This window comes from uncultured Psychromonas sp., assembly GCF_947489755.1.
In the GTDB taxonomy this organism is placed as follows: domain Bacteria; phylum Pseudomonadota; class Gammaproteobacteria; order Enterobacterales; family Psychromonadaceae; genus Psychromonas.
In genome coordinates, this window is record NZ_CANLFB010000024.1 from 1 (window position 1) to 57671 (window position 57671).

Here is a 57671-nt window from a genome sequence, read left to right on the forward strand (position 1 = left end):
GTCCAGTTTGAAACAAACACTAAAGGAAAAACTATCTCGTATACGGATAAAATGCGAGCCAAAATAGATAGCAGTCCAGGTCGAAGAGAATACAGTAAACGGCTAGGTGCCATTGAACCCGTATTTGGAAATATAACGGTAAATAAAGGCATGAATAAATTTACGCTGCGCGGCCAAGAGAAAGTGAATACGCAGTGGCAGATGTACTGCCTTGTTCATAATATAGAGAAGTTAAGGAATAGTTTACATTAAGCCAAGGGCAAAGCCCTTTAGCCTCAATAATACAGTCTAATTACCCTCATAAACGTCTTTACAACTCAATTTAATCAATCATTTATTGAAAATTCAATAATCTATTTGAATCTCAAGTAAATATAAAATACTGTGTTTTTATAATTAAAATTCAGGCTGAGAATGAGAAATTCTACAGCCTCGTTAAATTACTAGGAGAATATAGTGGCAGTCGTTCAGCCTACAACATCAAAAAAAGCAGTAATGAGAGCAGGTAAAACATTAGCTGAATGTTATGAAAACCAATGTGAATTAGAAGCTGAAGCTTTAGATATCTTAAATAATTGGAGGCTGTCCCATTCATACCCGCTTGAAAAAATACGCTTGCATTTAGAAAAAAATTCTAAATTAGTAGATTCTAAGGCATTGATTGGGCAAAGGATTAAACGAGTTCCTTCTATTGTCAGTAAATTGCAACGCTTCTCTTCAATGCGCCTAGATAGAATGCAAGATTTAGGTGGTTGCCGAGCTGTAGTTAGTAGTGTTAGTGATGTGTATGAAGTTGTCAAACGGGTCAAAGGTTCAAGAATATTATCAGAATTTAAAAATGAAAAAGATTATATTAAAGAACCTAAACTAGGTGGTTATCGTGGTTATCACTTAATTTATATATATAAAAATAAGAAGTATGAAAAGTTAAATGGTTTGCAAATTGAAATGCAGATTAGAACTGCAGTTCAACATAGTTGGGCTACAGCTGTAGAGGTTGTCGGGGCTTTTACTGCTCAATCGTTAAAATCTAGCCAAGGAAGTGTAGCGTGGCTAGATTTCTTTGATTTAGTTTCTAATTACTTTCAATATATTGAAGAGGGGATGAAATTCTCTAAGTCACCATCTGATTTAAAGCAGCTTGCAGATGCTGTTAATGCAATTCCTTTTATTCAAGCTTGTGTTGTAACAGCTAACCATATAGACAAAGAAAAACACGAATGGGCTTCATATTTTTTGATGGAATTCAATCCATCAGAAGGAAAAATTAATATTAGAAGTTATCCGACAAATTTACTTAAACAAGCTGGTGATGATTATCTTGCTGCAGAGAAAAGGTGTAAAGCCGTCATTGGTGCTGAAGCTGCACTTGTATCAACAAATGACTTAAAAAATCTTAGGATTGCATATCCAAATTATTTTGCTGACACGCGTACTTTTATGAATAATTTAGGTCGTGTCCTACGATAAAGTAATTTAACAAGGTATTTAAAACGTTACTAAAACAGTGGGTTAGGTTTCGTTCGCTATATATTATAACCTACTATTTTAGTCCGCTTAATGCTGCATTATGTCTTTAGGGAAGGTTTGCTATATGAATTATAGATTGGTTGCTATCGAGGTGGGGGATCTACTAAAGTATGAAACTTCGGTAAATCAAATTAACCGTATTGGCCAAGCGACTCTTGGGATTAGGCAAGAATCTTTTGCGAATGGCTCTATTACTTCTGTAAGAGCACAGGCAGTGCATGATTGGATCTTATCTTTAGCCAAAAATAGAATGGAATCAACGAAAAGAACTGAATTACTAATATCATTTTGTCGTAAAATTTGTCCTGATGAGCATATTGAGGCATTGGAAAAAATATTAGATAGTGCTGGCTTAAATTCATCAGCTGTTAATAAGGAGTTACTCTCGGAATTTATGTCTCGTTCATATCACCCAGAGATTATAAAACATGTAAAAAATTTATTTCTTCAAGGGCATTATTTTCATGCTATTTTTGAGGTTTGTAAGGTTTATAATAAATTGGTTCAAAGTAAGTCTATTTCTCCTAAAGATGGCCAAGCATTAATGCTTGATGTTTGGGGGGCTGATAATGGCGTACTTAAAGTAACACCATGTCAAACTGAAACAGACAAAAATACTCAGAATGGCATAAAATTTCTATCCGCAGGTTTAATGCAGGCAATACGTAATCCCATTGCTCATGAGCCTGCAATTGATTGGCCTATAAATAAACAGGACTGTCTCGATTTACTTGGGTTTGTGTCTTATTTATTTAGACAACTTGATAGTTCAGTGTACGTAAAGGTACAAAAAGGCGTTTAAACGTAATAAAAGCAGTTGGTTACGCTTAGCTACATATTATAACCCACAGTTTTATCCGTTTAACGCGGAGTTGAGACTGTAGAACTTACCTATAAAGGTTGTTAAAAGTTCAAGGCATCCATAAAATTTAATCAACGTTTATACTTTACTAATAACGACTTAAAATAACCTGAAGTTAAATTCTTAACCTTCTTAACCTTCTTAACCCTTCGTGTCTTCGTGGTTAATCCGCTTTTGACCTTAAAAATAAAGCAACCACGAAGCGCTTCGCTTCACGAAGAACACGAAGGAAACCAACAAAAAAAAGGAAAAGAACGAGGTTAAGACTTATCTTTTGTATTTTTCAACACAACAGTTATTAATGATTAGATAGCGTTTTTATTTCGCTAATAAAAAAGGCTTCAAGGTCGAATGTAAACGACAATGAAGCCAACAGAAAAAGGGCGTATAAATATTTATTTAACTAATTTTTTCATGCCTGTTAGCATTTTTCCTGCAGTGTCGTAATGGCCACCTTCCCACAGTTGATCATTTAAAAACTCACCAAAGTAGAAACCGTCATAACCTGTCGATTGAATAGCATCAATCCATTATTGTCGTAGGATTGTATTTATTAACTCACTTATTATTTGTGAATCTCAGGATTTTTCTATTAAACTTGCCATTATTATATCAACTGATATGATTAATTTATATCAATTGAGAGGTTTCTATGGAAATTACAATTAAAGGTAGAGAATTCAAACCGAGTAAACCTAATGGGTATTGGCGTAAAGTAGGTATTCCTTCGCGGGGTACTGGTTTATATGAAGCGCTTAATAAAGGATTGCCTTATGATGTCTATTCTAATTTAGTTAGCGTGACTGGTTTAGAGAGAAAGCAAGTATCAAGCGCTGCTCGTATCCCCAGTGCATCATTAGCTCGTAGAGCAATATCAGGTCGTTTTTCTAAAGATGAAAGTGACCGTTTATTTCGATTCGCTGAAGTGTTTAAGGCCGCTCTTGAGTTATTTGAGCAAGATGCTGGGGCTGCTAGAGAATGGTTAAATAGTCCAGTCAAAGGTTTGGGGAATAAAAAGCCGATTAATATGTTAAAAACAGGAGCAGAAACAGCTGCCGTTCTAACTCTTATTAACAGAGCTGAGCACGGCGTCTTTTCATGATTACTACCTATCGAATAGTTAAGAAAAAATGGTCTAGTACTGCCTTTGATGGAGAAGGCGCTCGATTAAATGGTGGTCGATGGAATAGTGTAGGTAAGTCCTGTTTGTATTTAGCAGGATCAGAGTCTCTGGCAATATTAGAGGTTTTGGTTCATTTGAATAATACGCAAATCATTAATGATTACGAATTGTATGTTGTTGAAATTCAAGATGAAGATATTATGTTTTTAAATGAACATAATTTGCCTGATAATTGGCGTGAAGATCCCGCTCCACAAGAAACCGCTGAAATTGGCGATGACTGGCTATCTAGTCATCGTAGTGTTGCGTTGTCTATCCCTTCTACGATTGCAATAAGAGAGATGAACTACATCATTAATATTAACCATCCAAAGTTTAAAGAAATATTGAAAACAGCCACTAAGTTGGAGTTTTCAATGGACTTAAGGTTAGTTAAATAAATAGACTTTTATTACTTGAATTCAGCCTATAAAAAAGGCTTCAAGGTCGAAGGTAAACGACAATGAAGCCAACAGGGAAAGGGTGTATAAATATTTATTTAACTAATTTTTTCATGCCTGCTAGCATTTTTTCTGCGGTGTCATAATGGTCGCCTTCCCACAGTTGATCATTTAAAAACTCACCAGAGTAGAAACCGTCATAACCTGTTGATTGAATAGCATCAATCCATTCTTGTAGTGGGATTTCGCCTTCGCCAATCAAATAACCGCGTAGCTCTTTTTCATCAACCCATGGTTGGTTTACACCCGGTCGCAGACCATCGGAAATATGTATGTTGTAAATAAGCTCTTTATCGACTTTGGCAACTTGATCTAAGGTCGCACCTCGGCAAGACCATAGGTGCCAGGTATCTAAAACAAATCCAAAGTTATCGCGACCGACGGCATCATGTAATCTGAAATAGTCATCTAATTTTGCAATAGGTGTCCATGCTGCGCCTTCGAATTGGAAACGAATATTATGCTCTTTACCTATGTCTGCTATGTGCGCAATATTTTGTGCGGTAATTTTGATGTTATCTTCAACTGACAGGCCATTCAGTGCTTCAAATGAGTTAACTTGAATCGTTGGCGCGCCAATGTCATGTGCAAATTGACATAAGGTTTCAACTTCCTTAAATACGGCTTGTTGAGTGGCTTTATCGGGTGCTTCAACGCGCCCAACGATATCAATGGCTGAAGGTTTAATACCGGCATTATCCAATCTTCTTTTTAAGTCCGTACTGGTAAAGCCTGCATTAATATATCGCCATAATTTTTCAGTGTGAATTTCTAGTCCTTGGTAGCCAGTTTCTTCTGCAAGGCGAATGTCACTGACCACGTTGTTATATAAAGAGCACATGCCGTGTAATGCAAATTTCATAAAATCACCAAAATTACTTAACTTGAATTCAAGTTGTCTTTTTAATTTATATAAGAAAATAAAGTATTAATGCTTATTTTCTTAAGGTTGAGTTGACTGACAGTATTGAATAACCTTGAGGTTATAATTTAACTGTTTTATTGGTTGTTAATGACATTAAAGCAGCATCGGCTAATGCTAATGCTCGTTCTCCATCAATACCGGGAGATAAAGATTTAGCACCGCCTAGTACTTCAACAAAGTGATTCCATTCATTTTTATAAGCGCCTGCGTAACGTTGTAAAAAGAAGTATTCAGGGTTGGCTTCTACCGCGCCTTGATCACCGAATTGTTTCACGGAGTTTTCAGTAATATTACCTGCGGTTAACATGCCGTTGCTACCATGTACTTCTATGCGTTGGTCGTAACCGTAGCCTGAACGTCGACTATTATTGATGGTGGCAATCGCGCCTGATTCAAAGGTTAAAACAATGACTGAAGTATCAATATCACCTGCCTTTCCTATTTCAGGATCGACCATGCAACTGCCATAGGCTTTGATACTTGTTGGCTCAGCATTCATTAAATAACGCACCATATCAAAGTCATGAATAGTCATATCTCTGTACATACCACCTGATGTTTTTGCGTATTCCGCTGGTGGCGCGGCAGGATCGCGTGACGTCACGATTAATGATTCAACTTGTCCGATAGCTTTATCATTTAAACGTGCTTTTAACTCATTAAAGTGCGCGTCATAGCGGCGGTTAAAACCAATAAATAGAATAGAGTTATTAGCGTCGACTATTTTTAAGCAGTCTCGAACTTTAGCTAAATCAAGGTCGATAGGCTTTTCACAGAAAATAGCTTTACCGTGTTGGGCTGCTAATTCAATTAGGTTAACGTGGGTATCTGTTGCTGAGCAGATGCAAACTGCATGTACATTTGGATCAGCCATTGCTTCTTCAGTGGTTTGAATTTTGGCATCATACTTTTCTGATAACTCTTCACGTCCCTCAACATAAGGGTCAATCACCGAATACACGTTTGTTTGTGCATGGTCATGGATATTTTGTCCATGAATACGGCCAATTCTTCCAACTCCAAATAGTGCAATATTAAACATACTGTTTTCCTTAAAGTGTCATGTTCTGTCAATTTTTTAGTCGTATTTTAAGTTAATGCACTTTTCAATACTCTCCTACACCGGGAGTTTTTATTGATAATGCAGGTACTTAGCTTTGCCCATTTTAACCCGCTCTACTGAGGTGAAGATTTATGGCATTTAAAAGATAAAAAATACCCTTTCTTTATACGTATTAAGTAAAATGAAAAATAGAAAAATATTTTTCATTTTTATGGTTTGTTTGATGATATTGTTTATTTTATGAAACCGCTATTGCTTTGTTATTTATTTTTATTGAAACGTTAACCATATCACGGAGGATGCGGTAAATTATTGGTTTTAACTTTAAGTTATTGTTTTTTATTGGTTTAGTTTTTGTCTTTATTTTGCGTAAGCTTTTTTATTTCATCTTAAAATGAGAGGTCAATAAAATTTTTTCAAAAAAAATTGATAAAGCGCCAATTATGAATGAAAAAATATTTTCATTCTGATTTGTTTGACGTATATTCGATTTGTCTGGCGGCAAGTCAATACTCATTAGGATTTAAAACTTGCACGTTAAATTAAACTTAGTAATCACAATTAATCCGGAGATAAGTATGAGTAAAGTGCAATATGGTATTAGCCCGTTAACTTGGACCAATGATGATATGCCAGAGCTAGGCGGGGATATCCCACTAGAAACGTGTTTAAGTGAAATGGCTGAAGCAGGTTTTACAGGTACAGAGCTAGGTACTAAATATCCAAGAGAGCCTGAAGTCTTAGTGCCTTTACTTAAACGTCACGGTTTAGTCTTAGCGTCAGGTTGGTTCAGCGGTAATTTAATGACCAATACGGCTGAGCAAGAAATTGAAGCAATGCAAACGCACATTAAATTACTAAAAGCTGCAGGTTGTAAAGCCATGGTATATGGCGAAGTAAGTAATTCAGTGCATGGTGATATTGCCATTCCAGTCTCTAAGCGTGTCATTTTAAATGCTGAGCAATGGGCTGAGTACGGTAGAAAAATCACTATTGTTGCAGACCACTTATTAAATGAACACGGCATTAAACTTTCATTTCATCACCACGTTGGAACGATTTGTGAAACAGAAGCAGACATCGATACATTAATGGAAGCCACTGGACCTTCGGTATTTTTAACGCTGGATACTGGCCACATTACATATGGTGGCGGTAACCCTGTCAACATTATCAATCGTTGGGGTGATCGTATCGGGCATATGCACTTTAAAGACCTTCGTCTAGAAGTTATGAAAGCCTCACGCGCAGCTGATAAATCGTTCTTAAATGCGGTATTAGATGGTGTATTCACTGTACCTGGTACAGGGGATGTTAATTATGATGATGTTTTCACTGCATTAAAAGCGCGTGATTATGAAGGTTGGTTGTTGGTGGAGGCTGAGCAAGATCCTGCAAAAGCTAATCCGTTAGAGTTCGCTAAAACGGCTTATAAAAATATCTCAGGTTATGCAGAGAAGTTTGGTTTGTAATGAGCTAAATGTGGTGTTTCTAGTAAGAAGTTAGCGCTGAACGGTTTAATTTTTAATATTTCATTGTTTCGCGCTTAATTTTTATCATTTAGTAGATGTGAGAGCAAAATGTTTAATGAAGAAAGTCATTTAAAACAGCCTATTCGTTGGGCAATGGTTGGCGGTGGTCGCGGTAGTCAAATTGGCTATTCTCATAGAAACGCTGCATTGCGTGATGGTTTATTTAAGTTAGTTGCGGGGGCATTTGATCTCGATGCTGAGCGTGGTCGAGATTTTGCGGTGAATTTAGGTATTGATAAAGACCGTTCTTATTCAACTTATAAAGAGATGTTTGCGCAAGAGAGTTGTCGTGAGGATGGTATTCAAGCGGTTTCAATTGCAACACCTAACAGCACTCATTTTGAAATTTGCAAAGCGGCATTAGAAGCTGGGTTACATGTAGTTTGTGAAAAACCATTAACCTTCACGACTGCTGAAGCTTATCAATTAAAAGCGCTCGCTAAAGAGAATAATTGTTTGATTGGCGTGATGTATGGTTATTCAGGGTTTCCTATGATTCATCAAGCCCGTGAGATGGTGCGTCGTGGTGATCTGGGTGATATCCGTATTGTAAATGCACAGTTTGCCCATGGTTTTCATAATGAAGAATATGAAAAAAATGATCCAAGTTTAAAGTGGCGTGTAACACCTGCAGCCTCTGGCCCAACTTACGTAATAGGCGACATCGGTACGCATGCTTTTTATCTTTGTGAAATGATCACTGAGATGGAAGTTGAAAGTTTATGCTGTATGCGTCAAAGCTTTATCGAGTCGCGTGCACCATTGGAAGATAACGCACATGTGATGCTGAAGTTTAAAGGTGGCGCTGTTGGTACTCTTTGGGCATCAGCCGTGAATTCAGGATCAATGCATCAACAAAAAATTCGAGTAGTAGGCTCTAAAGCATCCATAGAATGGTGGGATGAATTTCCAAATCAATTGCGTTATGAAGTACAAGGTGAAGCCCCACGAATTTTAGACCGTGGTATGGGGTATTTGTATCAAGATGATCCAGGTGTTTCTTGTAATCGTGTTGGTGGTGGTCATGCCGAAGGTTATTTTGAATCTTGGGCTAATTTATATGCTCGTTTTGCGCATGCTTTTGATGCAGCTGAACGTAACGATCAAGCTGCATTAGAAACTATGTGGTTCCCTGGAGTAGAGGCTGGTATTGAAGGTACTCGCTTATGTGAAAAGTGTGTTGAGTCTGCAGACAACGGATCGCAATGGGTTAATTATAAAGATTAAGGAGTAGTAAATGACTCAAATAAATTTTTTACAAGATAGAACGTTAGACGCGATTGTTTTAGGAAGAGCGGGTGTTGATTTGTATGCGCGTGAAGCGAACACTGATATTGCTGATATTACAGGTTTTGATAAATACGTAGGTGGTTCTGCTGCCAATATTGCTGTTGCAATTAACAAGTTGGGCGCAAACGTTGGCTTTATTAGTTGTGTTGCCGATGATTCCTTTGGCCGTTACGTACAAGGTTACTTAGAAAAGCAAGGGATTAACCTTGATGGCATGATGGTTGATAACAGTGGTTCTCGTACGTCAGTTGCTTTTACGGAAATGAAACCATCTGATTGTGATGTGTTGATCTACCGAAATAATGCGTCTGATTTAATGTTAAAAACAGAACAAATTGACCCTGACTATATTAAAAAAAGTAAAACGCTCATTGTTACAGGGACAGCGTTGTCAGCTAGTCCAAGTAGAGAAGCAACATTATTAGCGATGCAGTATGCACGTAGCGTCGGCACGATTGTAGTATTAGATGTGGATTACCGTCCAAAGACTTGGCGTACAGATGTTGATGCCTCTATTTATTACGGTATTGCTGCAAATTTATCAGACATCGTCATTGGTAACCGTGAAGAGTTCGACATGATGGAAACAGTGGTTGCGCCGGGCAATAGCGATGACGAACAAACTGCTCAACGCTTTTTAACTGGTAATTCCCAGATAGTGATTGTTAAAGCAGGGGAGTTAGGCTCACGTGTTTATTGCAAAGATGGGCATCAATTCGAACAAGGTATTTATAGAGTTGAAGCTAAAAAGCCGTTCGGTTCAGGTGATTCTTTTGCTGGCGCACTTATTTGGACATTAACGCACGGTGGCACATTGGAGCAAGGCGTTAGTAATGGTTCAGCAGCGGCTGCCATTAACGTTAGCGGTACCAGTTGTACTGAAGCTATGCCTACTAAACAAGAGCTTGAAAGCTTTATTGAAAAATTTGAACAAGCATCGCGTTAAGACGCGAATATCAATTAAATTTACTCACAATTTAAACTAATTAGGATATTACTATGGGAAAGCACATCGCACCTTTTGACAATAAGAATCAACCGATTATTGACGTAAATGATGATACGACGCCTTTATGTTTTTTTAATCCTGTGAAGTTAAAACAAGGCGAAAAATTTACACACCAAGTGGCTGGCTACGAAAGTGTTATCGTTTTAGGAGGAGGTACTTGCTCTATTGTTGTTGGCGACCAATCTTTCCCTAATATCGGCAAGCGTGCCTGTATTTGGGAGGGAGACCCTGAGTCTGTTTATGTTCCCGTTGGTATGACGGCAGAGATTACCTGTGATAGTGAAGAAGCGACAGTGATGATTGCTGGTGGCCTTTATGATGAAGTCTTAACACCTTTTGCCATTACTACCGTTGATAAACTGCAATACGGCTCAGACGATACGAAAACACATCGAAAAATAAAACATGTCCTTGGCCAAGCCAATGCGGATAAGCGTGGTCGTTTATTAGTGAGCGAATTATTTACAGTAGGTGCCGGTGGATGGTCTGGTTTCCCTGCGCATAAACATGACTGTGACCGTGGTCAATTAGAAACGAATTATCAAGAAGTTTATCAATTCCAATTCAATCCAGGGCAAGGCTTTGGCGCACAGTTTCTTTATGAACATGAAGACGATTGTGGTCCGGTGTATCACGTTAAATCTGGTAGCGTTATTTCTATCGATAAAGGTTACCACCCAAGTGTTGCTGCACCTGGATATGAAATGTATTACTTTACTATTATTGTTGGTAAAACATCTAAATCATTGGTTCAGCATTTTGACCCTCATCATGAATATCAAGTACACACGATCCCTGGTATCAAAGATATGGTAAATAAATTTAAATAAAAGGATTCTATTATGCTTGTTAATTTGAATGATGTGTTACCAGAGGCCGCCGATGGCGACTATGCAGTACCTTGTTTTAATGTGTTTGGTTATGAAGATGCAAGGGCTGTTGTTGATGCGGCGGAAGAAGTGAAAAAGCCTGTTATTTTGGCATGTAATAAAGATGTTATCGATTTCTATGGCCCGGTTGTTGCGGCAACTATGTTTAACGAAATTGCAAAAAATAGTTCTCAAAAAGTAGTGTTACATTTAGACCACACTTATGAAGAGTATATCGTTTATCAAGCAATTAAAGCAGGCTTTAGCTCAGTGATGTTTGATGGTTCTCAGTTATCACTTGCCGATAATATTGCACGTACAAAAAAGGTGGCTGAAGTAGCACATGCATGTGGTGTTAGTGTTGAAGGTGAGATTGGATCCGTTCCTTATCAAGAAGGTCGTGACCATATTAAAACAATTGATACTAGCCCTTCTGAGGCTCAGCAATATGCCGAAGAAAGTGATTTAGATTGTATTGCTCTGTCTATTGGTAATGTGCATCGTTTAACTGAACCAACGAGTGTTATTGATTTTGAATTATTAAAAAAAGTGGAAGCATTAGTCTCTAAACCTTTAGTTATTCATGGCACAAGTGGCATAAGAGATGAAGATATTTTGAAGTTGAAAAAAACCAGAGTCTCAAAATTTAATATTGGTACTTCTTTACGTCAAGCATTAGGTCATAATTTACGTGACTATATGAATGCTGAAAAGGATAAGTTCGATCGCCTTTATTTTATGAAGAAAGCGATGCCTCATGTTAGAGAAGAGGCTATTAGGTGCTTTAAATTATTGTCCTAGACTGCTTAATTAGATATTCTTCATACGATAACACCTAAGGATCCACTTAGGTGTTTTTTTGAGAGTAAAAAATGCCAAAGAAAATTGAAGTTGCCACCACATTAGACATATTTAAAGATATTCTCGCTGAACATTATGACAGTTTAAGTAATCGTCTTAAACAAGTTGCGGATTTTATTAGTGAAGAGCCGATGGTCGTGGCTTTTGAAACCATGTCTGTCATTTCAGTTAAAGCTGGTGTTCCAATCTCTACTCTAAGTCGTTTTGCAAATACGTTTGGTTTTGATGGCTTTAGTAAAATGCAATTATTGTTCAGTGACCAGTATTTTCATAAGCCGCGTGATTATAAAGAACGTATTAAAAGAGCCAAGCAAGAAGGCTCAATGCAAGTTGACTCTATTCAAGGCATATTTGAAAGTTTAGGGGATTCAAATATTAAAGCAATGGAAGATGTCTTGGTAGGGATCTCGCCTTCTAAGCTAGAAGATGCAATTAAGTTGCTTGCAAACGCCAGGACTATTTATGTGCAAGGTGTACGCCGAGCTTACCCTGTTGCTAGTTATCTTTCGTATATGTTGGTAAAAGAAGATTTAAATGTCGTGCTGTTAGATGGGGCGGGTGGCATGAGTTCACCGATGCTAAAACAGATGAAAGACAGTGATCTGCTATTGATAACGACTTTTAAACCGCATGCGCAGGAATCTATTTCTGCCATCGAACGAGCTGATAAAGTTGGCGCTAAGATTGTGGCTATTACTGACCACCAAATGAGTGAATATGGTCGAAAAGCAGATATCTGTTTTGAGATTGTTGAAAACGATGTATTAGGGTTTCGTTCTTTAACTAGTGCGATGTTTATTGCTCAGACTTTAGCTGTTGGTTTAATGTTATAACCACTTCACACGCTGTTTATTCATTTGTTAACTGACTTTCTGTGTTATCAGTTTGGATATTGTAGTCATTAACTTCCTTAAAAAAGGGGAGTTAATGAAAGTGGTGTTTAATCTATATTATTAATTAATACTCCTGCGATTATTTCTTTCTTATTTCCTTATTTTTATTTATTCACTTATTTTATCCCTCCTTTTTGTCAATATCTTATACCAAAGATAATGAATATTTTCTCTATTTTACTGACTAAAGTAATACATATCTTAGTGATAATTTTTGTCAATGGAATGGATACTTATTAATTGAAAAATATTTTCTATTTTAGTTGAATTTGAATTTTTTAATATTTTAACTTCTATTGCCTTGTGATTTTTATTGAACATGACTTTAAGTTTTCACTTTAAATAAGTAGTGCCGTCCCAGGTGTTCTTGCTTTTTTGAGTTGTTTTATTTTTGATTTAAAACAACATCTTATGTTGTTAATTTTTGTTGGTGAATAATATAATATGATGGGTTTAACATTTTTATACCAAATCTCTATTAATCATTCCATTTCATTAATATCATACATTACGTTTTGAAATTTATTTTCTATTTTATTTTGTTTTTTGCATTTTTTATTTTGAATAGTTTGTGAAAACTATTAATACACTGGAGCAAAGATATGAACACCTTTCGATTAACTACCGGACAAGCCTTAGTAAAGTTTTTAAACCAACAGTATGTTGAGGTTGATGGCCAACAAGAAAAATTTGTACATGGTGTGTTTACTATTTTTGGTCATGGGAATGTGCTCGGGTTAGGGCAAGCATTAGAACAAGATCCAGGTGACTTAATTGTACATCAAGGTTGTAATGAGCAAGGTATGGCACAAATTGCTGTAGGGTTCGCCAAACAACAGAAAAGAAAAAAAATATATGCGGTAAGTGCTTCAGTAGGCCCTGGCTGTGCGAATATGATCACGGCAGCAGCAACAGCAACTGCCAATCGTATTCCTGTTTTATTGTTGCCTAGTGATGTCTATGCCTCGCGACAACCTGATCCTGTTATTCAGCAAATAGAACAATTTCATGATTATTCTATTTCAACTAATGATGCATTTCGTCCTGTCTCTAAATATTTCGATCGAGTGATGCGCCCTGAGCAATTAATGACCGCAATGATTAATGCAATGCGAGTGTTAACTGACCCTGCCGATACAGGCGCTGTAACAATTTCACTCCCGCAAGATGTACAAGGTGAAGCGTATGATTTCCCTGAACACTTCTTTAAAAAACGTGTTCACCGTATTGAACGACGTCCTGCCTCTGAAGCGATGATCGCTGAAGCAGTTGAGGCAATTAAAGGTAAGAAAAAACCTTTGTTAATTTGTGGTGGTGGCGTGCGTTACTCTGAAGCTCACGATGCATTTAAAGCGTTTGCAGAAAAGTTTAATATTCCCTTTGGCGAAACCCAAGCAGGTAAAAGTGCAGTGCCTTTTGACCATGAATTAAACTGTGGTGGTATTGGTGCGACAGGGACTTATTCTGCTAATGTGTTAGCGAAAGATGCAGATATTATTATTGGCGTCGGTACGCGCATGACTGATTTTACAACCGCATCAAAATCCCAATATCAAAACCCTGATGTGACTTTTATTAATATTAATGTAGCGAGCTTTGATGCGTATAAATTAGATGGTATTCGTGTGATTGCTGATGCAAAAGCTGCATTAAGCGCATTGTCTGATGCACTAGTAAAAGAAAATTACCGTTCTGGTTATACAGATGAAATTAAAACGGCTCGTCAAGTATGGGCTACTGAGCTTAATCGCCTTGATAATGTTAATTATGATGATCAGAAGTTTTTGCCTGAAGTTGAAGGGCATTTAGATAATGCGATCCTTGATGAATACGCTGATGTTTTGCAATCTAAACTATTACAAACACGTGTGTTAGGTCTTTTAAATCAAACACTATCCGATGATGCGATTGTGGTGGGAGCTGCTGGTTCATTGCCTGCTGACTTACAGCGCGTATGGCGTCCGAAACAAAAAGATACTTATCATGTGGAGTTTGGTTACTCATGCATGGGGTATGAAGTAGCTGCTTCTATTGGCGCTAAAATCGCTTGTCCAGATCAGCCTGTCTATGCGTTATTAGGCGATGGTTCTTATATGATGTTGCATTCGGAGTTACAAACGGCCATTCAAGAAGGGATTAAAATCGATATTCTATTATTAGATAATATGAGTTTTGGTTGTATTAACAACCTGCAAATGGATAACGGAATGGGCAGTTTTGGAACAGAAAATCGTTTCAGAGACCCTAAAACAGGGAAGTTAACGGGTAAGTCAGTGCCGGTTGATTTCGCTAAAAACGCAGAAAGTTATGGTTGTGTCACTTATACCGTTCGCAATGAAGAAGAGTTAGTTGCTGCACTTGCAGATGCTAAAAAACAAACGGTTGCTACTTTGATTGATATTAAAGTCTTACCTAAAACGATGACCCATGGTTATGAGTCTTGGTGGCGTTGCGGTATTGCTGAAGTCGCAGATAAACCGGCTATTGAAGAGGCTGCTGTGCGTATGACTAAAATGGCTAAGAGTGTTCGCCAATATTAAGATAACTAATTACTCAGCCTTTATTAATAGCTTACTTGCATGGTAGTTATTCAAAAAAGGAGAGACAATTCAATCTCACATCCCCAATATGGCTAATATTGGGGATTTTTTTAATGTTTTTTAAAACTTTGCTGAAAAAGCTTTGTGTATAATACCGGTTACATTAAATAAATGATCTAAATGGAAATAGATAAGTCTCTATTTCACCATCTTTTTTTTGCATTCTTTTATGCTAAAACACTTTCAATCATCCATTATTTTCTACTCTATATTTACTCCTCTAAATAAAAAAACACATAATACCGAACCATAAAGTTTCTTTTTAATGATTATATCTCAAGTTATACCCGTTACATCCATAAAGCGGTGAAACGAACATGCTCTAGGTAGAAAGAGGAAGTGAGCTAACGGGTGAAATAAGTACGTTCTAACAACAAGATGCTTACGTTACTTTTTGCACGTTGGATTGTTATCTTGAAAGCAACTCTACGCTGCTACCTTCAATAAAGACTCTCCATTATCATCATGTTATGTCTTGATTAGTCGTCTAAGCTAACGACTGAATAAAGCATCTTGAAAGTAATTTAGATGAGTTGAGTTAATGCCCTAAATGAGTTTTTATACTCGATATTTAAGGGAGAGACATTAAAAAGGATTCATGCTTGATGAAGTAAGAAGGGAGGAATTAATTTCATTACTGTCTAGTTGTAATAACTATTTGAATTAATACCTTTAAATAAGCGACCTTGAATAAATTGTCGTAAATGTATTTGTAGGATTTGAGTTATCAAAAGGTTGATTAAGAATAAATTGACGTTTAGGTCGCTCTAAGCTTTTTGTATAAGACCAGAGCGACCTAATGTTTATGCCGTTTGAATGTTATGTTTTAATTTCTTTTCCACCTTTTGACCAAATTTTGCAGCCATTACCTCTTCCATTTCTTCTAATGGAACACCTTTTGTTTCCGGTACGAAACGAATAACGATGCTCATTGAAATAATAGAAAGGATTGCAAATAACCAGAAACTAAATGCGCCGTTCATATGTTCGAGTAAAAAAGCGTTATCATTTAACATTGGGAATGTCTGAGTGACCACAAAACCTGCGAACCATTGTGCACCAACGGCAATTGCCATTGCTCGACTACGAATAGTATTAGGGAATATTTCAGAAATCATGGTCCAACATGCACAACCCCAAGATACCGCGTAAGAGATAACGTAAAGAAACAGTGCAAATAATGCTGCATAACCCGTTGTTTCTTTATAGAGCACATAACCTACAATGGTCATGCTGACAGCACAGCCCATTGTGCCCCATTTCATCAGTGGCAATCGCCCAACTTTATCGATTAAGTACATGCCTAACCCGTTACCTATTATAAATACCACTCCAATGAACGTTGTTTGGAATAGCGCATCTTCAGTACTGCCCACTAGTGGTTTCAATATTTCTGGCGCGTAATAAAGAATAACGTTAATGCCCGTTAATTGTTGTGCGGCAGCAATGAATATACCGATGCATAAAATACCAAAAAGGACGGGGGATTTTTTAATTGAAACATTTTTGCCCGTTTTCTCAACCTTCCTTGTTTCTTGCAGTGACTCTTGTATTTCAGCTATCAATGTATCAGCTTGTTCTTCTCCTGAAATCTCAACTAAACCTTTACGTGCTTCTGCAATGCGGCCTTTTAATATTAACCAACGCGGAGACTCTGGAATTTTGCATATTAATAAACCAAATAAAAGTGCTGGAATGATCTCTGAGCCAAGCATCCAACGCCAACCTACATCTACAAGCCAAGCTTCTGACATTCCTTTAGCAATAAGGTAATTCATATAAAACACTGTGGTTTGGCCAATCACTGCGGATTGTTGAAACATACTAACTGCCCGGCCTCTGAAGTCACTAGGAGCAACCTCTGACATATACATTGGCGAGGTCACACAAGCCAATCCGACTGCAATTCCTCCTACGATGCGTAATAATATATAAAGAGTAAAGGTGGGGGCTAATGCGGAGCCAACTGCTGAAATAGAAAAAAGAATAGCGGCTAGAAAGAAAGTTTTTTTGCGTCCATATTTTAATGATATCCAGCCAGAAGAAACGGCCCCAACGATACAACCTAGTACAACACTGGAGACGGCCCACCCAGTTTCAGCAGGACTTAACTGAAAGTACTCTCGGATTGAGCCAATTGCACCGGATATCACTCCTGTATCGTAGCCCATTAATATACCGCCTAAGGCTGCAATAGAGCAGATTTTGAAAATATACCCAATATTGTTTTTCTGTTTCACGTTAGTAGACATGCTTTTCTCCTGAAGATCTTTATTAATAATTATAAAAGGGGAAAGACCTATAAATTTCTAAAAAAACAAAGTGAAAATTGTTTTTCATTTTTTAATGTGGGGGTATAGTATTGCCTGTTAAAGAAGAGTTCTATACTTGCTTTTTATTTTCTTTTTATTATGAAGAGCTGATCACGAATAGTTGATTTAGTAACTTAAATTTCATAATTGACTGATTTATTGTGATTAATGTTAAGTATTTTTTATAGCTCTTGTTATAGGCCTATTTTAATGTGAGCTTTCTTATTTTGAAAAATATTTATTGCTTTTGTTTTGTTAGATGGGAGGTAGTATTAACTTTAGTGTTTTGTACTACTTTTAAAGTAATAGGAAGGTTCAGCATTAGTTGCATAGATATTAGTTAATACTTCTTGAGCATCTCGATGCTTTAGACTTTGGTATACCTGCAGGTTAGGAGATGGTATTTCTCATAAAACATATTATGAGGAAGCCTTTAAAGTCTCTATAAAGCAGTCAATTCAGGTGTTTATTATGCTGTTGCTTTTGACCAAAAAAGTAAAATAATAACCTTAAATATTTTAAGTTTGCTCATCAATAAGCTACGATTTTAGTCGCTTATAGTAAATAATTTTAGTTCTGGATAAGTAAAGCGATACAACACCGCTTTTTTCGCGAATTTCTGAGTTAAATTATCTTTTACTAACCCGTTATTGCTTCAATAATTCGCCTTGAACTACGCAAAACTAACTTTCTAGCTATGTTTTATTACTATTGAATTAAAATAGTTGTATTACATTGTTAGGAATATCATCAGAAGAAAGTGTTAGGGGGTTCTTAGAATATATTGAAAGGTAGGATTTATGAATGGTTTAAAATTTCTTTTATTTAAATAGCTTTTCGCTAGTCTTATAGACTAGCGATGTACTATTCAACGAAATTTATTGATTAGTTGTCAGATCTAAGTGTTGTAAACTGGTAATCAACATTAACTACTGCACGGTAAGCAATTTGGCCACGTGTTTGTGCGAATTCTTGAATAGACACTTTTGAGTCATCAATTTTAATGTTGTGTGCAGGTGTTTGAGAAATTACAACTAATTTTTGACGTAACTCAGCATCGCTTAATGTTTTTAAGCTGTCCAAGTAATTAAAGCCTGCTTCATATGCTTGTGTTTTATCAGTGAATGCTTCAGTGCTGAAGTTTTTGTCCGAGTGAATCACTTGTGAACTTGCAAAAACGCTTGAGCTAATAAGTAATGTTGCTAGTAATGTTGTTAATTTTTTCATTTTTATACCTTTAAATTTATTTTTTTAGTTCTTTGATCGCTACGGCTAGTGGCTAGCGATGATTTTTATGAATACTAATTTAAAATTAGTTGTCTGTTCTTAATGTCGTAAAGTGATAATCAACATCTACAACGGCACGGTAAGCAATTTGTCCACGTGTTTGTGAAAATTCTTGAATAGACACTTTTGAGTCATCAATTTTAATGTTATGTGCTGGTGTTTGAGAAATTACGACTAATTTCTGACGTAACTCAGCATCGCTTAATGTTTTTAAGCTGTCTAAATAATTAAAGCCTGCTTCATATGCTTGTGTTTTATCAGTGAATGCATCAGTGCTGAAGTTTTTGTCTGAGTGAACCACTTGTGAACTTGCAAAAACGCTTGAGCTAATAAGTAATGTTGCCGCTAATGTTGTTAATTTTTTCATTTCGATACCTTTAAATTTTATAGTTTGCTGTTAGGTTGAGTGAATAACATTCTTGTCTTGGCATCGTTGCCTCACTCGATGAAACTATTATCTATTTATTTTGTGTGAGCGTCATCACACTAATTTTCCATTCATTGTGGCGTTTTTGTCACCAATCAATATAGGAAAGGTAAAAAACATATTTGATATGTATATTAACTGGAGGTTTGAACCATGAGGATAACCAAGACTGGATCTAAATAGTTAACTGCTTTTATAAGTGTTTATCATGTTGGTATTGATTACTGCAAACGATGGCGATGACGCTGAAAGTGCCGATTTGTTTATATTAAAAAGGTTTTTATTGAAATTAGAAAAGCGCTAACCAAATTAATGGTTAACATATGGTGGCGTTAACTGTTTGTTGTTAACTGCTTAGTCGTTATGCTCTTTAAGGTTGAACTGCTTAGTGAATAAAAAAGGGCAACCATCAAAGATAGTTGCCCTTTACAATATAGCTAACTGATTTTAAGTTAAATTACGCTTCCATTACCCAAAATTGAGGTTAACTAATACGTTATCTAGTTAGTCGATAAAAGGTTAAATTATTTTTGAGCTAATTTAAATTCATCGATGCGCACTTCTGTTTGCTTAGCGACATCCCCATCCATATCAATTTTTGATAGGTCTGCAATGTGTAGTTTTGCATAAACAGTTACTGACACATTTGCGCCAGAATTAAAGCTAACGAATGTTTGACGGAAGCTATCTCTTACTGCGCCTTTAGGTGCGTTATTAAGCTCTGATGTATGTACTGTTTTAGTGGCTAATGATTGACCTGAAGCACTTGTGACACCAAACACTAATTCTGTTGGTGATTCATCACCTTTTTTGTCGTTGTAATAGAGAGAGAACTCATAATCGGTATTAGGTTGCAGACCGAATACTTCTTGGCTTAACCCTGGTTGAGCAGTAAAGTCATCTGTCGCTTCCATAAAGCGTAAGCGAGATGAACCTTCTTTACCAAATGCGGTATCTTTCGAGCTACCTGCATCGCCTAACCCTTTATTTTTATTTGCCTGTTTTTTCCATACATCGCTTTTGCCACTGTTACTTCTAAACTGAGTCAATTGTGGGTCGATAATTAGATTGCTGCCGGTTGCGACTGCGGTTACAGAGTTTGTTGTTGATGCAACGTTCGATGTTGTATCTGCCGTATTAGCACAACCAGCTAATAAACCTGTAATCACTAATCCTAAATAAATTTTTTTCATTATTTTAATCCCTTACGCATATCTCTATTAATGGAAAAACCACCTTATAGTGATATTGTATTATTTTATGTGATTAATTAAACAATTTGAAAAGGGGACATGTAAATCCATCATAGGATTAGTATTTATGTGAAGTAGATTTTTTAAGCAAAATTTAAAATGAGATCTAGGTCGTTTTTAATTTATATGAGTTCACATCAACTTCTAAATGGATAAGTGCATTAACTAATATAATGCCCTAATGAGATATTTTTTGAATTACAAAATTCAACAAAGTCAGTAACATGCGCAGGGCACGTTGTGCCACAGTGGTAGATGTTGAGTTGTAATGCCAATGTAAGCTCTTGCATTGGAATAAATTGGCACTCATTTAACCCTAAGTATTCTACACAGCTCGGCACAATAGAAATCCCTAAGCCTGCAGAAACCACTGTCATTAAACTACGAATATTGCCGTGGTGGGAGGTGATATTAGGTGAGAAGTCATTCTTTTCACAGTTAGAAACAATATGGTAATGCAGATCCATTGATTCTTCAGGCTTAAATAAAATAAAATTTTCATTTTTTAACTCACTAAAAGTAAGACTCTCTTTATTGGCTAATTGGTGGCTATTAGGTATTGCTGCGACTAAAGAGTCGGTATAAATCTCTGAACAGTAAAACTTTTTCTTTTCTAGCAAAGGCTGTGGTCGTGAAAAGCTAACATCAATTTTATTTTCTAGTAAGGCATTTAATTGTTCTTTAGACGTCATTTCAAGGATGGTTATTTTAACTTCTGGGTACAGGGTCGAAAACTGATTAACTAGTTGAGGAAAAAAAGTGGAACAAGCTGAAGCAAGGTAACCAATTTTAAGACTGTGTTGTTTGTGTTTTGCTGCTTTGATGAGGTTCGTAACACGCGTATTGTTTGCGACTATTTCAATGGCTTCGGGTAGCAGTATTTGGCCCGTTTCGGTCAGACTGACTTCACGTGTATTACGGATAAATAATTTAGCATCCAGCTCTCTTTCTAGATCTGATATTTGACGACTAATATTGGGTTGAACGGTATAAAGCTCTTTGGCTGCGGCAGAAAAATTCTTTAACGCTGCCACCGTAATAAAAGTCTTTAATGTCTTGATTTCCAAAGTGAGTTCCTGCTATTACCAATTTGTATTAATGTTATACGATATCAGTATTTCTCAAGTCGACCAACGCTACGTATATTAATTTGTGTGGTAACTATCAAAGTGCCTCTATATTAAATTCAATCATATTTTGATTGCGTTGGATTACTTACCTTTTGGTTGTTAGGAGTTAAAATGGATATTGATGTCATCGTGGTGCTCGTTTATTTTGTGTTTCTACTTGCGATAGGGTGGATGTTCCGCTCAGCTGCAGATAATACAAGTGAGTACTTTAGAGGAGGCGGCAGAATGTTGTGGTGGATGGTTGGATCTACGGCATTCATGATGGCATTAAGTGCGATGACATTTACAGGTTTGATGGGGAAGGCGTTAAACAGTGGTATGTCGGTTGCGATTGTATTTTTTGCTAATGCATTAGGTTATTTCTGTAACTATTTATTCTTTGCTGCTAAAGCACGTCAAATGCGTGTTATTAGTCCACTCCAAGGCGCAAGAATGCGTTTAGGTAAGTTTAACGAGCAAGTCTTTACCTGGGCAAATATCCCCTTAAGTGTACTTCAAGCGGCTATTTGGCTAAACGGTTTAGCGGTATTTACCAGTGCGGTATTAGGTGTGCCATTAGAGCAAACCATCGTTGGCGCAGGGCTCGTTGTATTATTTATGTCATTGGTTGGCGGGAGTTGGGCGGTTATCGCGTCAGATTTCTTACAGATGGTGATTATCACAGTGATGTCCTTTATCGCTGCTGCGGTAGCGGTTTGGAAATCAGGTGGTGTCGGTAATTTACTTGAAGTCGGCTTACCAGAGCAAGCGTTAATGGGAGATGGATACAGCTATACTTATTTATTCGTCGGTTGGTTTGTTTGTATTTTTGTGAAGCAATTCTTCAGTACCAATAACATGGTCGATTCTTATCGTTATATCAGTGCAAAAGATACCAAAAATGCTAGAAAAGCGGCATTGCTAGCTTGTGGATTAATGATTTTTGGTCCTTTAGTTTGGTTCTTACCTGCTTGGTATGTTGCAGGTAATTACGCCGACGTTACTACATGGGGACTAGATGAGTTAGGCAAAAACGTGGCGGATGCGACTTATTACATCTTTGTAAAACGTGAAATGCCAGTGGGTATGGTTGGTTTGATGTTAGCGGCTATGTTTGCTGCCACCATGTCATCAATGGATTCTGCGTTAAATCGTAATGCTGGGATACTTGTTAAAAGCGTTTATGAACCGTACTTTTGTAAAAACCCAAATGAAAAGAACTTGATGCGTGCGAGCCAATTATTTACTGCTCTGTTCGGTATTATCGTTATTTTCACTGGTTTATTCTTAACCTCTTTACGTGAATTTGGCTTGTTCGATTTAATGATGCTGGTGGGGACATTAGTGGGTTTCCCAATACTTATCCCTTCTATTATGTGTTTCTTTATACGTAAAACGCCAGATTGGGCTGGATGGGGGACTATTCTAGTCGGTATGTGTGTCTCCGGTATTATTGCCTTTGGTATTACACCGGAACTTGTTGAATCTGTTTTAGGGTTAGACACGCCATTATCTACACGTGAATTTGCTGAGATGAAATCAGTAACATTAGGTGTATCAGGTCACATGTTGATTACCTTGCCATTCTTTGTGTTATCACAGTTCTTCTATAAAGGTTTGTCACCTGAACGTACTGCGGAAGTTGATAAATTCTTCTCTAATGTGGATACCGAAGTTGTCGTTGAGGATACAAGCTTCAGCATCACAATGGATAACAAACAACATACGATGTTAGGACGTTTGTTGCTAACGGCAGCGATACCATTACTACTGTTGACGTTAGTACCTAATCCATTATGGGGACGTTTATTGTTTGTGATTGTGGCGGCTATCGTTGCGTTGATTGGTTTCTTATTAGTGAAGTCAGTCAGAGAAGTCCCAGTCGATATAAAAGCTGGAAAGCCTGCGGTTAATTAATATTAATAAAAACAATTTAAATGATGATGACAGTGAGTTATTGGCTCACTGTCTAAGGTTAAAAAATATGTCAGTACAAAAAAAATTTGGTGGTGAGTTAAGCGAAGAGGAATTTCGTAAATTTACACTTTATACAACGCAAAGCGGTAATTTTGAAGACGATAACAGTAGAGCAGCCATTCTTGGTTTTACCAATGAGAGAGTCAGGATTGCACCAGGTGCTATCGTGCGTATCGGTGATAACCAAATAGGTAAAAAATCGTATATTGGTATTTATAGCTACATTAATGGTGACGTTAATATTGGTGAAAATGTATTGATTGGACCACACGCTAGTATCGTTGCTTCAAATCATCTTTATTCGCCAGCTGATGATTGTTTTAGTGGTCGCACAGACCTTGATAAAGGCAAAGTGATTATTGAAGATGGTGTTTGGTTAACCTCTGGTGTGGTGGTCACTCCCGGTGTAACGATTGGTCGATGTAGTTTAGTGTGTGCCAATTCTGTGGTCACAAGTGATGTTGAACCTTATGCGATTGTAGGGGGAACACCTGCCATTGCATTAGGTAAAATTGACCGGGAAACGGGTCAATACAATTGGTTTAAAAAGGAGATCTAATATGTTGAAGTTACAGCGTCATCATGATTTCCAATTATTTTTATCACCAGAGAACAACCAATTAGCATTAACTAATCCGCCAAGCTTTAACTGGCCTCAACCACAAAGTGAATTGTTGTATCGCGTAGAATTACAGTTATGTAATACCGATCAAAAGTGGTCTTGGGATACGGTGCAATCACCGTTACAACTTTCATTTACGTTGCCATTCGGAGAATACCGCTGGCAGTTAACCGACGCTGACGGTGGATGCTCTGAATGGTTTACTTTTATTATTGACCAAAGCGTTGCTGATTATGTTGCGCCAACGGCAAAAGATCTCTTTGCACTTTGTCAGGATCGTCAACAGTTTATGATGTATTTTGATGAGGATATTAACACCGTTAAAGCTGCCTCTGAGAAGGCTTATTCAACGTTAAAAGCGACGTCAATATTAGCTGTGAAGTCTGAGGATATTAGTTACCCATTGCATTACAAACGTGGCGCTGAAGCGGGTAAAAGAACAGCGATCGTTAATGTGCGAGAGTGGCTAGATAGGGATTTAATGGCACTGACATTACTCTATAAAATTTGGCAAGAACAAGACAGTGGTGAGCGTGCAGTTGAATTGTTATTAAGCTTTGCGCAATGGAGTCCAGAAGGACCTGCTACGTTAGTCAGACCATTAACGTGGGGTGATGAAGTGGGGTTGTCTTTAGCCCGTAATTTATTTTTAGCTTATCACTGGTTATCACCCCTTATGAGCGAGCCTGAAAAAAACTTTATTAGGCCCATGCTTATTCGTATTGCTTACCAAATGGAAGAACGTCTGCAAGGAGATGAGTTTCATCAATTTCCAGGACATTCTCATACATCTCGTTTGCCGGGGTATTTAGGCGTTGCAGCGTTAGTGTTGCATAAAGAATTTGATCAATCCGTTTGTGAGCGTTGGCTTAATTATTCGTTGATGGTCTATCGTGGCATCTTTCCTTTTTATGGCGGAGCTGATGGTAGTTGGGCTGAAGGGCCTTTTTATTCATCTTCTTACAGCAAATGGCATCATGCGTTCTTTTTATCGGTTGAGCGATTAAGTGATTTCTCTTTTTATGAGCATCCGTTCTATAAAAATTACTGTGACTTTGCGATGGACTTTGTGGCAACTGATCAAGCAATTCATCCCTTTGGGGATGGTTTTTGGTGTCAACGTGAAAGTGTCGAGTGGCCGGGATTTTTTGCGCAAAACCCATTACGTATTTATGCACAACGTTTTGGTGATCAACAAGCTATCGAAGCTAGCGAAAAACTAGAATCACAAATTGAATGTTACGCCTTACATTTATTAGATGTGGTACCCACCGTTAAACAACTGGCCTTTATTAATAATGAATCAGTCGATGTTAAACAAGAAAGTGCGGCTATAGGTAAATTTTATGGTCATGGTGGGTTTGGCATCGCTAAGTTTGGGCAAACGCATTTATCGTTCCGTGCAAGTCCTTTTGGTAATAGCTCACACCGCCATGCAGACCAAGGTAACTTAGCGTTAATGGATAACGGTTTAGGGGTATTAACGCCCACGGGCAGTTACGGTTATTGCTTTGGCAGTACGCATCATAGTGAGTGGACTCAAACCACACAAGCTCATAACTTACCTTTGATCGGTGGCATAGGGCAGTTGCTTGATGATGAAAGCGCAACTGCGACATTATTGTACCAAAGTGAAGGTAATGGTTGGTATTGCAGTAAAGTCGATTTATCGCTTACTTATCCGAATGTGACGTCTTTTATTCGTACCTTTATTTTATTGGAAGGCAAAGGTTTAGTGATTTGGGACAGCGTGACATTGCCTGAAGCTAACTCATTGCAATGGCGTTTACACAGCCATTTAGAGGCAACGTTAACATCTAATGGAGTACAGCTTCAGTCAGAGCAACTTGATGATGCTTATCAATGCGTTATTGCTAGTGATCAAAACGTCCGAGCAACACTCGAGTTTGGTTACCAAGAAGCTATTCCAGTTTCTGGAGGTATCGAGTCAGATGCGACTACTGACATTTATCATGTTGAATGGGATCTTCCTGCTGCCACGACACATGAGGTCGTGATGAGTTGTTTAAAATCGCCAGTAGAATTACTTTTTGATCAATCAAACACCTTGACGATCACATTGAAAGACGGGCTGCTGGTGGTTGATCCTCTCACTGTAAAGATGAAAAGCTATTAGGTTTTATCAGTCGTTATTCGGGTTGACCGCCATTGCCTGCAAATAGGTTCGTATTAGTTTAATAAGGATAGTTAAAATGCAGATTAAAACATTAAATGTAAGTTATTTAACCGCGATTGTTGCTGCTAGTCTACTGGTTAGCAATATCGTTAGTGCAGATACATTATTAGAACAAAAAGCCTTAAAGACGGAGTTAAGTGCGACATTAAGTGCAGCTAAGGATCCTTCTGAAAATTTTAATTTGTGGTCTTTTATGATTAATATTCCAGAGCCTGATCATAAACCAGAGCGCAAAGGGAAAGTACTTGAAGTAAATGAAAAAGTACTTAATGCCGGCTATACACACCCAACGTGGTTTTTTACTGATCCTCAGACAGGGGCAATGGTTTTTCGTGCACCGAATAAAGCGATAACAACGCCAAACAGCAGTAATGTACGTAGTGAATTACATACTATGCTACGTCGCGGTGATTTGCGTATTAATGAAAAACAGCCTAAAAATAACTTTGTACTCACTAATCATCCAGATCCTAATAAATACGGAGCAGTGGGTGGACAGCTATCTGCTACATTAGCCGTTGATTGGGTCAGTACCAGTGGTGATGATAAAAAATTCCCTGCTTATTCAGTGGTTATCGGGCAGATTCATGGTTTAGGTAAAACTGAGCCGTTGAAGATTTTTTATCGTAAATTACCAAATCATGATCACGGGTCATTATTTTGGAATTATGAAATACGTCCTGCCGACCAAAATCAACGCTACGATATTCCAAACGATGTTTGGGGAAATCATCAATTAACTAAAGCATCAAAAGATCCTGCTGATGGTATCGAATTAGGTGAAATTATCTCTTACGTTATTAATGTTGAAAATACGATGATGACGTTAACGTTTACCAAAGCATTAGGCACTGCGCATGAAGAAACAAAAGTGTTTAAGCATGATTTAGGGAAAGGTTTAGCCGGGCATCCTTTAGACCGTGGTTATTGGGATGATGCATTACACCTAAAAGCTGGCGCCTATAATCAATGTAATATGAGTACTGAAAACCCTATTTGGGGGCCTGGATGTAGCAATGACGGCATTGAAGCAGGAGATTATGCACAGGTGAGTTTTTATCGCTTAGATTTACAGCAGTAAAATTAATGTAACTATATGAAGTATTTAGTATGAAGCATTTAGGATGAACCATTCAGGTGAAATAAGTGAGATAAAAAGCTGATTAAATAAGTAAATAAGTAAATAAGTAAGTGGTCTCGATTATTGCATCGATAGCCACTTACTTTTTTGGTGAGTTTAATCAGCGCTTGGCCATTAATTAAACCTAAACCTACATTTTAATAACTAATAACGGGGTTGGTGCTAAACAGGTAGCCATCGAAATCAGGGTGGTCGATATCAGATAAGCTAAATAATGTTTGTTTTACATTTTCTAAATGTTGCCACATCGCATCACGCGCACCAGCTGCATCTCTGCGTTGTAGACTCGCTAAAATCTTTTCATGATCTTTCAACCACACTTTACGGTAATCTTCATTGTTAATGTGTAAATGCAGTTGTCGCCACATCGGGCTATTGTTTCTTTGTACCCACAGGTCGTGAACCATACCACTCAGCACGCTGTTTTGTGTCGCATCGGCAATCGCCATGTGAAACATTTCATCACCGTCATAGTCTTTACTATTGTTCTCTAAATTTAGACGTTCCATTTCAAGTGCTTGGCGGAGTTTATCTATATCATTTTTGGTTATTTGTGTCGCAGCAAACTCGGCGATACGGCTTTCAAGAAGTTGTCGTGCTTGTAGAGACTCAAAAGGTCCAACATCGTTGTCTTCATTTTTAATGTCACTCGTTTGCTGTCCTTGTGAATTAATTTCGTCAGTGGGAATATGAGTCACATAAACACCAGAGCCTTTACGTACATTTACTATTTCTTGAAGCTCCAACATAATTAAAGCTTCACGCACAACAGCTCTACTTACATTCATTATATGTGCTATTTCACGTTCGGGTGGAAGCTTTTGACCGATCGAAAACTCTCCACTTGAGATTCTTTTTTTTAATGCGATTCCAATTTCTTGGTAAAGGCGCTTTGGCGAATTCATTGTTTACAAAACCTTTTAAATTTCTTGGTAGTGAGCTTACCTAGCTTGGTTTGTACTTTTATATAAACCTTAAGTACAGAAAATAGATATACAAGCTAAGTGCATTTTTATAAGTTTGTATTTTGATTCTTACCTGCCAGTCATACTGGCTTAAGTATTATCAGTTTTTATTATTATTTTGATTTAATACTTAATGACCATTTCAAAGCTAACTTATAGATATTAAAAGGTAATTTAAATATTGGTTTAACATTATAAATACGTAAAATTTTATCAAGTTAGCTGACTAACTCACTATTTACATGTCACATTTATTTCCCTCATTATACCCTAATCATGCCTACTTAATGATGTTGCTATTGAAGAGGATGATTTGCTTTCATTAAGTATATTGTAAGTTTAATAAAGGTAATGATGTCAAACATATCATTAGCAATCTGTTATAGCCGACATCTTATCTTGTTATTTTATAAGCCGATGACACACTTTTATTATGTTGAGAATAAAGTTAAATATCATTAATCACTTTTCAAATAAATTATCTAGTATATTCAGTTTTTTTGATAGTTTGTAAAAACGTACTTGATCACAAAAATCTAACAATTGGTCTACCAATTACTTGTTTCTATCAATTCTCTATTACCAAATAAAAAATAAATTGTTTATTATCAATGGCTTGTGGTTTTGCCTTGTTTGGTGTCGCATAATTGATCTAGAAAATACTTCGATCAATTAACTGTGATCTTTATCCTTTGGTCCTACCAAAATAAACTCTATACTCGTTTTGTTTTGTAAAATAGCTGTTTGAAAAATGTTAATTTTACTTTAAAGAGCTGGCTTAAATATTATTAAGTCTACAGTAATTTATTAATGGAAAGCGTAATTAGCCTGTAATAAGTAGCAGTAATATTAACTGCTTACACATATTTATTATGTTGTGTATTTAAAGTTTATTTTGTACTACTTAATACTTTCAATATGAAAAAACGAACAAGGAAAAGTTATGTTATTTGGTCAAAAATTTAAAAAAGTCATGAAGACAACGGTAGCAGGTGCAACATTTGCTGCATTAGCGATATCAACAACATCAGTTAACGCGGAAACACTTCGTGGTGCGAGTATGTTCGATGGTAATCATACATTTACTAAAACAATGGTTAAATTTGGTGAGCTAGTTGAGCAATATTACGATGGTGATGTTGAATTTGATTTACGTTTAAATGGTGAGTTAGGTGTTGAAAAAGATTACGTTACTTTTTTAAACCAAGGCGTAGCGATCGATTATACGATCTTAGCACCTTCTAACATGGCAAGATTTGCACCTTCAATTCCATTAATGGATATGCCTTTCCTATTTCGTGATTTAGACCATTGGAATACAGTACTTTCAAGTGACACATTAGCACCACTTGAAAAAGAACTTTCTGACAAAGCTGATATTGTCATTGTAGGTTATGCGGGTGGCGGTACTCGTAATCTTATTTCAAGTAAACGCATTAGTAATATGGATGAGTTAGCTGGGCACAAAATGCGCGTAATGGGGGCTCCTATCCAAGCGCAAATTTTTGCTGCTATCGGCGCAGCGCCTTCTGCTATTTCTTACAATGAAGTGTACAACGCAATACAAACGGGTGTAGTTAGCGGATTAGAAAATGAAGCGGCTAGTATCCAGAATCTGAAATTTTATGAAGTGGCACCAAACGTAACGTTAACAAGTCACACTATTACAGTACGTCCTATTGTATTCAGTGGTAAAAGCTTCCGTAAACTCCCTGAAAAACTTCAAGCGGCCATTAAAAAAGCAGGTAAAGAAGCCGGTGATTTTGGTCGTGAGTTAGAAACGCGTGAAGATGGCATTAAGTTGAAACAAATGGCTGATGCTGGACAAATTCAAGTTGCTGAGTTTGCTAATCGTGACCAGTTATTAACGATAGTTAAACCTGTTCAAGATAAGTTTGCTGCAAGTATTAATGCAACTGAATTACTTGAAGCTATCCGTAGTAAATAATAATAACGTTAGTAACCCTTACCTTGGTCATTGCTACGTTGGTAATAGCTATCTTGGTAACCGTTACCTTGGTAAGAATGATTTTATTAAAGTAGTTAATGACTCACTTTTTAATTAAATGGTGTTGAATTAAAAGCCATCTAACTAAACTGTTAACACTTTAATAAGCAATAACGCTAGGTGATCTAACTAGATCACCTAGCGATCTCCCCCTTATAAACGAATTTCTTTTTTGAGGTTACCCATGATTAAACGCAGCTTAGAGTTGCTTTGCACGGTACTAAAAGTAACTCTAACAATATTAGTGGGTGCTTTGGTCATCCCCGTTGCAATGCAGGTTATTGCTCGATACACAGGTATCATTCCTGTTTATCTTTGGACTGAAGAATTAGCTACCTTTATTTTTGTATGGGTTGTGATGATTGGTTCAGTGTTAGCCGTTTGGGATAACACACATTTTGATGTTCAAGTATTACCTGACAGTTCAAATCCATTCATTTTGTTAATTCAACGTTCTATTGTGTACTTATTAGTGGGCGGGTTTGGTGCCATGTTTACTTGGTATGGTATCGATTATGCAAAATTTGGTGGTATCCAACATTCAGTCATGATGAACGCAAACTTATTAATCACCCATATCACCGTGCCATTCGCAGGACTATTGTGGTGTGTTTTTTCTCTATTTAAATTTGCAGAAGCATTTCAAATATACAAATCAAGCAAAGGGATAACGCAATGATTCTTACTACTGGAGTAGCCTGTGCGTTACTCGTTGGCTGCTTTCTTTTATTAGTTATATTGCGTGTGCCGATTGCATTTGCATTAGGGCTTGCAACACTACCCGTCGTATTTTTAGATATTAGGCTTACCCCTTTCATTATTATCGATAGAATGTTTCAGTCGTATAACTCATTTATTTTACTGGCCGTTCCTTTCTTTTTATTAGCTGCCAATTTAATGAACTCCGGAAAAATAACCGATAAATTAATAGATTTAGCGAGGGTATTAACCGGTTGGATGCCGGGTGGCTTAGGGCATGTAAATGTCGCTGTTTCTATGTTGTTTGCCGGTATTTCTGGTTCATCAACGGCTGATGCTGCTGGCTGCGGGAAAATCTTAATCCCTGCCATGATTAATGAAGGTTATGACAGACGTTTTGCTATTGCTATTACTGCTTGTTCATCGGTAATGGGCGTAATAATACCGCCTAGTATCTTGATGATAGTATGGGGGGGCGTTATGCAAGTCTCCGTTGGTGCATTGTTTTTAGCGGGTGCAATCCCAGGGCTATTAATTGGTTTCTCATTAATGGCGACGGTTTACGGTTATGCAAAAGTGTATAACTACCCAATCACTGTAAAACCTACTTTTAAAATGGCTTTTAAAGCATTTAAAGGGGCTGCATTGGCGATGTTAACACCGGTCTTTGTTATTTACGGCATTGTGGCTGGTATTGTAACACCAACTGAAAGTGCAATTATTGCAGCAGGTTACTCATTATTCTTAGGCATGGTTGTTTACAAAACAGTGAAGCCACGTGATGTGGGTCCTATCCTTTATGATACTGGTCGATTTGCATCAATCTCATTATTTGCAATAGGTACCGCATCAGTATTTGGATGGTTATTAGCTTATTACAATGTGCCACGTTTAATCATTGAATTCATGGTGAGCATGGAGTTTGGCACATTAGGTACATTGTTAGTTATTGCATTTTTGTTCTTATTCTTTGGATTATTTATTGATGCAATTCCAACGATTATTATATTAGGTACGGTACTTTTACCAGTGGCAACCGCTGCGGATATTTCGCCTATTATCTTTGCTATTATTGGTATTATTTCCCTCGCATTTGGATTGGTCACTCCCCCCTATGGTTTATGCTTACTAATTTCAGCATCGATTGGAGGAATGAATGTCATTCAAGTATTAAGAGAAGTGTGCATTATTCTGCTACCTATGCTGCTCATTTTATTCTTAATTATTATGTTCCCAGAAATAGCGCTATGGCTTCCTAAGCAATTGATGCCAACGGCGGTAAGCTAATATAAATGAGCGTAACCTATGCCTAAAAGACTAAGCTTAAAAATGGGTGAAAGGCTGGTTAGATAAAAAGGTTAGAAAAAAGGTTAGCAAAATAGATTAGATAAAAGTTTAATATAAAGCACCTTACTGTCTTAGTAATCCATATCAGAGACCTGACAGTAAGGCTGCTTTTACTTCTTCAATCGTTACTAAACATCAGTAACGTTCTGCACTGTGAGTCATGAGTCATCTTGAAATCATTATTTTTGAAAAATCTTCAATACAAACCACCAACGTAAACTCCTAGAAGCTCACACTGCAAACCATCATCTTGATTAAAGAGGTTTGATACCGCAGCCTTTTAAAGTAACTTGTGTAAGTAGTTTAATCCCTTTTTCAAAGTCATCTTCATCTAAGTGTTCTTTGCCCATCAAAATACTAATTTGTAATCCGTGATCGGCATAGGCTTGCGTAGTAGACCAAAGCATAAACAGTAAATGCTCAGAGTTAATAGGATCCATCCATTCTTTTTCGACCCAAGCATCAAATACCTGACAAGTTTGGTCAAATTGATCTTTTAACTCTTCCTGCAAAGAATCGCGTAGGTAATGCGCGCCGTGTAATACCTCTGCTGCAAAGATGCGCGAAGCGTTTGGATGTTCTTTTGATTGGCGTATTTTATTAGAAATGTATTTCGGTAAGGCTTCATTAGGGTGAGAGTCAGCGCTCATTTCATTCATGTGATTCATCCACAACGTTAATAGTTGGTTGATCACCGCTTTATATAAGCCTTCTTTGGTTTTAAAGTAATAAAGAATATTCGCTTTTGGTAATCCAACGGCTTCTGCAATCGCAGCAACAGTGGTACCTCTATAACCTCGTTCAGCAAAAACCTGTTCTGCTGACGTTAAAATTTGATGTAAGTTATCTTTGCGTATATCAGCTAATGAACCACGTGATTTAATATTTTTTTTTATTACTTTTTTCATAAATTAATAATGCTCTACAGGTGAGGTACAGGGCTAATAAAGTGATAAAAAGGTGAGGGCTGTCATGAGTTCAAGCCCTCTAATAATCAGTTGATACAGCTCAGGATCTATTGAGACTGAGCTTAAATAAATGATTAAAGTATTATTAGATGGCTCTAATTATTTTAACTTACCATCAACACCTTCTACATAGTAATCCATGCGTAATAAGTCAGCATCTTTCATTACTTCACCTGCAGGTAAAATGACTTCACCAGCTTGGTTTTTAAGTGGACCTGTAAACGGGTGGAATGTTCCATCAACAATTTGGTTTGATAGTGCAGTCACTTTCGCAACAACATCTTTTGGCACAGATTCGTTGAAAGGTGCTAACTGAGTCATACCAGACGCAATACCTTTCCATACATCTTCAGATTTCCAAGTGCCATCTAAAACAGATTGAACACGTTGCTCGTAAAAACCATTCCAGTTATGAACAGCTGCTGTTAATTGTGCTTTTGGTCCGTATTCGCTCATGTCTGAGTGGTAAGCAATCGCATAAACACCTGCATCTTCAGCGGCTTGTACTGCTGCTGGAGAATCCGTATGGAATGTAATAACATCTGATTTTTGATCGATTAAGCTATTCGCTGCTTCACGTTCTTTTGCTGGATCAAACCATGTATTTACCCAAACAACTTTCACTTTAATATCAGGGTTAACCGATTGAGCGCCTAATGTGAATGCATTGATCCCACGTACAACTTCTGGAATTGGGAATGCACCGATGTAACCAATCACATTAGTTTTAGACATGTAACCAGCAACAACACCGGTTAGGTATCTTGCTTCATAAATACGGTCAAAATAAGTCCCTACATTCTTCGCGCGTTTATAACCTGTTGCATGTTCAAACTTAACATCAGGAAAACGCTTTGCTACTTTTAATGTTGGGTTCATGTAACCAAATGAAGTCGTAAATATCAGTTTATGTCCACTTTGTGCTAATTGAGTGATGACGCGCTCAGCATCAGGTCCTTCTGCTACATTTTCGATAAAAGTTGTTTTAATTTTATCACCAAATACTTTTTCTAAGTTAAGTCTTGCTTGATCATGCGTATAAGTCCAACCAGCTTCACCTGTTGAACTAACATAAACAAAACCTACTTTTAATGGCTCTTCTGCTGCATGGCTTAATGCAGAAAAACCTAAAGTAAGTGTTAAACACAACATTTTGAAAATATTTTTCATCTTCCTTTCTCCAATATTTTGACTTTTGTTTTGTATTAAAAGTTGTTTAGGGACTGCTTATCTCTGAAATTTTTGTTGTTAAGTATGACTTCTTATATTCAACAACACAGAGTTTATAGCAGTGTGTTTATTTTATAGTATTACGGTTACAAAGTATCACTGCAAAAATAGCGCCATCCTCTCGCATTACTGTTAAAAATTTTCTATAAAAGCATTTTACTTCTATTTAAGTTTGTTAAACCAGACAGATGAATACTCATCAGACTTAGCCAGTTTTAACATCAATGATAAAAAATACCGCGATATTCCTGATTAAATAGCTTTTTTGAGTGCTAGATCATAGGTTGGTACATAGTATGCAATGCAATGTATTGACCAAGTGGTCAAAACTGTTTTAAATATTTTTATATCAACGAAGAAATAACGTTAAGCACCTAGAAATAAAGGTTTGGTTAATAAAGAGAGGTTTACGTGGTTCAATTTTTACTTAATAACGAAATGGTTAAGTTACAGACATTTGCTCCAAGTTTGAGCATTTTAGATTGGTTACGCACCAATATGGGGAAAGTGGGCAGTAAAGAAGGCTGTGCCTCTGGAGATTGTGGTGCGTGTACGGTAGTAGTTGGTGACTTAATTAATGGCGAGTGGCATTACAAAAGTATTAATGCTTGTCTAATGTTAGTAGGTAACTTGCACGGTAAACATTTATTAACCGTTGAAGCATTGACCACTAAAATGAATCCAGCCGTTGAAGATCTGCATCCAGTACAAAGAGCGATGGTTGAATGTCACGGTTCACAATGTGGCTTTTGTACACCTGGTTTTATCATGAGCTTATTCGCTTTATACATGAACTTTGAAACCTACCCAGGTAGAGAAGCAGTACTTCAAGCTTTAGGTGGAAACCTATGTCGTTGCACGGGCTACAACCCTATTTTAAAAGCGGCTGAAAAATGTTTTAGCTATCAAAACCAAACAGCACAAGATATTGCACACAAAGATCATCGCTTTAGTAAACAAGTCCAAGCATTAACTGTTTCCTTAGAGAAAGACTTAGCATTAAATAAAATACCAATGATTGAAAACGCAACAAGCGGAAGTGAAGGGCAGTACTTTTATTTACCGCAAAACTTATCGCAGCTATGTGAATTAAAAGCTTCACATCCCAAAGCACAATTTGTGGCTGGCGCGACGGACCTTTCTGTAGAATTTAGCCAACGACTGAGTTACAACAATCAATTAATTTCAGTACGTTACTGCCCTGAATTGATGCAATTTAATGAAGATGAGCAAGGTTTACACATTGGCGCAGCACTACCATATAGCGAATTCCTTGATAGATTTTCTGAGATTTACCCAGAATCACATGAATTATTCGAACGCTTAGGATCATTACAAATTAGAAATGCGGGTTCATTGGGTGGCAGTATTGCTAACGCTTCACCAATTGGTGACCCCGCGCCATTATTTATTGCCTTGAACGCGGGCCTTGAATTACAAAGCATTCGTGGCAATCGCATTATTCCATTACAAGAATTTTTTCTCGATTACCGTAAAACACAATTAGCTGTCGATGAAGTTATTGTGGCTATTCATATTCCGACACGTAGCGCTGAATTTAATTTAAGTTGTCACAAAATATCAAAACGCATAGAAGATGATATCTCAGCAGTCTGTTTAGTCTTAAGTTATCAGCTTGATGGCGAAAAAATGCAAGATGTTCGATGTGCAATGGGCGGCATGGCGGCAACACCCGCATTAGCTAAAAATGTAGCAAAAGCATTAGAAGGAAAAACCTTCAGTTTAGAAAACTTACAAATAGCAGCATTACAAATAGAAGTCGATTTTCAACCATTGTCTGACGTCAGAGCCTCTTCTGCTTATCGTTTACAAGTCAGTAAAAATTTATTCGACCGTATTTGGTATCAAGGATCTGGGAAGATCCAATTACAACAAGACAGCAATCTTGCCACTCATTCACTTTCAGCTATTCACACAAGGATTAACCATGCGTCACTTTAAAACAGATAAACCAAGTGGAGCTGCAAAGAATGCAATTGGTAGTTCTTTCATACACGAAAGTGCCGTAAAGCAAGTTATCGGTAAAGCCGCCTATATTGACGACAGACCAGAAGAAGTAAATGGTCTGCACGCTTACCCTGTGTTATCGACGATTAGCTGCGGCAAAATAGTATCAATCGATACCAGCGAAGCATTACAAATCGAAGGTGTTGTTGCCATTTATGGCAGAGAAGATGTTCCCGGTAAAAATGATATCGGTCCGGTTTTTTCAGGTGATATCTTATTAACAGATGAAGTCATTGAGTATCATAGCCAACCTATCTTATTAGTCGTGGCAACCAGTTACCAAACCGCGCGTATTGCAGCTCGAAAAGTCGCGATTGAATATCAAGAGACTGCAGCAGTCATTGATATTAAAGAAGCCATCGCCAATAAAAGCTGGGTTCGTCCTCCACACGCGCTAAACCGAGGTGATGCACAACAAGCGATTAAAGACGCAACGCATAAAGTCAGTGGTGAGTTATATGTCGGCGGTCAAGAGCACTTTTATTTAGAAGGGCAGGTGAGTATTGCGACACCAACAGAAGATGGTGGCATGTTTATACAAACTTCAAGTCAGCATCCATCGGAAGTGCAGCATCTCGTTGCTAAAGTGTTAAACCAACCTTTTAATTATGTCACCGTTGAAATGCGCCGTATGGGTGGTGGCTTTGGTGGAAAAGAAACACAAGCCGCACCTTGGGCATGTTTAGCGGCGTTAGCTGCATATTACACAGGTAGAAGCGTAAAAATTCGTTTAGCCCGTAGTGATGACTTTAAAAGCACAGGTAAACGTCATCCTTTTTATAATACCTACCAAGTAGGGTTTGATGATAATGGTTTAATCACGGGGGTTGATATTGATATCAATGGCTACTGTGGTTATTCACCTGATTTATCTGATGCGATTGTTGACCGAGCACTGTTTCATGCTGACAACGCTTACTATTACCCGAATGCCCATATTAATGGTAATCGCTGTAAAACCAATACCGTGAGCAATACTGCCTTCCGTGGCTTTGGTGGCCCGCAAGGGATGATCATGGCGGAGCAGTTAGTGGACGATATTGCTTATTATCTTGGTAAAGATCCATTAGAGATTCGCAAGCTAAACCTGTATACACCGGGACGTGACTTAACGCCTTATAAACAAAAAGTTGAGCAGTTTATATTGCAGGATATGATTGCCCAAATGGAACAAGAAAGCGATTACTGGGGGCGTAAAGCCGCCATTGAAAGCTTTAATAAAACATCGCCTATTATCAAGAAAGGGTTGTCATTAACACCTGTTAAATTCGGTATTTCATTTACAGTTCAACATTTAAACCAAGCCGGCGCATTGGTGGTGATATATTCTGACGGCACGGTCCATGTAAACCATGGCGGCACAGAAATGGGACAAGGCTTAAACACAAAAATCGCACAAATCGTCGCGCAAACCTTGTCTATTGATATGCAACATATCCTAGTGAATGCAACACGTACCGATAAAGTACCCAATACCTCTCCAACTGCCGCATCAAGTGGTACAGACCTAAATGGGATGGCGGCATTAAACGCAGCCAATACTATTAAAGAAAGATTGTTTGAGTTTGCCGTTAAGCACTTTGAAGTGGCCCCTGAAAGTTTGGCATTAGTGGATAACCAACTGATTCACGAAAAAGGACAAATTAGCTTTGCTGAGTTAATTAACCTTGCTTACTTAAACCGTATATCACTGTCTTCTACTGGTTTTTATGCCACGCCTGAAATCTATTACGACCGTGAAAAAGCAGAAGGGCATCCTTTCTTTTATTTCGCTTATGGTATCGCGTTGAGTGAAGTTGAAATCGATGTATTAACCGGTGAAAATACCGTTACGCGTGTTGATATATTGCATGATGTGGGTAACTCAATTAACCCTGCATTGGATATTGGCCAAATCGAAGGCGCGTTTATACAAGGCATGGGCTGGTTAACGACAGAAGAGTTAAGCTGGAATGACAATGGCGTATTAGCAAGTAATGCACCTGCTACCTATAAAATTCCTGCCATCGGCGATACGCCTGCTGAGTTTAACATCACGCTTTATGACTCTAAAAATCCTGCAACCACTGTTTTTAAATCTAAAGCCGTTGGTGAGCCGCCATTTATGCTAGGTATCAGTGTTTGGAGCGCACTACGTAATGCGATTGCGAGTATTACTGACTATCAATTTGCACCAGGCTTGAATACACCAGCCACTGCAGAATGTGTGTTAGGCGCAGTACAAGTTGCAAAAGACTGGTTGCAGGAGCAAAAATCAGGCAAGCAAAGCGCTGATAAAAAGGGCACTGATAAAAAAGGAACTGGCGATGCTTAATATCTCAACGCAAGGCTTACATGCTCATAGTTGGTTGCAAGCCGCTACTGAGCTTGAGCAAGGCACAGAAACCTATGTGATTGTCACGCTACTAGGCACCGCGGGTTCAACGCCACGAGCTAGTGGCACTAAAATGGTGGTCAGTGAAAATAACATTTACGCGACCATTGGTGGTGGGCATTTAGAGTTTAAAGCGATTAAACAAGCTCGCCAATTAATTGAACAAGGTGAGACGTGCCAACAAGTTGAAAACTTTCAGCTAGGCGCGAGTCTCGGACAATGTTGTGGCGGCCAAGTCTTGGTGTTATTTGAAGTGTTTGCTAGTGATAGTATGCAGTTAGATGTGTATGGCGCAGGGCATGTCGCACATGCGTTGATCCCGATTTTAGCGCAACTACCAATCCGCGTTCGTTGGATAGACAGCCGTGCCGATTTATTTCCAGAGCAAGTACCAGCGAATGTAAAAAAAGTGGTTGATGAAGACCCCGTGGATCAAGTTAAAAGCGCCGCAAAAAATACAGCCTCTTTAATCTTAACCCATAATCATCAGTTAGATTTTTCATTAACTAAAGCCATTATCAAACGCGCAGATTCATTGTGGTTAGGTGTGATCGGTTCTGATACAAAAGCCAAGAAGTTCCAATACCGTTTAACACAACGAGGCTTTACTGAGCAGCAAATACAGACCATGATTTGTCCCGTTGGCTTAAAAGAAGTATCAGGAAAATTACCAATGGAAGTTGCTATTTCAATAGCAGGGCAGCTGGTGGATCTTTACCAAAGCTTACAAGTGGAACAACCTAAGCAACAAGGTAAACAATGGAAAGCGTTACAAAGTAACTTGGTTCATTTAAGTGAGTTACAAGGTAAGAAAAGTAAGGTGGGTTAATGGTTTCGTGCTGTTTGTCTTAGGTCAAGCAGCTGATTCGTTGGTAAAACTCAAGGGTGGAATTATCGTCACCGTAGTCATTTGTAAGAGACACTTTTTATTGATTTTAGGCTTAAGGTCGTTAAAGAATTCGAGATGCTAGCTTTTTATAAATTGCATTTTTATCTCGTTTACCAATCGCTAAAACATAAATGACGATTTCATCATCTATTACTTCGTAGGCTAGTCGATAGCCAGCGGTACGGAGTTTTATTTTATAAACCGAGTCGTAGCCCTTTAGCCTTGCTGATGGTATGTGTGGATTAATGAGTCTTTCAGCTAACTTCTTTTTAAATTGTTTTTTAAGTGGTTCAGCTAACTTATCCCACTCTTTTTTAGCGGCAGGTAAGAACTTTAACTTATAAGTCATCTAGACTTACTTCAATGGCTGTTGATAAGTCAGCTCGGCGAGTTTCGACTATTTTAGCTAATTCATAATCATCTAGCGTATCCATCAATAATTCATAGGTTTCTGCAGGAACTAAATAAGCCGTTGGTTTATTATGATTTAAAATAGCGATCGCCGAACCATCAGCCTCATTTAATAAAGCAGTAGGGTTTTTCTTAAGTTCTGAAATACTTGCTGAACAATCAGCTAAAACTTGTCTCATAATAATAACCAATTAAGTGTTTAAATAAGACCTTATTTTAGACCTAAATTTAATTAATAGCTATCTGGTTTTTAATCTTCAAGCTTGCTTATAAATGAAATACCTTATTCATGGGATTGCTTAACTATTACTAAACTCTTTCATCGTACTTTTATTAACCCATATAAATATTCTGAATATTGATTAAAGTTATTGGGGGGCACAATTAGTCTGCCTAAGCTTGTTAAATTCAATCATTGACTCGCAGAACTTAATAGAGCGAATAGACGTAGTCAAAATGGGTGTCGACTTTATTTATTGATTACCAGATATTGTGATTTTAATGTATGAATGCCCCGTACTTTTGTGAGAACTCTTATTAGCTTTGGTTATTATGAACGATAAACCTTGCACGCTCATATAGTTCGTCAAAGGTGATTATTTCAGGATTTGATGTGTTTTTACGTAACAATTCAAACGACCTCAACTTATCTTTATTTACACCATTATCAGATACAAACTCATCCATATTTCCGATTACTAAGTATGATTTTGGTTGATAATTAAAAATTTCCTCACCAGTAGGGTTTCCTTCTTTATCGTTAGGGTTAATTTTACTCGATAAATTTTCAACTGCCGAAGCAACAGTTCCCTGTACTTGTGCAATAGCTCCCGCCAGTTCTTTTGATGGTGCCCAACATCCAGACCTATAAGGTTTTGACTCAAGTAAATCTGTTGCATGGGTCTTAATTTCAATAAAGCAAAGATTAGATATAATACCTTTTGTTTTCATCAACGCGTCAACACGCTTCCCGTGTGATACTACGCTAAACCCTTGGACTACTTGTTCTAATTTCTTATCATCTAAACCAGACAGGAATATGTAGCCTAACCCATAACCAAATATCCATGGGTTTTTCTCAAAGTATTTTTGCCAAAGACCTTCATTGGTGCAGCCTTTTCTTTTTTTTATATTTTCAAAATAATTTTGGTCAATTAGAAGTTGACTATATACACTCAGTTGCTTCTTTCTGAAGCCTACAGCAATCAAGTCCTCTGTTGTTACTTCTGATTTCAAAGCTTCAGCAAATAGCTCTTGGTTTTCAGTGACAAAGGTTTTTGCTTGGTGAGTTGTTAAAGCTATTTTTCTAAGTTCTTCATCCGTAATATTAACTTTAGATCTATTTTTAAAACCTACAGTTTGAATATTTGCTAAGAACTCACAAAAGCGGCCAATCTCTTCATCTCTCTCTTTTACATCTTCGTAACCATCTGCTGATGGAAGTATTTTTGAAGCAATCCTAACTCTACGATCCTTGTTTCCGAATAATTGGAGAGAAGGACTTATATATGTTTTTCCCGGAAGAGGGTTTTGATAATCATCCATTTTCGATTCTACTCCTAAAAGCTAACGCCCGCATAAACGGACTAAAATTGTTGAGGAACGAAACATAGCCAACTGTTTTTGTTCCGATTTAATACATTTGTTAAATAGCAACTCAGCTCAGATCTCGACCAAACATACGAGCAAAGAAACCAACAATAGTTCGTTCTGAATATTCAGCTGAATTATTAAAAAAGTAATTTCTAATACAGAAGAATAAACCGATCAAACCACAAGCAATCCCAGTCCATTTAAACCAATGAATTCTGCGGCCAAAAAATGCTTCTAGCAAGGGATAGAACATATTCTGTGACTCAGTTGCCAACTTGGCTTCTAACCAACTAGGAATAATAAAATAGAAAAGAACAAAGGATAAACTACCAAATATTAGTGCCCCCCACCAAGGAAGACGTGAACCAATGACAACGGTATCGGAAACAATCGAAGTACGTTTTCTATATCTGCGCCCCATGAGTATCCTTGTGTTATTCAACAGTGTAATTAAGTAGAATTATTCCATATTTACGTTGGATACACAGAACACTCTATTTTTATTTAAATTTGATAGTAGAACACCAAAATAAATAAACCAATCAAAATGTTAACAATAAAACTAAAACCTTCATCATTTAGATAGGCAGAATCATTCTGTATTTACGGCGGAAATACAGAAATAAACTTATTCGATGGAAAGTGAACTTAAATTTTTGTTAAACAGATTAAAATTAGCTATAACATTGTTCAATGTGGACGAATAATCCTACCGTCTAGTTTTCCCAAATAATACATTGCTTTTAGCAAAGCCAAACAGGATGTTTGGATTAGGCTCGTTTGGCACATGGATGTGCCGTAAGAGCCGGTGCGTTATAAAAGCCATTTATTATTTGGATTAGAAAACGCTCGGTTGGCCTTTCCTTTGGTTTTTCAGGAAATAGGTTCCTTTTGGCCATTCAAAGGAAAGTAAAGTCGCCGACAGGCCGAAAACACTGATAATAAATATCAAGTTGACTGGATGAGCGTAAACAAATCCAACTCAAAGAATGTATGGATGTCCCGTACTTTGATCATACGTCCAGTGATTGACTTGTTATATACCACTACGTTAACATGTACATTTTAACGTACATGAACAGATTGGAGTTCAACATGGATGCAATAAGTTATACAGCAGCTAGAGCAAATTTAGCAAACACAATGGCGCATGTTTGTAATGATCATGCTCCAATAATTATCACTCGTAAGAGTGAAGCTCCCGTTGTGATGATGTCTTTAGAAGATTATAACGCAATGGAAGAAACAACATATTTACTGAGATCTCCTGCTAATGCAATACATCTACTTGATTCGATTGCCGAACTTGAAGCTGGCAATGGAACAGAACGAGAGCTTATTGAATGAAGCTCACCTTTTCAACTAAAGCTTGGGAACAATATTTATATTGGCAAACAACTGATAAAAGAATATTGAAACGCATAAATTTACTGATTAAAGATATTCAACGAAGTCCAAATGAAGGAATTGGAAAACCAGAACCTTTAAAACATGGACTATCTGGATATTGGTCTCGTCGTATTAATGATGAGCACAGAATCGTTTATAAATACAAAGATGAAACTATTCTAATTGCACAATTACGATACCATTACGGCACATAACGCCAACTGTAATTTAAACCCTTGTTAGGCTGCTTCACCCAGCACAGATACAATATTGAATACTTCTGTCGCATGCTTTACAAATATTATATTTATTACTTTTATTGGGAGCTGGTTGGGGTTTAGCTACACCAACGTCTTTTCCAAAAGTACCCTCAAGTTTTTTTATTTTATCCCAACAATTCTTTAAATAATTTTGTTTTTCATCTAGTTCCTTTTTAAGAGAATAGACTTGAGTATGGTTATTCTTTACTTGGTTTTTTAAGGAATTTACTTCAGCTGCTTGTTTTTCCGTTAAGTCATTTTTTATATCTAATTCTGTAGATAAATATGAGACGCGGTCACTTAGCTCGTTAATTTTATTTAAAAGTTGTGATTTTTCTATTTTAAAATCAACATTTGATTTATCTCGCTTTCTTTCTCTAGCTGGAACAATTTTTAACAAAAAAACAACTACAAATACCGAACATAATATTTGCGTTATTAATAAAGTAAGAGTTTCCAAATTCAAAGAATGATACTCCAAGTTTAATAGGAATGGATGGTAGCTTAACAGTGTAATTAAGTAGAGTTATTCCCTATTTTCGGTGGATAGACAGAACACTCTATTTTATTTAAATTTGATAGTAGAGTACTAAAATAAATAAGAAAATCAAAATATTAAAAATAAAACTAAAACTAAAACCTTCATCACGTGGATAGATAGAATCATTCTTCATTTACCGCGGAAATACAGAAATATGCTTATTCTGTGAAAAGTGAGCTTAATTTTTTGTCAAACAGGCTAAAATTAGCCTATAACATTGTTCAATGTGGACGAACAATCCCGCCGTCTAGTTTTCCCAAATAATACATTGCTTTTAGCAAAGCCAAACAGGATGTTTGGATTAGGCTCGTTTGGCACATGGATGTGCCGTAAGAGCCGGTGCGTTATAAAAGCCATTTATTATTTGGATCAGAAAACGCTCGGTTGGTCTTTCCTTTGCTTACTTTCCTTTTGGCCATTCAAAGGAAAGTAAAGTCGCCGACAGGGCGAAAACACTGATAATAAATATCAAGCCGCTTAGATGAGCGAAGACGAACCCAACTCGAAGTAAATTAAGCTTAAAAAGTATGGTTTCCATGTGAAACATAGGAAAAAAAACACACAAAGGCAAAGAATGCAGACTAAAGTCAGCGCCCCAAAATCAAAAACTTACTATTAACCTATTACAACGAATCTAAAAGGGGCAAGACATAAAAACAAAGCATAAAACATTGCTCAATGTGTCCGAACAATCTCACCGTTTAGTTTTCCCAAATCATCAATTGCTTTTAGCAAAGCCAAACAGGATGTTTGGATTAGGCTCGTTTGGCACATGGATGTGCCGTAAGAGCCGATGCGTTATAAAAGCAATTTATTATTTGGATTAGAAAACGCTCGGTTGGCCTTTCCTTTGCTTACTTTCCTTTTGGCCACTCAAAGGAAAGTAAAGTCGCCGACAGGGCGAAAACACTAACAATAAATATCAAACTGACCGGATAAGCGCAGACGAACCCAACTTAAAGAAAACTAGATTAAACTAAAGTCGTCGACAGGGCGAAAACACTGACAATAAATACCAAGCTGACCGGATAAGCGCAGACGAATCCAACTCAAATAATGTATCGATGCCCGTACTTTTAATGTAAATAATCTAGACGCTAACTGGTGGAGTTATAAAAAGTATTATAGAATTATTCAACTCTATTTCTTCCTAATGATTTGGCTCTATACAGTGCTTCATCCGCATTTTTCAAGGTTGCAGTAATACTTTCATCCTTAGGAGAAAACGCCGCAACCCCAATACTAATGGTATATTTTATGTTGCCTAGATCTGTGGGTATTTCAATTTTTTCAATAGAAATTCTTATCCGTTCAGCTAACTTTTTAGAAGAAATCAAACTTGTTTCAGGCAAAATAATAGCGAACTCTTCACCTCCTAACCTGAATAAACTATCTTGTTGGCGAATTGTTTGTTTGATGACCGATACTGTTTCTATAATTGCTTTATCACCAAGGGCATGCCCGTAAATATCATTAATAACTTTAAAGTGATCAATATCTAGCATCAAGATGGTGTATGGTTTTGCGCCTTCACTACTTCTCGCAAACACTTCATCACCAACTAAATCAAACTGCCTACGGTTAAATGCTCCCGTCAGAGGATCTGTGACAGAAATTAACTGTAATTGTTTATTCTGCTCAGTAATTTTTTTTGCTGCTTCGACTCTTAAACTAATATCTCGAAGAATCCCACAAAAAATACGACCACGCTTACTAACCCAAGTTGAGACTGATAGTGAAAGAGGGAAGGTATCTCCACTTTTTCGTAAGCCTTCAACTTCTACGGTTTTTCCAACTATTTTACTTTGTTCCTCGCTAGAAACATTAGCAACACCATGAAAGTGACTTTTGCGCATATGTTTCGGAATGATGATGCTGACTGACCTATCGCTTCTTCTTCTGTATAGCCAAATAAATGCGTTGCGGCATTGTTCCAGGATAAAATAGTAGAATCAACATCCATAGTGATAATGGCATCTATAGCTGTTTCGGTAATATTTCGTATTTCAGAAAGGTAATCATCAATGCGTGCTTGAGCCTCATGCAGCATCGCATTATCGCGAATAGAAACCAACACTTGAACCTGTTGACCAATACCTTCAAATGGCGATAAGCCAATACTCACTGAAATGTTATTGCCTAATTTGGTTTTTGCGCTTAAATCAACATATTTGCCCATTTCACGTAGGGTTGGATTATTAAAGAAAGATTGACGAAGTGATGCATGTTTATGACGATATTGGTTTGGTACCAAGACCTCTACTGGTTGGCCTATTAGTTCACCAGTAGGATATTCAAATAATTGATCTGCTCTAAGGTTAGTGTGAGTGATGATACCATGCTCACTAATAATGAGAGTTGCATCTATTGCGATCTCTATGAACTCATGTATCCCGCTACTATGCATATGGTTTTTCATATTTTTTAATTAAACCTTATTTGCTGTTGGGTCTACACACTTAAACTATAGACGATGAATGTAACAAGGCTGTAGAGTTACGATAACAACCAAATTCAACTAGAAAATGAACTCATGGAATCAAACCTAATTACTGTTAATCCCTGTTAATTAGCTTGTATCGCATTTGACTGTAGGAATGCTCCATCAATTATTAATAGTTGAACACCACTTTTAGTTATTGACTTATGTGAGCTTAAATCATCAGAGACAATATAAGACATTCCTTTAGTTAAAATTGATTGAGTACCATCTTTAAGCTCATTAATTACTTCACCTTCAAGGCAATAAACAATATGTCCTTTTTCACACCAATGATCAGCGATATAATTTTTAGAATACTCAACAAGTCTAACTCTTAAGCCTGCAAATTCGAGTGTTTGCCAATAAGCGGTTCCTGTTTTACCTTTATGTTCTGTACGAGGAACATCTTTCCAATCAATTGTTTGAAATGGAATACTTAGATTTGCCATGATGACTCCAGTTTAGATGATGCCTAATAGTGTAATTAAGTAGGATAATTCCGTATTTTTAGTTGGTAAACAGAACACTTTAGTTTATTTAAATTTGATAGTAAAACATCAAAATAAATAAACCAATCAAAAAGTTAAAAACAAAACTAAAACTTTAATCAGGAGGATAGGTCGAGTAATTTTTCATCTACGCTGGAAATACAGAAATGTACTTATTCTGTGAAAAAATGAGCTTAAGTTTTTTATAGAATAAAATCATCAGCGCATATTATTCAATGTGACTACAATTCCCCGCCGTCTAGTTTTCCCAAATCATCAATTGCTTTTAGCAAAGCCAAATAGGACGTTTGGATGAGCGCAGACGAACCCAACTCGAAGTAAAAGATATGCACTTCCTTATAGATCATGGGAATGAAAAAATAAACACACAAAGGCAAAGAATGCAGACTAAAGTCAGCGCCCCAAAACCAAAGTTTTTTACTAGGTTGATAATGGTGTTTTTTGAATTCGTATTGCTATTTTTTCATCAACATAAAAAAGAAATGCTTAAAACATTGCTCAATGTGGACGAGCAATCCCGCCGTCTAGTTTTCCCAAATCATCAATTGATTTTAGCAAAGACAAACAGGATGTTTGAATTAGGCTCGTTTGGCACATGGATGTGCCGTAAGAGCCGGTGATTTATAAAAGCGATTTATTATTTGGATTAGAAAACGCTCGGTTGGCCTTTCCTTTGCTTACTTTCCTTTTGGCCACTCAAAGGAAAGTAAAGTCGCCGACAGGGCGAAAATACTGATAGTAAATATCAAACTGACTCGATGAGTGCAGACGAATCCAATTCAAATAATGTATGAATGTCCCGTACTTTAGATCATTGATCAAACTGGGAGTCAGTGAACGTTTAGCTATTTCCTGTGCCAGTGGATTTATAAAAATACCAGTAAAGGACCTTGTCGTAGTTCGAAAACCAAAGGGATCAATATAGCGATCAGTAATGAGTTTTTTAGCCAGATAAAGTTTGATGTCATTAAAGGATTTGTTAATTAATATTAACTATTCATCATAAGATGAACTGCCCTGTGCGAAGCCACATGCATGGTGGTGTGGGGCTGGAGGCTAAACATCACCGGCTACCCGATTGGCTAAAATTGTGAGGCACGAACAATAGCTGACTGTTTTATGTCCGATTTAATTGCCTTGTTATATCTTCTCGATTACAATGTACGACAATACCGTACGTAATAGAGGGGCGTAAATATGAATAGCATAAGCGTAAATAAGTTTAGGGATAATCTTAAATCCTATGTTGAGCAAACAGTTAGTGATCATGAACCCATAAAAGTTACACGTAGAGCAGGAGATGACTTTGTTGTTATGAGCGCTGACGACTGGGAAAGAGAGCAAGAAACATTACACATATTACAAAGTAATGATTTGATGAAACAAATTGCTGATTCAATGGATACTCATCAAAGCACTGAAGGTTATAAACCAACAAAAGAGCAATTAGATGAGATCACTAGTATTTGAAGGTAAAACTTGGCTTATTTATGAGCAATTAAGAGAAAAAGATAAAAAACTTCATAAGGCTCTATGCAAAATTTTAAAGGAGATGTTGCGCTCTGATCCCTCTTCAGGACTTGGGAAACCAGAACCATTAAAACATAACTTAACTGGTCTTTGGTCAAAGAGAATTTCTCAGAAGGACAGATTGATCTACAAGTTTGATGAAAGCCATGTTTATATATTTGCTATAGGCGGACACTACGATCAACACTAGAAATATAACAGCGTAATTAAATATAATCATTCCGTATTTCCGGTGGATAGACAGAACACATTTTTTTATTTAAATTTTACAGTAGAGTACTAAAATAAATAAACTAATCAAAATGTTACTAGATTATTTTTACTGAATAAAATCAGAAGCTAACATTAGTCAACGAGGCTGCAATTCCCCACCGTCTAGTTTTCCCAAATCATTAATTGCTTTTAGCAAAGCCAAATAGGATGTTTGGATTAGGCTCGTTTGGCCTTTCCTTTGCTTACTTTCCTTTTGGCCACTCAAAGGAAAATAAAGTCGCCGACAGGGCGAAAATACTGATAATAAATATCAAACTGACCGGATAAGCGCAGACGAATCTAACTCGAGTAAATTAAGTTTAAAAAAGTATCGTTTCCACGTGAAGCATAGGAAAAAATAAACACACAAAGACAAAGAATGCAGACTAAAGTCAGCGCCCCAAAGGCTAATCACTAATAAAAAAGCATAAAAAAACCGTTGTTATCACTATAACAACGGCCCCATATTTACTGCTAAACAAACTAAAAAAGTAAGCGATTACCAACCTCGTGAGGTTAACTGCTCCTATGCCATGGTTTCCCTAATGCCATCGGCTCAAACAACTTCAGGCGTTGTTTATCACGACTTAGCATAACTAACACAACTAGCGTTGCAATGTATGGCATCATCGCTAATAAGTTAGATGAAATGTCCCAGTTTAAGCCCTGTGCAACGAGGTGCATGATGCTAGCGAAACCAAACAGATAAGCACCTAAAATGATGCGTTCAATACGCCAGCTGGCAAATACAACTAAAGTCAGTGCAATCCAACCTTTACCTGACACCATGCCTTCTGTCCACATTGGTGTATAAGCAATCGATAAGTAAGCGCCTGCTAACCCAGCCATCGCCCCACCAAAGGCCACTGATAAATAACGAATCAACATTACAGGTAATCCTAAGTTACTCGCTACGCTTGGGTCTTCTCCCACTGCGCGCACCGATAAACCTTGGCGGTGGTAACGGAAGAATAAATACACAACGACAATTAATACCCAACTTAAATAAACAATGGCATTCTGCGCAAAGATGGCTTTACCTATGATCGGAATGTGCTGTAACTCTGCGATAGAAAGTGAAGGTAATACAGAAATCTGTTTTCCTTCGTAATCATTGCCTAGGAAAGCAGATAAACCGGTTCCAAAGATAGTAAGTGCTAACCCAGCAGCAACTTGATTGGCGTTAAGTTGCAATGCAATGACCGCAAATAAAAGCGACATCGCAACGCCGACTAGCATCGCGAATAAAAAGCCGAGAATATAGCTATCAGTGTGATACATGGCGATAAAACCCGCGACGGCGCCCATCAGCATCATGCCTTCTTGGCCTAGGTTTAACACACCACTTTTTTCACAGACCATTTCACCTAAAGCCACTAATAAAAGTGGGGTGCCTGTCATGATCATGGCGTATAAAATATTCGTTATTAAATCAATATCCATCAGTTAATTTCCTTAATACTGTTTAATTTTTTGCCGTAGCAGTTGAACCTGAACGCTTAAATGTGAAGGCAATTCGGTAGCGAATAAGTACGTCACAAGAGAGTAAGAAGAACAGTATCAATCCTTGTAATATGCCACTTATTGACCTTGGTAAATTCAACATCATTTGTGACATTTCACCGCCCATAAACAGTAATGCGATTAGTAAGCCTGCTAAGGTTATTCCGATAGGATGTAGTCGACCCAGAAAGGCAACAATGATCGCTGAGTAACCGTAGCCTGGCGAAATAGCAGGTATTAATTGCCCTGTTGAGCCTGTTACGATAACCGCTCCCGCTAAGCCCGCTAATGCACCGGATGCTAAAAACACCATGGCTGCTAATTTTTTCTGTTTGTAACCTGCCATGTGCGCCGCAGGCTTATCTAAACCCAATACTTTGATTTGAAAACCTAAGAAGGTTTTACTCATAAATACCCAAACAATCACTAATGCCAACACTACTAACAACAAGCCAATATGCAAACGTGTGCCTTCGAATAAAATAGGCAACAGGGTACTATCACCAAACAATGCACTTTCTGGGAAGTTATATCCGTTGGGATCTTTTAATGGTCCGTACACTGCCCATAGCAAGGTATTGAGTGCGATGTAGTTCATCATGATCGTCACTAAGGTTTCATTACAATTTAAACGTAAATTTAAAAAAGCAGAGATACCAGAGCAAATCATACCGCCGACCATGCCTGCGATTAACGTTAAAGGCATTGCCCACACGCTACTCGAATCGACAAACTGCAAGGCCATTACGGTACCAACCACGGCACCTGTTAATAATTGACCTTCTGCGCCAATGTTCCATATAGAGGCGCGGTAACATAAGGCTAAACCATAGGCACAAAGCAGGATTGGGATTGCAACGACTAATAACTCGGTGACACCATACCAATTGGCGATAGGGCTAATAAAAAAGGTGTAAAGCGCTTCTACGGGGTCTTTACCTAATGCCATGAATAAAATGGAGCTAGCAATTAAGGTTAAAAAGACAGCCAGTACGGGAGATAAATATCCCCATTTGGCTGACGCTTGAACGCGAGGGACTAATTTAATCATGTTGCAATATTCCTTCATTGTCAGCTGCTGTTGTTGGTATTGATGGGGCGATTATTTCTGAGGTAGCGGTTGCTTCGGTATCAAAATCACCTGCCATCCATTGTCCTAGTTTTACTAAAGGCAGTGCTTCTGGCGCTAGAAAATGTGAAACTTTACCGTCACAAATTGCGCCTAAACGGTCACTGATTTTATACAGTTCGTCCAAGTCTTCAGACACGATTAAGATCGCACAACCACGATCTCTTAATTGTAAAATTGCATCGTGAATCGCCACTTGAGCACCAATATCTACACCCCATGTTGGATGAGACATCAGTAAAAAATTAGGCTCTTGATCTATCTCTCGGCCAACAATGAACTTTTGTAAGTTACCACCCGATAAACTCGCCGCAGAATCATGGTTGCCTGTTGTTTTTACTTTGTATTTTTTAATTATTTTATCTGCGAGTTCAACGATTTTAGTGTGTCGTAAAAAGCCATTTTTAACTAAACCTGAATCAAAACTAGTGAGTAGGGCGTTATCGCATAAATCTAAATCGGGTACGGCACCTCGGCCTAAACGATCTTCTGGCACAAATGCTAAGCCTAAACGGCGACGTTGTAATGGGGTTAATTGGTCTATCGCTGTGCCTGCAAAGGTGATGGATTGTGAATTGGGATGAATATCTTCACCAGACAAAGCTTTAAGCAATTCTTCTTGCCCATTACCTGCGATACCTGCAATACCAACTATCTCACCGCGTTTTACCTGTAAGCTAATATTTTTTAAGGCAACATCAAATTGCCCAGTAGATGTAGTTGATAAGCCTTTAATGTCAGCAAATACTTCTGTTCCTAACGAACGACGGCACTCATTGCTAATCGCTATATCTTCACCGACCATCATCCGTGCGATGGACTCGGATGTTTCATCTTTAGGTTTACAATGTCCTGTCACTTTACCTGCTCGTAGAATAGTCGCACTATCACAAAGCTCTGTGACCTCATGTAATTTATGGCTGATAAACAATACCGAACAACCTTCTTTGGTGAGTTGTCTTAATGTTTTAAATAAATTATCGACTTCTTGCGGCGTTAATACTGAGGTAGGTTCATCTAAAATAAGTAATTGAAGGTTTAATAATAAGCAACGCACAATCTCAACACGTTGACGCTCACCTGTTGATAAACTTGAAATACGGCGGTCTGGATCGAGTGGCATACCATATCGTTCGGATGTCGCTTTGATGCGGTGTGCTAAGGTTTTTGAGTTACCGGCTTGGTCGCCTAATACTAATGCGATATTTTCAGATACGGTGAGTGTTTCAAATAATGAGAAATGTTGAAAAACCATGCCAATACCTAAACCTCGCGCCACTGAAGGTTGGTCAATAGAAACAGGTTTACCATTCCATATAATGCTGCCTGAATCTGGTTTTACGACACCATAAAGCATTTTCATTAAGGTACTTTTACCTGCGCCATTTTCCCCTAATAACGCATGAATTTCACCATGTTCTATATCTAGAAATACCTCATCATTGGCTTTACAGCCAGGGTATTGTTTGGTGATTCCAAGCATCGCTAAACGCTTAACATTACTCATTGAAAAGTCCCTTTTGTTACTGATTATGATGGTCTAATGAATACGATTAACTGCAATGAACGGCATCTATTATGACTGATATAGTCACTGAGAAATATCATCGACATTATGCGATGACACGCTCCTTATTAATGGCGGTTTTACTGTAATCTGTCCAATTGGTCAAAGTTGGTATGATATTAGCAATAAACTTACCAGCTATTTAAAAATTGGATCCGACTTATAAATAAATAAGCGTTATAACAACACTACGTTATTTATTTTCTTTTATTACAGCAAGTTACATTTACTGAAATGAAGTGATGCTATTTTTTAATTATATAAGAATAGAATATAAAATGAGACAAAAAGCACCAAAAATGTACATTTTAAATTATTTTGCACCATATATGGGCTTATTATCCATACAAGAAAATTAAACGGAATATTTAGCGTTTTAACAAACGTTAAATGATGCAAATAATCGAGTAAATTTAAAAAGGAAAGTTGATGAGTTTAAATGAAATAAATACAGCTAATACAGAAGATGCCTATGCTATTTTTGAAAGCTGTTGTTGTGCTCCAAAATGGATTGAAAGCATGGTTAGTGCGCGTCCTTTTACCGATTTAGACGCTTTATTAAGTCAATCTAAACAGGCTTTTTCGGCGTTATCAGCTCAAGATTATTTGGTCGCTTTTACGGGGCATCCGCAAATAGGTAATTTAAAAACCTTACATGAAAAATATGCTAACACCTCGGGTACAGCCAGTAATGAACAAGCGGGTATGTCGGTTGCTGACAGTGAAGTACTTGAAGAGATGATTCAGTTAAACCAAGACTATTTAAAGAAATTTGGTTTCATTTTTATTGTTTGTGCTTCAGGTAAAAGCGCACAGGAAATGTTGGAATTAATTAGAAATAGAATAGGTAATGAACGCTCAGAAGAGTTGAATATTGCAGGTGCTGAACAAGCTAAAATCACTCACATTCGTTTGGAAAAACTATTATGAAAAACAACCCAATTACAACACACATACTAAATACGGCATTAGGAAAACCTGCTGCGAGCATCGCGATTCAATTGTTTGTATTAAAAGAGAATGAATGGTCACTACTGTCTTCTGCTGTGACCAATGAAGATGGACGAATCGATGATTGGCATGAGACGCAATGGTATCAAGATAAAACACCTGAGCAGTTATTTGCTACCTATAAAATAGTCTTTTCACTTGAAGATTACTGGGAAAAACAAAGCATTGATGCTTTTTATCCAAGTGCTGAAATTAGCTTTAAAGTGCAAGACGAAAGGCATCATCATATTCCCTTATTATTAGCGGCTTATGGTTATTCAACTTATCGAGGTAGCTAGTGAACGTCTATCTTCATTGTGTGTAATAGATACAGTGCAAAGCTAAAATAATAATAATAATAATAATAAAGTAGAAAGTAGGTAGGATAAAAAAATATGGAAAATTATTTAATTGAAGTAGCACATTTAATATTACGCTACTTTCATGTTATTACAGGGATTGCATGGATTGGCGCATCGTTTTATTTTGCTTGGTTAGACAATAGTTTAGAAACACCACCGAAAGAAAAAGCCGATAAAGGTATTAGTGGTGATTTATGGGCAATACATGGCGGTGGTTTTTATGAAGTTGCTAAATATAAAAACGGCCCAGAGCATATGCCTACGACGTTACATTGGTTCAAATGGGAAGCTTACACGACTTGGATCACCGGCACATTGTTGTTTAGTTTGCTGTATTACGTGGGTGCAGATGTCAATTTATTGGATGGTAGCAAAAGTGAATTAAGCAAATTAGCGGCTATCGGTACGTCACTTGGTAGTATCGCAGTTGGGTATCTTGTGTATCGTGTGCTTTGTAATTCGGCATTAGTTAAAAATGGCTTTTTATTTGCAGCAGTAAGCATTGTTTTATTAGGGTTATGGGCTTGGGGGTTTGACCAATTATTTGCCGATAAAGCGGTTTATATTCATATTGGTGCGCTCATTGGTACATGTATGGCGGGTAATGTTTATCACATCATCATGCCTGGACAACGTTACCTAGTTAAAGAAGTAGAAGCAGGGCGTATACCTGACCCTTCAGTTGGGTTAAAAGCTAAGCTTTGTTCTATTCATAATAACTATGCAACATTACCGATTATTTTCATCATGTTAAGTAATCACTTTTCGCATACTTATACACATCAATATGGTTGGTTAGTATTAATTGCTTTAATCGTTATTGGGATGTGGATAAGACATTACTTCAACCTTAAGCACCGCCACATTAATAAACCTTCTGTTTTGATAAGTGGTATCGCTGCATTTTTTGTATTGATGTTAGCGATTGCTCCGTGGGAAAGTTTTGCGCCGCGAGTCGTGGCGACGGGTACTGCACAAGAAAATGTTGTAGAAGTGTCTGATGCGCAAGCATGGAATATCGTAGAAAAGCATTGTACCGAATGCCACAGTGCAACACCGACTTCCACTATGTTTGCTAGTGCGCCGTTAGGCTTTACACTTGATTCAATAGAAGTGGTAGAGACGCAACATGAGAAAATTTATACTCGTGCCGTGTTAAATAAAGACATGCCTTTAGCAAACTTAACGAATATGACTGAAGAAGAGCGTGAAACGTTAGGAATTTGGATTGAAAATTATCGTATTAAGAAAGCTGCTAAATAGCTATTTAGCTAAATATTAACTTATTCAGTTAGATAACACTTTAACCATAAAACGACGTTAAAGTTAGCTCTTTAAAGTCGTTTTATGGTTAATATTTAGCTTTACTAATGCTGTTATGAGCAAACCCTATTTCTGCCATTTTCTTTCGCTTTATAGAGTTTTGTGTCCGCTATTTTATAGACATTCTCAAGTGAAATATTGTCTTTATCGACTTCGGATATACCTATGCTGATAGTTGTTTTAATAGACATATCATTATAAATAAACTCTTTATTTTCTATCATAATGCGGATCTTCTCAGCAATAACCTTAGCTTGAACAAGTGAAGTGTTATTAAGCAAAATAGCAAACTCTTCACCACCAACACGTGCAAAAAGGTCGCTACTTCGCATCGTTTCTTTAATCGATTTAACCATCTCTACTAAAACAAAATCGCCTGCTTGATGTCCAAAATTATCATTAATACGCTTAAAGTAATCAACATCTAGCATTAAAAAAGCGGTACTTTTTTGCTCTCTAGATGCGATTAACATTATGTTTTTAGCTATCTCAAAGAAGTAACGTCTATTGTAAATATTAGTGAGTGTATCTGTTATTGATAGTTGTCTAAATTTCTCATTACTTTTCTCTAGTGCTTCATGTGCTTGAATACTAGATATTCGATTATTTAACATTGTTTTAGACAGTAAAATAATTGCCGGAATATAGATTGTTATGAATATAATTAATGCAATATGTTGCTCGTCACCATAATAAAACATAATTAAAATTTGAGGTGTAATAAGACTAAAAATAAAGATCAAATAAGCTTTATAGAGTGATGACATGGATAAGGTCGCTGCAGTAATTATGCCTACAGAGACTAAGAACATAACAAACTCGAATGGTTGAGGTGCGTAAGCTAGCACTAGCAACGAAGCAATGCCCCACATTACCGCTTGGAATATATTCAACATAATAAAACATATTTCCGTTTTATTTACCTTTAGCGAATCTTTATTTTGTAAATGTTTTTGGAACATTTTTACATTCTGTAAACGGTATACCGCTAATATTATTTGAAATAATAACCAAGTAAATATGAGACTCAAGGGTATGAATTGCATAAAGATAAATAGATAAGCAAAAGAGACAACTAACATAGCCGCCATTGCTCTGGGGGTTTGGTCAATTAAAACTTCTATTAATTTAGGGTGAACATTAGACATCTTGTATCCTAGGATAATTAAATTCTATTAGTAGATAACTAATTAATCAGTATTGCAGACCTGTATTTATTTGATAAATTACTAAAAAGTCAATTTTTTATATTAACATTGTAGTCTAATGAAAGTGGTAACAAAAGGCGTATTCTAATGTTCGCAGCAACTAACATATATTTTGATGTGGTTAATGCTATTTATAGTAGATATTTTATGTTGATATTTTTTTAAGTGTTATTGAATATGCCTTTTTCATTGTTTTTATAAACCATTCGTAATAAATCACTTTTGAATTCAATCTTGGATTCAAAGAATAAGTGACTCCATTTATGAAATAAGTTTTGAGTGAAAATAAAAAGTTAATAAATTGAATTTTTTTCATCTTTACCCTGATGAAGTTTCATTATGTTTTTTCTGTGATTATGTTTAAATAAACACATCTTAATTTAGACGTATAGAAGTCCAAAATGAAAAAGTTAATAATATTAGATGGTGGTATGGGACGTGAACTTAAGCGTATTGGCGCTCCGTTCTCACAACCGCTATGGAGTGCTCAGGCTTTAATTGAAGCACCACATTATGTCACTCAAGCGCATCAAGGATTCATTGATGCAGGTGCCGAGATTATTATTGCTAATAGCTATGCTTGTGTACCATTTCATCTTGGGGAGACACTGTATCAACAGCAAGGACATGCTTTAGCTGAGCAAGCGGCAATCATTGCGAAAGAGGTTGTTAGATCGTCGAAAAAAGAGGTTTTAGTCGCAGGATCGTTACCGCCTGCTTTTGGATCTTATC

52 protein-coding genes (1 of these 52 running past the window's edge) are annotated in these 57671 nt (G+C 37.2%); 30 read left to right on the forward strand and 22 right to left on the reverse strand.

Annotated elements, in window-relative coordinates; translation table 11 throughout:
• The 5 genes from Q0794_RS13260 to Q0794_RS13280 form a co-directional block, all read left to right on the forward strand.
• Positions 1 to 252: transposase (locus tag Q0794_RS13260; RefSeq protein ID WP_298942671.1), on the forward strand; the 252-nt coding region annotated here is incomplete at its 5' end.
• Between the two features lie 204 nt (positions 253 to 456).
• Positions 457 to 1470, forward strand: coding sequence for a RelA/SpoT domain-containing protein (locus tag Q0794_RS13265; RefSeq protein ID WP_298942673.1), 1014 nt, complete (start codon positions 457 to 459; stop codon positions 1468 to 1470).
• A gap of 124 nt (positions 1471 to 1594) precedes the next feature.
• On the forward strand, positions 1595 to 2332 hold the full coding sequence (locus tag Q0794_RS13270; RefSeq protein WP_298942674.1) for a TIGR02391 family protein: 738 nt from the start codon (positions 1595 to 1597) through the stop codon (positions 2330 to 2332).
• Positions 2333 to 3044: 712 nt separating this feature from the next.
• Positions 3045 to 3494 carry an antitoxin Xre/MbcA/ParS toxin-binding domain-containing protein gene (locus Q0794_RS13275; protein ID WP_298942676.1) on the forward strand — a complete coding sequence of 150 codons (450 nt, stop codon included), beginning with the start codon at positions 3045 to 3047 and terminating at the stop codon, positions 3492 to 3494.
• Positions 3491 to 3955, forward strand: a complete 465-nt coding sequence (locus Q0794_RS13280) for an RES family NAD+ phosphorylase (RefSeq protein WP_298942677.1) — start codon at positions 3491 to 3493, stop codon at positions 3953 to 3955. Before Q0794_RS13275 ends, Q0794_RS13280 begins: the two co-directional genes overlap by 4 nt.
• A gap of 94 nt (positions 3956 to 4049) precedes the next feature.
• Here Q0794_RS13280 and Q0794_RS13285 read toward each other — a convergent pair whose 3' ends face one another.
• The gene (locus Q0794_RS13285; RefSeq protein WP_298942679.1) at positions 4050 to 4877 is read right to left on the reverse strand and encodes a sugar phosphate isomerase/epimerase family protein; all 828 of its coding nucleotides are present in this window, start codon (positions 4875 to 4877) and stop codon (positions 4050 to 4052) included.
• 121 nt (positions 4878 to 4998) lie between these two features.
• Positions 4999 to 5982, reverse strand: a complete 984-nt coding sequence (gene iolG, locus Q0794_RS13290) for an inositol 2-dehydrogenase (protein ID WP_298942681.1) — start codon at positions 5980 to 5982, stop codon at positions 4999 to 5001.
• Positions 5983 to 6581: 599 nt separating this feature from the next.
• Between iolG and iolE the strand changes: the two genes are divergently transcribed.
• The 7 genes from iolE (at position 6582) to iolD (ending at position 14997) form a co-directional block, all read left to right on the forward strand.
• Complete coding sequence (gene iolE / locus Q0794_RS13295) at positions 6582 to 7475, forward strand: myo-inosose-2 dehydratase (protein WP_298942682.1); 894 nt, start codon at positions 6582 to 6584, stop codon at positions 7473 to 7475.
• 108 nt (positions 7476 to 7583) lie between these two features.
• Positions 7584 to 8762 (forward strand): Gfo/Idh/MocA family oxidoreductase, encoded by a 1179-nt coding sequence (locus Q0794_RS13300; protein WP_298942684.1) that lies wholly within the window; start codon positions 7584 to 7586, stop codon positions 8760 to 8762.
• Positions 8763 to 8772: 10 nt separating this feature from the next.
• On the forward strand, positions 8773 to 9771 hold the full coding sequence (iolC, locus tag Q0794_RS13305; RefSeq protein WP_298942686.1) for a 5-dehydro-2-deoxygluconokinase: 999 nt from the start codon (positions 8773 to 8775) through the stop codon (positions 9769 to 9771).
• A gap of 53 nt (positions 9772 to 9824) precedes the next feature.
• The gene (locus tag Q0794_RS13310; protein WP_298942688.1) at positions 9825 to 10664 is read left to right on the forward strand and encodes a 5-deoxy-glucuronate isomerase; all 840 of its coding nucleotides are present in this window, start codon (positions 9825 to 9827) and stop codon (positions 10662 to 10664) included.
• 12 nt (positions 10665 to 10676) lie between these two features.
• A complete protein-coding gene (locus tag Q0794_RS13315; RefSeq protein WP_298942690.1) occupies positions 10677 to 11504 on the forward strand; it encodes a class II fructose-bisphosphate aldolase in 828 nt (275 codons plus the stop codon).
• Between the two features lie 71 nt (positions 11505 to 11575).
• The gene (locus Q0794_RS13320; protein ID WP_298942692.1) at positions 11576 to 12397 is read left to right on the forward strand and encodes a MurR/RpiR family transcriptional regulator; all 822 of its coding nucleotides are present in this window, start codon (positions 11576 to 11578) and stop codon (positions 12395 to 12397) included.
• A 662-nt stretch (positions 12398 to 13059) separates the two neighbouring features.
• Complete coding sequence (gene iolD, locus Q0794_RS13325; RefSeq protein ID WP_298942694.1) at positions 13060 to 14997, forward strand: 3D-(3,5/4)-trihydroxycyclohexane-1,2-dione acylhydrolase (decyclizing); 1938 nt, start codon at positions 13060 to 13062, stop codon at positions 14995 to 14997.
• 863 nt (positions 14998 to 15860) lie between these two features.
• Here the strand turns inward: iolD and Q0794_RS13330 are convergent.
• From Q0794_RS13330 to Q0794_RS13350, 5 genes are all read right to left on the reverse strand, one after another.
• On the reverse strand, positions 15861 to 17309 hold the full coding sequence (locus tag Q0794_RS13330; RefSeq protein ID WP_298942696.1) for a sugar porter family MFS transporter: 1449 nt from the start codon (positions 17307 to 17309) through the stop codon (positions 15861 to 15863).
• Positions 17310 to 18254: 945 nt separating this feature from the next.
• Positions 18255 to 18596 carry a DUF3316 domain-containing protein gene (locus Q0794_RS13335; protein ID WP_298942698.1) on the reverse strand — a complete coding sequence of 114 codons (342 nt, stop codon included), beginning with the start codon at positions 18594 to 18596 and terminating at the stop codon, positions 18255 to 18257.
• Positions 18597 to 18681: 85 nt separating this feature from the next.
• Positions 18682 to 19023, reverse strand: a complete 342-nt coding sequence (locus Q0794_RS13340) for a DUF3316 domain-containing protein (protein ID WP_298942700.1) — start codon at positions 19021 to 19023, stop codon at positions 18682 to 18684.
• Between the two features lie 584 nt (positions 19024 to 19607).
• The gene (locus Q0794_RS13345; protein WP_298942702.1) at positions 19608 to 20276 is read right to left on the reverse strand and encodes a hypothetical protein; all 669 of its coding nucleotides are present in this window, start codon (positions 20274 to 20276) and stop codon (positions 19608 to 19610) included.
• Positions 20277 to 20497: 221 nt separating this feature from the next.
• On the reverse strand, positions 20498 to 21403 hold the full coding sequence (locus Q0794_RS13350) for a LysR substrate-binding domain-containing protein (protein ID WP_298942704.1): 906 nt from the start codon (positions 21401 to 21403) through the stop codon (positions 20498 to 20500).
• Between the two features lie 174 nt (positions 21404 to 21577).
• Between Q0794_RS13350 and Q0794_RS13355 the strand changes: the two genes are divergently transcribed.
• The 4 genes from Q0794_RS13355 (at position 21578) to Q0794_RS13370 (ending at position 27322) form a co-directional block, all read left to right on the forward strand.
• On the forward strand, positions 21578 to 23362 hold the full coding sequence (locus tag Q0794_RS13355) for a transporter (protein ID WP_298942706.1): 1785 nt from the start codon (positions 21578 to 21580) through the stop codon (positions 23360 to 23362).
• Between the two features lie 67 nt (positions 23363 to 23429).
• A complete protein-coding gene (locus Q0794_RS13360; protein ID WP_298942708.1) occupies positions 23430 to 23981 on the forward strand; it encodes an acyltransferase in 552 nt (183 codons plus the stop codon).
• Position 23982: 1 nt separating this feature from the next.
• Positions 23983 to 26181, forward strand: coding sequence for a heparinase II/III family protein (locus tag Q0794_RS13365; RefSeq protein ID WP_298942709.1), 2199 nt, complete (start codon positions 23983 to 23985; stop codon positions 26179 to 26181).
• 76 nt (positions 26182 to 26257) lie between these two features.
• Complete coding sequence (locus tag Q0794_RS13370) at positions 26258 to 27322, forward strand: polysaccharide lyase family 7 protein (RefSeq protein ID WP_298942711.1); 1065 nt, start codon at positions 26258 to 26260, stop codon at positions 27320 to 27322.
• A gap of 197 nt (positions 27323 to 27519) precedes the next feature.
• Here the strand turns inward: Q0794_RS13370 and Q0794_RS13375 are convergent, their stop codons facing one another.
• Positions 27520 to 28287, reverse strand: coding sequence for an FCD domain-containing protein (locus Q0794_RS13375; protein ID WP_298942712.1), 768 nt, complete (start codon positions 28285 to 28287; stop codon positions 27520 to 27522).
• A 1003-nt stretch (positions 28288 to 29290) separates the two neighbouring features.
• Between Q0794_RS13375 and Q0794_RS13380 the strand changes: the two genes are divergently transcribed.
• The 3 genes from Q0794_RS13380 (at position 29291) to Q0794_RS13390 (ending at position 32341) form a co-directional block, all read left to right on the forward strand.
• Positions 29291 to 30295: a TRAP transporter substrate-binding protein gene (locus tag Q0794_RS13380; protein WP_298942714.1), complete on the forward strand. Its 1005-nt coding sequence runs from the start codon at positions 29291 to 29293 to the stop codon at positions 30293 to 30295.
• A 244-nt stretch (positions 30296 to 30539) separates the two neighbouring features.
• Positions 30540 to 31034, forward strand: a complete 495-nt coding sequence (locus Q0794_RS13385; protein ID WP_298942716.1) for a TRAP transporter small permease subunit — start codon at positions 30540 to 30542, stop codon at positions 31032 to 31034.
• Positions 31031 to 32341, forward strand: coding sequence for a TRAP transporter large permease (locus Q0794_RS13390; RefSeq protein WP_298942718.1), 1311 nt, complete (start codon positions 31031 to 31033; stop codon positions 32339 to 32341). The genes Q0794_RS13385 and Q0794_RS13390 overlap by 4 nt, the downstream gene beginning before the upstream one ends.
• A 314-nt stretch (positions 32342 to 32655) precedes the next feature.
• Here Q0794_RS13390 and Q0794_RS13395 read toward each other — a convergent pair whose 3' ends face one another.
• Positions 32656 to 33309 carry a TetR/AcrR family transcriptional regulator gene (locus Q0794_RS13395; RefSeq protein ID WP_298942720.1) on the reverse strand — a complete coding sequence of 218 codons (654 nt, stop codon included), beginning with the start codon at positions 33307 to 33309 and terminating at the stop codon, positions 32656 to 32658.
• A gap of 159 nt (positions 33310 to 33468) precedes the next feature.
• Positions 33469 to 34539: a BMP family ABC transporter substrate-binding protein gene (locus tag Q0794_RS13400; RefSeq protein WP_298942721.1), complete on the reverse strand. Its 1071-nt coding sequence runs from the start codon at positions 34537 to 34539 to the stop codon at positions 33469 to 33471.
• A gap of 471 nt (positions 34540 to 35010) precedes the next feature.
• Here Q0794_RS13400 and xdhA point away from each other — a divergent pair, with 471 nt between their 5' ends.
• From xdhA to xdhC, 3 genes are read left to right on the forward strand one after another with little or no spacing between them, the layout of a single operon-like run.
• Complete coding sequence (gene xdhA / locus Q0794_RS13405) at positions 35011 to 36561, forward strand: xanthine dehydrogenase small subunit (protein ID WP_298942723.1); 1551 nt, start codon at positions 35011 to 35013, stop codon at positions 36559 to 36561.
• Complete coding sequence (gene xdhB / locus Q0794_RS13410; protein ID WP_298942725.1) at positions 36548 to 38941, forward strand: xanthine dehydrogenase molybdopterin binding subunit; 2394 nt, start codon at positions 36548 to 36550, stop codon at positions 38939 to 38941. Before xdhA ends, xdhB begins: the two co-directional genes overlap by 14 nt.
• The gene (xdhC, locus tag Q0794_RS13415; protein WP_298942763.1) at positions 38928 to 39830 is read left to right on the forward strand and encodes a xanthine dehydrogenase accessory protein XdhC; all 903 of its coding nucleotides are present in this window, start codon (positions 38928 to 38930) and stop codon (positions 39828 to 39830) included. Before xdhB ends, xdhC begins: the two co-directional genes overlap by 14 nt.
• Positions 39831 to 39951: 121 nt before the next feature.
• Here xdhC and Q0794_RS13420 read toward each other — a convergent pair whose 3' ends face one another.
• The 4 genes from Q0794_RS13420 to Q0794_RS13435 form a co-directional block, all read right to left on the reverse strand.
• On the reverse strand, positions 39952 to 40239 hold the full coding sequence (locus tag Q0794_RS13420; protein ID WP_298942728.1) for a type II toxin-antitoxin system RelE/ParE family toxin: 288 nt from the start codon (positions 40237 to 40239) through the stop codon (positions 39952 to 39954).
• Entirely contained in the window at positions 40229 to 40480 is a 252-nt protein-coding gene (locus Q0794_RS13425; RefSeq protein WP_298942730.1) for a type II toxin-antitoxin system Phd/YefM family antitoxin, read from the reverse strand. The genes Q0794_RS13420 and Q0794_RS13425 overlap by 11 nt, the downstream gene beginning before the upstream one ends.
• 358 nt (positions 40481 to 40838) lie before the next feature.
• The gene (locus Q0794_RS13430; RefSeq protein ID WP_298942731.1) at positions 40839 to 41846 is read right to left on the reverse strand and encodes a Shedu immune nuclease family protein; all 1008 of its coding nucleotides are present in this window, start codon (positions 41844 to 41846) and stop codon (positions 40839 to 40841) included.
• Between the two features lie 112 nt (positions 41847 to 41958).
• Positions 41959 to 42315, reverse strand: a complete 357-nt coding sequence (locus Q0794_RS13435; protein ID WP_298942732.1) for a hypothetical protein — start codon at positions 42313 to 42315, stop codon at positions 41959 to 41961.
• Positions 42316 to 42989: 674 nt separating this feature from the next.
• Between Q0794_RS13435 and Q0794_RS13440 the strand changes: the two genes are divergently transcribed.
• Both Q0794_RS13440 and Q0794_RS13445 read left to right on the forward strand, forming a co-directional pair.
• Positions 42990 to 43241, forward strand: coding sequence for a type II toxin-antitoxin system prevent-host-death family antitoxin (locus Q0794_RS13440; RefSeq protein ID WP_025564081.1), 252 nt, complete (start codon positions 42990 to 42992; stop codon positions 43239 to 43241).
• Complete coding sequence (locus Q0794_RS13445; protein WP_298942736.1) at positions 43238 to 43498, forward strand: Txe/YoeB family addiction module toxin; 261 nt, start codon at positions 43238 to 43240, stop codon at positions 43496 to 43498. Before Q0794_RS13440 ends, Q0794_RS13445 begins: the two co-directional genes overlap by 4 nt.
• A 34-nt stretch (positions 43499 to 43532) precedes the next feature.
• Here Q0794_RS13445 and Q0794_RS13450 read toward each other — a convergent pair whose 3' ends face one another.
• From Q0794_RS13450 to Q0794_RS13465, 4 genes are all read right to left on the reverse strand, one after another.
• Positions 43533 to 44009 (reverse strand): hypothetical protein, encoded by a 477-nt coding sequence (locus Q0794_RS13450; protein ID WP_298942738.1) that lies wholly within the window; start codon positions 44007 to 44009, stop codon positions 43533 to 43535.
• A gap of 1205 nt (positions 44010 to 45214) precedes the next feature.
• Positions 45215 to 45940, reverse strand: coding sequence for a GGDEF domain-containing protein (locus Q0794_RS13455; protein WP_298942739.1), 726 nt, complete (start codon positions 45938 to 45940; stop codon positions 45215 to 45217).
• Positions 45880 to 46503 carry a PAS domain S-box protein gene (locus Q0794_RS13460; protein ID WP_298942741.1) on the reverse strand — a complete coding sequence of 208 codons (624 nt, stop codon included), beginning with the start codon at positions 46501 to 46503 and terminating at the stop codon, positions 45880 to 45882. The genes Q0794_RS13455 and Q0794_RS13460 overlap by 61 nt, the downstream gene beginning before the upstream one ends.
• Before the next feature lie 146 nt (positions 46504 to 46649).
• The gene (locus Q0794_RS13465) at positions 46650 to 47015 is read right to left on the reverse strand and encodes a DHCW motif cupin fold protein (RefSeq protein WP_298942742.1); all 366 of its coding nucleotides are present in this window, start codon (positions 47013 to 47015) and stop codon (positions 46650 to 46652) included.
• Positions 47016 to 48272: 1257 nt separating this feature from the next.
• Here Q0794_RS13465 and Q0794_RS13470 point away from each other — a divergent pair.
• Together Q0794_RS13470 and Q0794_RS13475 are read left to right on the forward strand one after the other, a co-directional pair.
• A complete protein-coding gene (locus Q0794_RS13470; RefSeq protein ID WP_298942744.1) occupies positions 48273 to 48545 on the forward strand; it encodes a type II toxin-antitoxin system Phd/YefM family antitoxin in 273 nt (90 codons plus the stop codon).
• A complete protein-coding gene (locus Q0794_RS13475; RefSeq protein WP_298942746.1) occupies positions 48526 to 48795 on the forward strand; it encodes a Txe/YoeB family addiction module toxin in 270 nt (89 codons plus the stop codon). The genes Q0794_RS13470 and Q0794_RS13475 overlap by 20 nt, the downstream gene beginning before the upstream one ends.
• 578 nt (positions 48796 to 49373) lie before the next feature.
• Here Q0794_RS13475 and Q0794_RS13480 read toward each other — a convergent pair.
• The 3 genes from Q0794_RS13480 to Q0794_RS13490 are packed head-to-tail and all read right to left on the reverse strand — an operon-like array spanning position 49374 to position 52996.
• Complete coding sequence (locus tag Q0794_RS13480; RefSeq protein ID WP_298942748.1) at positions 49374 to 50300, reverse strand: ABC transporter permease; 927 nt, start codon at positions 50298 to 50300, stop codon at positions 49374 to 49376.
• Between the two features lie 22 nt (positions 50301 to 50322).
• Positions 50323 to 51411 (reverse strand): ABC transporter permease, encoded by a 1089-nt coding sequence (locus tag Q0794_RS13485; RefSeq protein WP_298942750.1) that lies wholly within the window; start codon positions 51409 to 51411, stop codon positions 50323 to 50325.
• Complete coding sequence (locus Q0794_RS13490; protein ID WP_298942752.1) at positions 51404 to 52996, reverse strand: ABC transporter ATP-binding protein; 1593 nt, start codon at positions 52994 to 52996, stop codon at positions 51404 to 51406. The genes Q0794_RS13485 and Q0794_RS13490 overlap by 8 nt, the downstream gene beginning before the upstream one ends.
• A gap of 489 nt (positions 52997 to 53485) precedes the next feature.
• Between Q0794_RS13490 and uraD the strand changes: the two genes are divergently transcribed.
• From uraD to Q0794_RS13505, 3 genes are all read left to right on the forward strand, one after another.
• Positions 53486 to 53986: a 2-oxo-4-hydroxy-4-carboxy-5-ureidoimidazoline decarboxylase gene (gene uraD / locus Q0794_RS13495; RefSeq protein ID WP_298942754.1), complete on the forward strand. Its 501-nt coding sequence runs from the start codon at positions 53486 to 53488 to the stop codon at positions 53984 to 53986.
• Entirely contained in the window at positions 53983 to 54345 is a 363-nt protein-coding gene (gene uraH, locus Q0794_RS13500; RefSeq protein ID WP_298942755.1) for a hydroxyisourate hydrolase, read from the forward strand. Before uraD ends, uraH begins: the two co-directional genes overlap by 4 nt.
• A 96-nt stretch (positions 54346 to 54441) precedes the next feature.
• On the forward strand, positions 54442 to 55671 hold the full coding sequence (locus Q0794_RS13505) for a urate hydroxylase PuuD (RefSeq protein ID WP_298942757.1): 1230 nt from the start codon (positions 54442 to 54444) through the stop codon (positions 55669 to 55671).
• A gap of 113 nt (positions 55672 to 55784) precedes the next feature.
• Here the strand turns inward: Q0794_RS13505 and Q0794_RS13510 are convergent, their stop codons facing one another.
• A complete protein-coding gene (locus Q0794_RS13510; protein WP_298942758.1) occupies positions 55785 to 56879 on the reverse strand; it encodes a GGDEF domain-containing protein in 1095 nt (364 codons plus the stop codon).
• A gap of 461 nt (positions 56880 to 57340) precedes the next feature.
• Between Q0794_RS13510 and Q0794_RS13515 the strand changes: the two genes are divergently transcribed.
• Positions 57341 to 57671: the 5' end (the start) of a homocysteine S-methyltransferase family protein gene (locus Q0794_RS13515; RefSeq protein WP_298942760.1), read on the forward strand. Its footprint extends 641 nt past the window's final position; the window shows 331 of its 972 coding nt (coding positions 1-331); it begins with the start codon at positions 57341 to 57343; its stop codon lies beyond the right edge, outside the window.

Coding starts and splice junctions, on each gene's coding strand:
- iolG (WP_298942681.1), bottom strand. CDS start 5,982: ATGTTTAATATTGCACTATTTGGAGTTGGAAGAATTGGCCGTATTCAT.
- Q0794_RS13510 (WP_298942758.1), bottom strand. CDS start 56,879: ATGTCTAATGTTCACCCTAAATTAATAGAAGTTTTAATTGACCAAACC.
- Q0794_RS13300 (WP_298942684.1), top strand. CDS start 7,584: ATGTTTAATGAAGAAAGTCATTTAAAACAGCCTATTCGTTGGGCAATG.
- Q0794_RS13445 (WP_298942736.1), top strand. CDS start 43,238: ATGAAGCTCACCTTTTCAACTAAAGCTTGGGAACAATATTTATATTGG.
- Q0794_RS13455 (WP_298942739.1), bottom strand. CDS start 45,940: ATGCGCAAAAGTCACTTTCATGGTGTTGCTAATGTTTCTAGCGAGGAA.
- Q0794_RS13400 (WP_298942721.1), bottom strand. CDS start 34,539: ATGAAAAATATTTTCAAAATGTTGTGTTTAACACTTACTTTAGGTTTT.
- Q0794_RS13435 (WP_298942732.1), bottom strand. CDS start 42,315: ATGGGGCGCAGATATAGAAAACGTACTTCGATTGTTTCCGATACCGTT.
- Q0794_RS13385 (WP_298942716.1), top strand. CDS start 30,540: ATGATTAAACGCAGCTTAGAGTTGCTTTGCACGGTACTAAAAGTAACT.
- Q0794_RS13475 (WP_298942746.1), top strand. CDS start 48,526: ATGAGATCACTAGTATTTGAAGGTAAAACTTGGCTTATTTATGAGCAA.
- Q0794_RS13280 (WP_298942677.1), top strand. CDS start 3,491: ATGATTACTACCTATCGAATAGTTAAGAAAAAATGGTCTAGTACTGCC.
- Q0794_RS13355 (WP_298942706.1), top strand. CDS start 21,578: ATGGATATTGATGTCATCGTGGTGCTCGTTTATTTTGTGTTTCTACTT.
- Q0794_RS13270 (WP_298942674.1), top strand. CDS start 1,595: ATGAATTATAGATTGGTTGCTATCGAGGTGGGGGATCTACTAAAGTAT.
- Q0794_RS13365 (WP_298942709.1), top strand. CDS start 23,983: ATGTTGAAGTTACAGCGTCATCATGATTTCCAATTATTTTTATCACCA.
- Q0794_RS13335 (WP_298942698.1), bottom strand. CDS start 18,596: ATGAAAAAATTAACAACATTACTAGCAACATTACTTATTAGCTCAAGC.
- Q0794_RS13420 (WP_298942728.1), bottom strand. CDS start 40,239: ATGACTTATAAGTTAAAGTTCTTACCTGCCGCTAAAAAAGAGTGGGAT.
- Q0794_RS13340 (WP_298942700.1), bottom strand. CDS start 19,023: ATGAAAAAATTAACAACATTAGCGGCAACATTACTTATTAGCTCAAGC.
- Q0794_RS13375 (WP_298942712.1), bottom strand. CDS start 28,287: ATGAATTCGCCAAAGCGCCTTTACCAAGAAATTGGAATCGCATTAAAA.
- Q0794_RS13330 (WP_298942696.1), bottom strand. CDS start 17,309: ATGTCTACTAACGTGAAACAGAAAAACAATATTGGGTATATTTTCAAA.
- Q0794_RS13430 (WP_298942731.1), bottom strand. CDS start 41,846: ATGGATGATTATCAAAACCCTCTTCCGGGAAAAACATATATAAGTCCT.
- Q0794_RS13395 (WP_298942720.1), bottom strand. CDS start 33,309: ATGAAAAAAGTAATAAAAAAAAATATTAAATCACGTGGTTCATTAGCT.
- uraD (WP_298942754.1), top strand. CDS start 53,486: ATGAGTTTAAATGAAATAAATACAGCTAATACAGAAGATGCCTATGCT.
- Q0794_RS13390 (WP_298942718.1), top strand. CDS start 31,031: ATGATTCTTACTACTGGAGTAGCCTGTGCGTTACTCGTTGGCTGCTTT.
- Q0794_RS13505 (WP_298942757.1), top strand. CDS start 54,442: ATGGAAAATTATTTAATTGAAGTAGCACATTTAATATTACGCTACTTT.
- Q0794_RS13360 (WP_298942708.1), top strand. CDS start 23,430: ATGTCAGTACAAAAAAAATTTGGTGGTGAGTTAAGCGAAGAGGAATTT.
- iolD (WP_298942694.1), top strand. CDS start 13,060: ATGAACACCTTTCGATTAACTACCGGACAAGCCTTAGTAAAGTTTTTA.
- uraH (WP_298942755.1), top strand. CDS start 53,983: ATGAAAAACAACCCAATTACAACACACATACTAAATACGGCATTAGGA.
- Q0794_RS13380 (WP_298942714.1), top strand. CDS start 29,291: ATGTTATTTGGTCAAAAATTTAAAAAAGTCATGAAGACAACGGTAGCA.
- Q0794_RS13275 (WP_298942676.1), top strand. CDS start 3,045: ATGGAAATTACAATTAAAGGTAGAGAATTCAAACCGAGTAAACCTAAT.
- Q0794_RS13310 (WP_298942688.1), top strand. CDS start 9,825: ATGGGAAAGCACATCGCACCTTTTGACAATAAGAATCAACCGATTATT.
- Q0794_RS13425 (WP_298942730.1), bottom strand. CDS start 40,480: ATGAGACAAGTTTTAGCTGATTGTTCAGCAAGTATTTCAGAACTTAAG.
- Q0794_RS13490 (WP_298942752.1), bottom strand. CDS start 52,996: ATGAGTAATGTTAAGCGTTTAGCGATGCTTGGAATCACCAAACAATAC.
- Q0794_RS13315 (WP_298942690.1), top strand. CDS start 10,677: ATGCTTGTTAATTTGAATGATGTGTTACCAGAGGCCGCCGATGGCGAC.
- Q0794_RS13480 (WP_298942748.1), bottom strand. CDS start 50,300: ATGGATATTGATTTAATAACGAATATTTTATACGCCATGATCATGACA.
- Q0794_RS13465 (WP_298942742.1), bottom strand. CDS start 47,015: ATGGCAAATCTAAGTATTCCATTTCAAACAATTGATTGGAAAGATGTT.
- iolE (WP_298942682.1), top strand. CDS start 6,582: ATGAGTAAAGTGCAATATGGTATTAGCCCGTTAACTTGGACCAATGAT.
- xdhB (WP_298942725.1), top strand. CDS start 36,548: ATGCGTCACTTTAAAACAGATAAACCAAGTGGAGCTGCAAAGAATGCA.
- Q0794_RS13470 (WP_298942744.1), top strand. CDS start 48,273: ATGAATAGCATAAGCGTAAATAAGTTTAGGGATAATCTTAAATCCTAT.
- Q0794_RS13370 (WP_298942711.1), top strand. CDS start 26,258: ATGCAGATTAAAACATTAAATGTAAGTTATTTAACCGCGATTGTTGCT.
- Q0794_RS13285 (WP_298942679.1), bottom strand. CDS start 4,877: ATGAAATTTGCATTACACGGCATGTGCTCTTTATATAACAACGTGGTC.
- Q0794_RS13320 (WP_298942692.1), top strand. CDS start 11,576: ATGCCAAAGAAAATTGAAGTTGCCACCACATTAGACATATTTAAAGAT.
- Q0794_RS13440 (WP_025564081.1), top strand. CDS start 42,990: ATGGATGCAATAAGTTATACAGCAGCTAGAGCAAATTTAGCAAACACA.
- Q0794_RS13485 (WP_298942750.1), bottom strand. CDS start 51,411: ATGATTAAATTAGTCCCTCGCGTTCAAGCGTCAGCCAAATGGGGATAT.
- Q0794_RS13460 (WP_298942741.1), bottom strand. CDS start 46,503: ATGAAAAACCATATGCATAGTAGCGGGATACATGAGTTCATAGAGATC.
- Q0794_RS13345 (WP_298942702.1), bottom strand. CDS start 20,276: ATGAAAAAAATTTATTTAGGATTAGTGATTACAGGTTTATTAGCTGGT.
- iolC (WP_298942686.1), top strand. CDS start 8,773: ATGACTCAAATAAATTTTTTACAAGATAGAACGTTAGACGCGATTGTT.